The 51,353-nt window shown below is 72.3% G+C and carries 40 protein-coding genes and 1 pseudogene; 17 read left to right on the forward strand and 24 right to left on the reverse strand.

Going from position 1 to position 51,353, the window contains the following annotated elements; genetic code table 11:
• Positions 1 to 44: 44 nt before the first annotated feature.
• Together ACFVYL_RS34830 and ACFVYL_RS34835 are read right to left on the reverse strand one after the other, a co-directional pair.
• A complete protein-coding gene (locus ACFVYL_RS34830) occupies positions 45 to 2,498 on the reverse strand; it encodes an ABC transporter permease (RefSeq protein WP_389723274.1) in 2,454 nt (817 codons plus the stop codon).
• Positions 2,498 to 3,328: an ABC transporter ATP-binding protein gene (locus ACFVYL_RS34835; RefSeq protein ID WP_389723277.1), complete on the reverse strand. Its 831-nt coding sequence runs from the start codon at positions 3,326 to 3,328 to the stop codon at positions 2,498 to 2,500. Before ACFVYL_RS34835 ends, ACFVYL_RS34830 begins: the two co-directional genes overlap by 1 nt.
• Positions 3,329 to 3,528: 200 nt before the next feature.
• On the opposite strand from ACFVYL_RS34835, the gene ACFVYL_RS34840 reads away from it, so the two are divergent.
• From ACFVYL_RS34840 to ACFVYL_RS34850, 3 genes are all read left to right on the forward strand, one after another.
• Positions 3,529 to 4,377 (forward strand): helix-turn-helix domain-containing protein, encoded by an 849-nt coding sequence (locus ACFVYL_RS34840; protein WP_389723279.1) that lies wholly within the window; start codon positions 3,529 to 3,531, stop codon positions 4,375 to 4,377.
• Complete coding sequence (locus ACFVYL_RS34845; RefSeq protein ID WP_389723282.1) at positions 4,337 to 4,612, forward strand: DUF397 domain-containing protein; 276 nt, start codon at positions 4,337 to 4,339, stop codon at positions 4,610 to 4,612. Before ACFVYL_RS34840 ends, ACFVYL_RS34845 begins: the two co-directional genes overlap by 41 nt.
• Before the next feature lie 168 nt (positions 4,613 to 4,780).
• A complete protein-coding gene (locus ACFVYL_RS34850) occupies positions 4,781 to 5,992 on the forward strand; it encodes a cation:proton antiporter (protein WP_389723284.1) in 1,212 nt (403 codons plus the stop codon).
• Here ACFVYL_RS34850 and ACFVYL_RS34855 read toward each other — a convergent pair.
• Positions 5,920 to 7,041 carry a hypothetical protein gene (locus ACFVYL_RS34855; protein ID WP_389723287.1) on the reverse strand — a complete coding sequence of 374 codons (1,122 nt, stop codon included), beginning with the start codon at positions 7,039 to 7,041 and terminating at the stop codon, positions 5,920 to 5,922. The genes ACFVYL_RS34850 and ACFVYL_RS34855 overlap by 73 nt on opposite strands.
• Positions 7,042 to 7,051: 10 nt before the next feature.
• Positions 7,052 to 8,236, reverse strand: a complete 1,185-nt coding sequence (locus tag ACFVYL_RS34860; protein ID WP_389723290.1) for a PP2C family protein-serine/threonine phosphatase — start codon at positions 8,234 to 8,236, stop codon at positions 7,052 to 7,054.
• Positions 8,237 to 8,387: 151 nt separating this feature from the next.
• On the opposite strand from ACFVYL_RS34860, the gene ACFVYL_RS34865 reads away from it, so the two are divergent.
• Positions 8,388 to 9,617: a GNAT family N-acetyltransferase gene (locus ACFVYL_RS34865; protein ID WP_389723293.1), complete on the forward strand. Its 1,230-nt coding sequence runs from the start codon at positions 8,388 to 8,390 to the stop codon at positions 9,615 to 9,617.
• 52 nt (positions 9,618 to 9,669) lie between these two features.
• Here the strand turns inward: ACFVYL_RS34865 and ACFVYL_RS34870 are convergent, their stop codons facing one another.
• Both ACFVYL_RS34870 and ACFVYL_RS34875 read right to left on the reverse strand, forming a co-directional pair.
• Positions 9,670 to 10,482, reverse strand: coding sequence for an Fpg/Nei family DNA glycosylase (locus tag ACFVYL_RS34870; protein ID WP_389723296.1), 813 nt, complete (start codon positions 10,480 to 10,482; stop codon positions 9,670 to 9,672).
• Positions 10,483 to 10,668: 186 nt separating this feature from the next.
• Positions 10,669 to 11,154, reverse strand: a complete 486-nt coding sequence (locus ACFVYL_RS34875) for a ribose-5-phosphate isomerase (protein ID WP_389723299.1) — start codon at positions 11,152 to 11,154, stop codon at positions 10,669 to 10,671.
• A 185-nt stretch (positions 11,155 to 11,339) separates the two neighbouring features.
• Between ACFVYL_RS34875 and ACFVYL_RS34880 the strand changes: the two genes are divergently transcribed.
• Together ACFVYL_RS34880 and ACFVYL_RS34885 are read left to right on the forward strand one after the other, a co-directional pair.
• Complete coding sequence (locus ACFVYL_RS34880) at positions 11,340 to 12,809, forward strand: amino acid permease (protein WP_389723302.1); 1,470 nt, start codon at positions 11,340 to 11,342, stop codon at positions 12,807 to 12,809.
• Positions 12,810 to 13,035: 226 nt separating this feature from the next.
• On the forward strand, positions 13,036 to 14,334 hold the full coding sequence (locus ACFVYL_RS34885; RefSeq protein ID WP_389723379.1) for an FAD-binding oxidoreductase: 1,299 nt from the start codon (positions 13,036 to 13,038) through the stop codon (positions 14,332 to 14,334).
• Between the two features lie 13 nt (positions 14,335 to 14,347).
• Here ACFVYL_RS34885 and ACFVYL_RS34890 read toward each other — a convergent pair whose 3' ends face one another.
• Positions 14,348 to 14,926, reverse strand: a complete 579-nt coding sequence (locus tag ACFVYL_RS34890) for a biotin transporter BioY (RefSeq protein WP_389723305.1) — start codon at positions 14,924 to 14,926, stop codon at positions 14,348 to 14,350.
• 262 nt (positions 14,927 to 15,188) lie between these two features.
• On the opposite strand from ACFVYL_RS34890, the gene ACFVYL_RS34895 reads away from it, so the two are divergent.
• The 3 genes from ACFVYL_RS34895 (at position 15,189) to ACFVYL_RS34905 (ending at position 19,050) form a co-directional block, all read left to right on the forward strand.
• Positions 15,189 to 16,643, forward strand: coding sequence for an amino acid permease (locus tag ACFVYL_RS34895; RefSeq protein ID WP_389723308.1), 1,455 nt, complete (start codon positions 15,189 to 15,191; stop codon positions 16,641 to 16,643).
• Positions 16,644 to 16,778: 135 nt separating this feature from the next.
• Positions 16,779 to 18,200: an amino acid permease gene (locus tag ACFVYL_RS34900; RefSeq protein ID WP_389723311.1), complete on the forward strand. Its 1,422-nt coding sequence runs from the start codon at positions 16,779 to 16,781 to the stop codon at positions 18,198 to 18,200.
• 199 nt (positions 18,201 to 18,399) lie between these two features.
• Positions 18,400 to 19,050: a superoxide dismutase gene (locus ACFVYL_RS34905; RefSeq protein WP_389723314.1), complete on the forward strand. Its 651-nt coding sequence runs from the start codon at positions 18,400 to 18,402 to the stop codon at positions 19,048 to 19,050.
• 142 nt (positions 19,051 to 19,192) lie between these two features.
• On the opposite strand, the gene ACFVYL_RS34910 is transcribed toward ACFVYL_RS34905, so the two are convergent.
• Entirely contained in the window at positions 19,193 to 19,834 is a 642-nt protein-coding gene (locus tag ACFVYL_RS34910) for a DsbA family protein (protein WP_389723316.1), read from the reverse strand.
• Positions 19,835 to 20,045: 211 nt separating this feature from the next.
• On the opposite strand from ACFVYL_RS34910, the gene pepN (ACFVYL_RS34915) reads away from it, so the two are divergent.
• Complete coding sequence (gene pepN, locus ACFVYL_RS34915; protein ID WP_389723319.1) at positions 20,046 to 22,622, forward strand: aminopeptidase N; 2,577 nt, start codon at positions 20,046 to 20,048, stop codon at positions 22,620 to 22,622.
• Between the two features lie 211 nt (positions 22,623 to 22,833).
• Complete coding sequence (locus ACFVYL_RS34920; RefSeq protein ID WP_389723322.1) at positions 22,834 to 23,877, forward strand: hypothetical protein; 1,044 nt, start codon at positions 22,834 to 22,836, stop codon at positions 23,875 to 23,877.
• A gap of 111 nt (positions 23,878 to 23,988) precedes the next feature.
• Here ACFVYL_RS34920 and ACFVYL_RS34925 read toward each other — a convergent pair whose 3' ends face one another.
• The 3 genes from ACFVYL_RS34925 to ACFVYL_RS34935 all read right to left on the reverse strand — a co-directional run bounded on the left by ACFVYL_RS34925 (position 23,989) and on the right by ACFVYL_RS34935 (position 27,833).
• Positions 23,989 to 25,140, reverse strand: a complete 1,152-nt coding sequence (locus tag ACFVYL_RS34925) for a serine hydrolase domain-containing protein (RefSeq protein ID WP_389723325.1) — start codon at positions 25,138 to 25,140, stop codon at positions 23,989 to 23,991.
• Positions 25,141 to 25,293: 153 nt separating this feature from the next.
• Positions 25,294 to 27,102, reverse strand: a complete 1,809-nt coding sequence (locus ACFVYL_RS34930; protein ID WP_389723328.1) for a TIGR03767 family metallophosphoesterase — start codon at positions 27,100 to 27,102, stop codon at positions 25,294 to 25,296.
• Positions 27,103 to 27,359: 257 nt separating this feature from the next.
• Positions 27,360 to 27,833, reverse strand: coding sequence for an NUDIX hydrolase (locus ACFVYL_RS34935; RefSeq protein WP_389723331.1), 474 nt, complete (start codon positions 27,831 to 27,833; stop codon positions 27,360 to 27,362).
• 303 nt (positions 27,834 to 28,136) lie between these two features.
• On the opposite strand from ACFVYL_RS34935, the gene ACFVYL_RS34940 reads away from it, so the two are divergent.
• Positions 28,137 to 31,421, forward strand: coding sequence for a S8 family serine peptidase (locus ACFVYL_RS34940; protein ID WP_389723333.1), 3,285 nt, complete (start codon positions 28,137 to 28,139; stop codon positions 31,419 to 31,421).
• A 70-nt stretch (positions 31,422 to 31,491) separates the two neighbouring features.
• Here the strand turns inward: ACFVYL_RS34940 and ACFVYL_RS34945 are convergent, their stop codons facing one another.
• Positions 31,492 to 32,229: a hypothetical protein gene (locus ACFVYL_RS34945; protein ID WP_389723335.1), complete on the reverse strand. Its 738-nt coding sequence runs from the start codon at positions 32,227 to 32,229 to the stop codon at positions 31,492 to 31,494.
• 1 nt (position 32,230) lies between these two features.
• On the reverse strand, positions 32,231 to 32,761 hold the full coding sequence (locus tag ACFVYL_RS34950) for an RNA polymerase sigma factor (protein ID WP_389723338.1): 531 nt from the start codon (positions 32,759 to 32,761) through the stop codon (positions 32,231 to 32,233).
• A 190-nt stretch (positions 32,762 to 32,951) separates the two neighbouring features.
• Between ACFVYL_RS34950 and ACFVYL_RS34955 the strand changes: the two genes are divergently transcribed.
• Complete coding sequence (locus tag ACFVYL_RS34955; RefSeq protein ID WP_389723342.1) at positions 32,952 to 33,968, forward strand: aspartate-semialdehyde dehydrogenase; 1,017 nt, start codon at positions 32,952 to 32,954, stop codon at positions 33,966 to 33,968.
• A 28-nt stretch (positions 33,969 to 33,996) separates the two neighbouring features.
• Here ACFVYL_RS34955 and ACFVYL_RS34960 read toward each other — a convergent pair whose 3' ends face one another.
• Positions 33,997 to 35,229 (reverse strand): MFS transporter, encoded by a 1,233-nt coding sequence (locus ACFVYL_RS34960; protein ID WP_389723345.1) that lies wholly within the window; start codon positions 35,227 to 35,229, stop codon positions 33,997 to 33,999.
• Positions 35,230 to 35,349: 120 nt separating this feature from the next.
• Between ACFVYL_RS34960 and ACFVYL_RS34965 the strand changes: the two genes are divergently transcribed.
• Complete coding sequence (locus ACFVYL_RS34965; protein WP_389723348.1) at positions 35,350 to 36,231, forward strand: LysR family transcriptional regulator; 882 nt, start codon at positions 35,350 to 35,352, stop codon at positions 36,229 to 36,231.
• Here the strand turns inward: ACFVYL_RS34965 and ACFVYL_RS34970 are convergent.
• Complete coding sequence (locus tag ACFVYL_RS34970) at positions 36,228 to 36,827, reverse strand: DUF1203 domain-containing protein (RefSeq protein ID WP_389723351.1); 600 nt, start codon at positions 36,825 to 36,827, stop codon at positions 36,228 to 36,230. The genes ACFVYL_RS34965 and ACFVYL_RS34970 overlap by 4 nt on opposite strands.
• A gap of 118 nt (positions 36,828 to 36,945) precedes the next feature.
• A complete protein-coding gene (locus tag ACFVYL_RS34975) occupies positions 36,946 to 38,223 on the reverse strand; it encodes a flavin-dependent oxidoreductase (protein WP_389723354.1) in 1,278 nt (425 codons plus the stop codon).
• A gap of 282 nt (positions 38,224 to 38,505) precedes the next feature.
• Between ACFVYL_RS34975 and pepN (ACFVYL_RS34980) the strand changes: the two genes are divergently transcribed.
• Entirely contained in the window at positions 38,506 to 41,073 is a 2,568-nt protein-coding gene (pepN, locus tag ACFVYL_RS34980; protein ID WP_389723356.1) for an aminopeptidase N, read from the forward strand.
• Positions 41,074 to 41,128: 55 nt separating this feature from the next.
• On the opposite strand, the pseudogene ACFVYL_RS34985 reads toward pepN (ACFVYL_RS34980), so the two are convergent.
• The 4 genes and pseudogenes from ACFVYL_RS34985 to ACFVYL_RS35000 form a co-directional block, all read right to left on the reverse strand.
• Positions 41,129 to 41,251 (reverse strand): annotated as a pseudogene (locus tag ACFVYL_RS34985) (SAM-dependent methyltransferase); the annotation flags it as partial.
• Between the two features lie 93 nt (positions 41,252 to 41,344).
• Entirely contained in the window at positions 41,345 to 42,256 is a 912-nt protein-coding gene (locus ACFVYL_RS34990; RefSeq protein WP_389723359.1) for a LysR substrate-binding domain-containing protein, read from the reverse strand.
• Positions 42,257 to 42,307: 51 nt separating this feature from the next.
• Complete coding sequence (locus ACFVYL_RS34995) at positions 42,308 to 43,270, reverse strand: DMT family transporter (RefSeq protein ID WP_389723362.1); 963 nt, start codon at positions 43,268 to 43,270, stop codon at positions 42,308 to 42,310.
• Between the two features lie 142 nt (positions 43,271 to 43,412).
• Positions 43,413 to 44,933 carry an FAD-dependent monooxygenase gene (locus ACFVYL_RS35000; protein ID WP_389723365.1) on the reverse strand — a complete coding sequence of 507 codons (1,521 nt, stop codon included), beginning with the start codon at positions 44,931 to 44,933 and terminating at the stop codon, positions 43,413 to 43,415.
• A 99-nt stretch (positions 44,934 to 45,032) separates the two neighbouring features.
• Here ACFVYL_RS35000 and ACFVYL_RS35005 point away from each other — a divergent pair, with 99 nt between their 5' ends.
• Positions 45,033 to 45,608, forward strand: coding sequence for a TetR family transcriptional regulator (locus ACFVYL_RS35005; protein WP_389723368.1), 576 nt, complete (start codon positions 45,033 to 45,035; stop codon positions 45,606 to 45,608).
• 161 nt (positions 45,609 to 45,769) lie between these two features.
• Here ACFVYL_RS35005 and ACFVYL_RS35010 read toward each other — a convergent pair whose 3' ends face one another.
• From ACFVYL_RS35010 to ACFVYL_RS35025, 4 genes are all read right to left on the reverse strand, one after another.
• Positions 45,770 to 46,003, reverse strand: coding sequence for a hypothetical protein (locus ACFVYL_RS35010; protein WP_361181082.1), 234 nt, complete (start codon positions 46,001 to 46,003; stop codon positions 45,770 to 45,772).
• 20 nt (positions 46,004 to 46,023) lie between these two features.
• Positions 46,024 to 48,219 carry a 4-alpha-glucanotransferase gene (gene malQ, locus ACFVYL_RS35015; RefSeq protein ID WP_389723371.1) on the reverse strand — a complete coding sequence of 732 codons (2,196 nt, stop codon included), beginning with the start codon at positions 48,217 to 48,219 and terminating at the stop codon, positions 46,024 to 46,026.
• On the reverse strand, positions 48,219 to 48,455 hold the full coding sequence (locus ACFVYL_RS35020) for a hypothetical protein (RefSeq protein WP_389723374.1): 237 nt from the start codon (positions 48,453 to 48,455) through the stop codon (positions 48,219 to 48,221). The genes malQ and ACFVYL_RS35020 overlap by 1 nt, the downstream gene beginning before the upstream one ends.
• 468 nt (positions 48,456 to 48,923) lie before the next feature.
• Positions 48,924 to 49,460, reverse strand: coding sequence for an HNH endonuclease (locus ACFVYL_RS35025; protein WP_150184145.1), 537 nt, complete (start codon positions 49,458 to 49,460; stop codon positions 48,924 to 48,926).
• Positions 49,461 to 49,770: 310 nt separating this feature from the next.
• Between ACFVYL_RS35025 and ACFVYL_RS35030 the strand changes: the two genes are divergently transcribed.
• Positions 49,771 to 50,865, forward strand: a complete 1,095-nt coding sequence (locus ACFVYL_RS35030; RefSeq protein ID WP_389723376.1) for a mechanosensitive ion channel family protein — start codon at positions 49,771 to 49,773, stop codon at positions 50,863 to 50,865.
• The last annotated feature ends 488 nt before the right edge of the window (positions 50,866 to 51,353 follow it).

The following is a 51,353-nucleotide window of genomic DNA, read 5'->3' on the forward strand; positions in this document are numbered from 1 at the left end:
CGGCGGTGTACTTCACCGCCGGGCGCGCCTTTGCCGTCCCTCCATCACCTGGCCCGCAGCGCCGCCCGCGCCGGGATCGTCGCCGACGCCAGGCCCAGCACCAGGACCGCGGCCACGAACGAGCCGTACAACACCGGGGGTACGTACGGGGATTCGCCGGTCAGGCCGTTCATCATCGGGACGAGCGTGGCCAGGGCGATGGCGGAGCCGATGACGATGCCCGCGCAGGTCACGAGCAGCGCCTCCCAGCGGATCATCCCCATCACCTGGCGGCGCGTGGAGCCGATCAGGCGCAGGGTGCCGAGCTCGCGTCGGCGGTCGAGGACCGTCATCACCAGGGTGTTGACCGCGGCGATGGCCGCGAAGCCGCCGAGCACGGCCGCCATCGTGGTGTTGGCCCAGGCGTTGAGCTCGCGGTCCAGGGACTGGGCGGTGGCGTAGCCGTCGCGGTCCTGGAGGGTGCCGAGGCCGGCGAGGGCCTGCGCGGAGCCGCCCCTGGTCCAGACCTCGGTGGCGAAGGACGAGGTGACGTGCCGCTTCAGGTCGGCCGCGGGCATGGTCACCTGGGAGAGGCCGAGGCCCCTGCCGTACGTGGCGACGATCTTCGGCGACGCCTTGGTGCCGTCGGGCATGCGGATGTCGATGCGCTCGCCCTTCTTCACGTGGGCGGAGTCGGCGAGGCGGGCGTCGATCGCGATCTCACCCTTGCCGAGGGTGAGGGCGCCCGTCTCGACCTTCAGGTCCTGTACGTCGGCCAGGTCGGCGGCGGAGCCGGTGATGCCCTGCGCCGACGCCGACTCCAGCCAGCGGTCGCCGCCCGAGCCGAGCGGGACGAGGACGGACGTCTTGAGCAGGCCGACGGCCGAGGTGACGCCGTCGGCGTGCGCGGCCCTGGCCACCGTGCCCGGCGCGAGGCCCGCGTCGGAGGTGACGATGTGGTCCGCGGTGATGCCCGCGCGCTGCTGGTCGGCGGCGACCCGGTCCTCGCTGGTGTGCATGAAGACGAGGACGCTGGAGAAGGCCATGGCGAGCACGATCGGAGTGATCGCGGAGGCAAGCCGGCGGGCGTTCGTACGGGAGTTGGCGGCCGCCAGCGAGGCCGCGGCGCCCGCGCCGCGCAGCGGGAGCCCGAACAAGGCGGCGCAGCCGCGCGCCACCAGCGGGCCGAGCAGGGCCACGGCGAGCATGAAGAGCATGACGACGCCGAGCGCCGCGTTCGCCGCGTCGTCGCCGGTGTTGTTCGCGGCGAATCCGGCGAAGACCGCGCCGCCGACCGCCGCGGCGATGCCGAGCGGGGTGCGGATCCAGCCGAGCGACGCCCGTTCCGTGGCGGCCTCGCTGAGTGCCTGGCCCGGCTTGATGCGGGAGGGACGGCGGGCCGCCAGGTAGCCGGCGCCGAGCGCCGTGAGGACGGCGACGCCGACGGCGGAGACGAGCGGGATGAAGGAGACCGACAGGTCCACGGCCTCGGGGACGGCGCCCTTCTCCTTCAGCTGCCCGAACCACCAACTGGCCAGGGCGATGCCGGGCAGCACGCCGACCGCTCCCGCGAAGGGCGCGACGAGCAGCGTCTCGGTGGCGATGGTGCGGCGGACCTGGCGCGGGGTGGTGCCGATGGCGCGCAGGAGCGCGTACTCGCGGGCGCGCTGGCCGACGGAGAGCGCGACGGTGCCGGCCGCGGTGAAGACGGCGGTCAGGGCGGCGATGCCGCCGAAGGAGCCGCCGAGCGCGGTCAGGAGCTCCTTGGCGTAGGCGAGTTCGGAGCCCTCGGCGGCGCCGCGGTCGTCGCCCGTGTGGACTTTGGCCTTGCCCCCGAGGGCGTGTGCCACCTGTGCCTTGAGGGCGTCGGCCGGGACGCCGTCCTTGGGCAGTACGGCGACGGCGTCGACGCGTCCCGGGTGGCCGGAGACGCGTACGGCATCGGAGTCGGCGAACCAGGCGGTGGGGGCGGCCTGCCCGGCCCGTACGGTGCCGGAAACCCGGAAGTCGCGCGGCCCGTCCGCGGTGGTGAGCGTGGTGCGGTCGCCGACGGTGGCGCCGGGCGCGGCGAGGACGACCTCGCCGGGGTGCGGGGCGCGGCCCGCGGTCAGCTTCTCGCCGGTGAAGGCGGTGGAGCCCCAGCCGTGCGCGGTGACGTCTTTGCCGCCGGACTGGACGGGGAAGGTGACGTCGGGCACGGCGGTGCGCGCGCCGGGCACCGCACCCGCCTCGGCGACCAGGGAGGCGTCGATCCGCGCCCGGTCGGGCAGCGGCGTGTCCGACTCGGACTTGCTGTCGCCGCTGCCGGTGACGAAGTGGGCGGACTGGTCGGCGGCGGCCACCACGGGGGCGCCCGCGTAGCGGTCGGGCGGCACGGAGGCGCGCAGCCCGGTCTCCAGGAGGATTCCGCAGGCGGCCACGATCAGCGAGGCCATCATCAGGGCGACGAAGGTGCCCGCGAAGGCGGCGGGTTTGAAGCGGACGGCCGCGCGGGCGAGGCCGTTGGGGACGTACGCCATTACGCGGCCACCCCCGCGTACGCCGGGGCGGTCAGGCTCGTCATCCGGGCCGCGATCTGCGCGGCGGATGCGCCTTCGAGGCGGTCGACGAGGGAACCGTCGGCGAGGAAGAGGACGCGGTCCGCGTAGGCCGCCGCGGCCGGGTCGTGGGTGACCATGACGACGGTGGCGTTCATCGCGTCGACGGCGGAGCGCAGCAGGCCGAGGATCTCGGTGGCGGTGGTGGTGTCCAGGGCGCCGGTCGGCTCGTCGGCGAAGATCACGTCGGGCTCGGTGACCAGGGCGCGGGCGATGGCGACGCGCTGCTGCTGGCCGCCGGAGAGCTGGCCGGGCCGGCGGCGCGCCTTGTCGCCGAGGCCGACGCGGGTGAGCATCTCGGCGGCCTTGCGGCGGTCGGGGCGGTGGCCCGCGAGGCGCATCGGCAGGACGACGTTCTGCTCGACGGTCAGCGAGGGCAGCAGGTTGAAGGCCTGGAAGACGAAGCCGAGGCGGGTGCGGCGCAGCGCGGTGAGCTTGTTCTCGCTCATGCCGGTGATCTCGGTGCCGCCGAGGTGGACGGTGCCCGCGCTCGGCCGGTCCAGGCCCGCCGCGCACTGCAGGAAGGTGGACTTGCCGGATCCGGAGGGGCCCATGACGGCGGTGAAGCTGCCGCGGGGCAGGGCGAGGTCGATGCCCGCGAGGGCGTGCACGGCGCCGGAGCCGCGGCCGTACTGACGGCGGACTCCGCGCAGCTCGACGGCCCAGTCGCCGGGCAGGGCACTCGGCATCGGAGGCACCGCTGCCACCTTCGTGCTGCCCTTTTCGGCCCGGTTCTTCCGTCGCAGCCCCATGGCTGTGCCCGCCTTCCGTTCGTACGTTCCTGGTCGATGGTTCGAACGTACGGATCAGGGGGTGCCGTGGACCATGAGGACGGCTGGCGAACCCGGGGTGGGGTTAACCCCAGTTGAGGCGTTCGCCCCACCACTCGGTGACTTTTTGCTTACGGTTGAACACGGACCGGATTCAACCCTCCGTGGCGTTGGAGGCCTACGTGACCCAGCCCCGCGCGCTCGACGCGAGCGCCTCACCCCTCGACTACTACGGCGCCGAATTGCGCCGCCTCAGGGAAACCGCCGGACTGAGCCAGGGACAGTTGGGCGACTGCATCTTCTGTACGGGCTCCCTGGTGGGCCAGATCGAGACGACGAAGAGGGTGCCGACGCGGGACTTCTCCGAGCGGGTGGACGCGGCGCTGGGGACGGAAGGCCAGCTGTCGCGCCTCGTGGGCCTCGTCCTGCGAAGCCAGTTGCCGAGCTGGTTCCAGGCGTACGCGGAGATGGAGGCGCGGGCCTCGTACATCTCCACATTCCAGGCGCAGTTGGTCTACGGACTGCTCCAGACGGAGGCGTACGCGCGCGCCGTTCTCGGCGTCCTGACGGACGAAAATCTCGACGCCCGGACGGCGGCCCGCATGGAGCGGCAGCGCATCCTGGAGCAGGAGAATCCGCCGCTGGTGTGGGTGGTGCTCAGCGAGGCGGTCCTGCACCAGGAGATCGGCGGCCGCGAGGTCATGCGGGAACAACTGACGCACCTGCTGGACCTTCGGGACAGCCAGTGGGTGAACCTCCAGATCCTGCCGTTCACGGCGGGCCAACACGCGGGCCTGATGGGCTCGTTCACGACCCTCCGCTTCGAGGACGACCCCGACCTCATCTACACCGAGGACTTCGTGCAGGGGCATATGACGGCCTATCCCGAGAAGGTCAAGGAAAGTTCCCTTCGTTACGCTCGCTTGCAGGCATCCGCCCTGTCCGTGGAGGACTCGGCGGCACTGATCGCGCGCGTGATGGAGGAACGTTATGGGGACCAACCAGCTTCTGACGGGTGCGACATGGCGTAAGTCGAGCTACAGCAGTGACACGGGCGGCGAGTGCGTGGAGTGCGCTCCGCTTGGTCCCGCGGCTTGGCGCAAGTCGTCGTACAGCGGCGACACGGGTGGCGAGTGCGTCGAGGTGGCCGACCTCAGCGCCCACGTCGCCGTGCGCGACTCCAAGGATCCCGAGGGCCCGGCGTTCACCGTCGCGCCGGGGGCCTTCACCGCGTTCGTCGCAGCGGCGGCGGAGGGCCGCGTCTGAGCCTGGCGTGACGCAGGGCCCCGACCGCCCGCCTCGGGGCCCTGGCGTTCGGCCCGGCACACCCTGTAGGTCGTTTGGTAATCTAAGTATTGACGCGTCCTTGACGCTCTCTTTGCCAACCCCTACAGGAGGAGCGGGCCCATCGGACACGCAGACACCCTGATAGCCATGGGCGGCGCCTTCCTCGCCGCCGCCGTCCTCGCCCGCCTCGGCGGCCGCATCGGACTCCCCACCATCCCCCTCTTCATCCTGGCCGGGATCCTCCTCGGCCCCCACACCCCCGGCGTGGTCCTGGTCTCCGACCCCCACGACCTGGAGATGCTCTCGGCGCTCGGCCTGGTGCTGCTCCTCTTCTACCTGGGCCTTGAGTTCCACCTGGACGACCTCAAGACGGGCGGCCGCAAGATGGCCCTCGCCGGAGGCACCTACCTCGCCCTGAACGTCGGCGCCGGCCTGGGCTTCGGATTCGCGGTCGGCTGGGGCACCTCCGAAGCGCTGGTCCTCGCCGGGGTCCTCGGCATCTCGTCCTCCGCGATCGTCACGAAGGTCCTGGTCGACACGGGCCGCCTCGGCAACCCGGAGACCAAGCCGATCCTCGGCATCATCGTCGTCGAGGACATCTTCCTCGCGCTCTACCTCGCGGCCCTGCAGCCCGTCCTGTCCGGCGCCGACAGCCTCGCGGCGGCGGTCATGGACGGCGGCAAGGCGTTCGGCTTCCTGCTGCTGCTCGCCCTCGTCGCCCGCTTCGGCACGAAGGTCGTCGGGCGGCTCATGGACACCCGGGACGACGAGCTGCTCGTCATCTCCTTCCTCGGCGCCGCGGTCTTCGTCGCCGGGGTCTCGGAGTGGTTCGGGGTCGCGGACGCGATCGGCGCGTTCATGGTCGGCCTGATGGTCGGCAGCACGGCGTCCGGCGAACGCGTCCGCAAGCTGGTGCATCCGCTGCGGGACGCGTTCGGGGCGATCTTCTTCTTCGCGTTCGGGCTCTCCATCGACCCCGGCGACCTGCCGGTGGTGGTGTGGCCGGTGCTTGCCGCGGTCGCGGTGACGCTCCTGATGAACGTCCTCGCCGGACTCGGCGCGGCCCGCGTGTACGGGTTCGGCGCGGGCCCCGCGGCCAACATCTCCACCACCCTGCTCGCCCGCGGCGAGTTCGCCCTGATCCTCGCCACGATGGCGGCGGGCGCGGGCCTCGACGAACGGCTCTCGCCCTTCATCGCGGGGTACGTGCTGCTGCTCGCGGTCCTCGGGCCGTTGGCGGCAGGGCGGTCGGAGTGGCTGGCGCGGGTGCTGCCGGGCGGCGGTGACTACGCGGTGGCGGCCGCCGGGCCCAGTTCGTCCGGGAAGGAAGAACGGGCCTCCGCGAACAGCGCGCCGTAGTCGGAGCCGTAGGTGACGGCGGCGGCGAAGAGGGCGTCCACGGCGGCCTGCAGTGGATCATCCTCGACCGCGGCGGTCAGGGCGGGCAGCGCCAGGAACTGCTGCCGGATCGCCGGATGCCCAGGGCGGGCCGGGGCCACGGTGGTGTCCGGCACGGCCGGGTCGGCGAACATGCGGTCCACCACGCGGCCCTGGTCGTCAAAGGGCGCGGGCAGCGGCTCCCCGCGTTCGGCCGCCGCCAGCGCCGGGGCGATCCAGGCGACGCGGTCGAGCCCGGCCGCCTCGGCAGCGCGGCGCATGGCCCAGCGGGCGACGGCGCGCTGTCGCTCCGGGGCCAACCGGTCCAGGGCGTGGGCGAGTTCGGGGGCGAGCTCGATGAGCCCCCATTTGTTGCCGCCCACGTTCCGCAGGCGGTCGCCGGGGAGTTCGCCACCCCACTCATCCCGTTCGTGGCGCTCCCTCGCCTCCCGCGCGGCCCACTCCTCCGCCGACCGCCGGCGGCGTCTCGCCTCGGCCCGCTGCTCGGCGGAAGGGAGATCGCGTGCGGTGCTGTGCCAGTACGCGGCGCTGTTTCCGGTCTGCCTGACGAGACGGTCGCGTTCCGGCGGTGCGGGCCAGAACTGCAGGAGGTGCTCCTCGATGCCGGGGGACTCGAGGAACTCGTCCTCCCTCTCACGAGCTTCGTCCAGCCTGCTGCCGCAGTAGCGGACCCGGTAGTCGATCTCTTCGAGTCCGAGCGGGAAGCTCCCCATGCCACCCCACAGGTCGAGCGCCGTCTCGGGGCCCACCGGCCGGAAGGAGACCTCGACGATCTCTTCCCAGTGGTCCTCCAGGAGCGGCGGGCCCTCGTGGACCTCCACCGTGAAGTGGATCTCTCCGGTGTGCAGGCCCGAGACCAGGTACAGGAAGCCGGGTATCGCGGCACCGCAGAGCCCGTTCTCCTGGCCCGCGCACGCGTCGTGGAAATCCGCCCCCGCCCCGTCCGGATCGCTCTCCACGTAGAGCTGCCCGTACTCCACACGCACGAGCCCGCTCACCGGCGTCCGCACGGCGCCCACCTCACGCCTCCCGGCAGATCAACAGCAGCGCCCTGTCGTCGTTCACGTCCTTCGCGACCGCCTCGATGAGGTGCCAGGCCGCGCCGTGGAAGCCTCCGGCCACGTACCGGTCGGCCTCACCCGTCAGACGGTCCATGCCCTCGGCGATGTCGCGGTCGGAGGTTTCCACCAGGCCGTCCGTGAAGAGCATCAGGACGTCGCCGGGGCGCAGGACGCCTTTGACGGGGTCGAACTGCGCCCCGTCGTAGACGCCGAGAAGCGGGCCCTGGCCCGTCTTCTCCTCCCAGCGGCCGCTGCCCGCGCTGAGCTGGAGGCCCGGCGGGTGGCCCGCGGAGAAGAGTTCGTAGTCGCCGGTCTCCAGGTCCAGGACGAGGTGGATGGAGGTCGCGAAGCCCTCGTCCCAGTCCTGGCGGAGCAGATAGCCGTTGGCGGCGGGCAGGAAGGCGTGCGGGGGCAGGGAGCCGAGCAGGCCGCCGAACGCCCCGGAGAGAAGCAGCGCCCGCGACCCCGCGTCCATGCCCTTGCCCGAGACGTCGGTGAGCACGGCCTCCAGGGTGCGGCCGCCGTTCGTGCGGGCGGCGACCACGAAGTCGCCGGAGAAGGACTGGCCGCCGGCCGGGCGCAGCGCCATCTCGCGGTGCCAGCCGCGCGGCAGCTTCGGCAACTTGCTCTGGACGCGGATGCGTTCGCGCAGGTCGAAGAGCATCGTGCCGCCGCCGCGCCAGGGCACGCCGACCCGGCTGCGGAACTGGGCGATGAGGAGGCCGAAGAAGCCGCAGGCGGCGACCACGAGGACGGTGCCAGGGGTGACCCGGGAGACGCCTTCGGCGTACGGGCCGAGCTGGACGGACTCGACGATGAGGGCCACCGCCGACGCCGCGTACAGACCGAGCAGACTGGCGGGGCGCAGGAGCAGGCCGCCCGCGACGATGGGCAGGACGAGTGCGGCGGGCGAGCACCAGACGCTGTTGACGATCGTGGCGGACGTGATCACGGGGACGGTCAGGAGGAGCCCGGCCAGGGCGATCCAGTCGGAGCCGTCGCCGCGGAAGTAGTCGACCCCGGATTTGCGCAGCACGATGCGGACCCGGTGCAGACGCTTCTTCATCCGGGCCGTGAACGTCTCGGCTTGCGCACGCCGCTCGCCTCGCTCGCGCCGTGGGCGCCCTTCTCTTCGTACCGCCATTGCTCGTGGACCTTATCCAGCGAGCCGCGCACTTCGCACGGGAGGTCCCAGTTGTCCCCCGTCCCAGGCACGCCGGGAACGGGCGGCGACGGGCTCACCGGGGCGCGGAAACCCTGTCGCAGCAGACCTGTTGCCCTGATAGTCATGGCATATGACGACAGACATACGAGTGCTCGGCGAGGACGACTGGGAGACGTGGTACGGAGCTCTGGAGCTCGCGTTCGGCGGCGTCGCCGAATCGGAGGACGAACAGGAGCTGTGGCGCGCGCTCGCCGAGTACGACCGGTCGATCGGCGTGTGGGACGGGAAGGCGTGCGTGGGGTCGGCGGGGGCGTTCTCCTTCCGTCTCTCGGTGCCGGGCGGCGCGCTGGTGGACGCGGCGGGCGTGACGATGGTGGGCGTCGCGGCCACGCACCGGCGGCGCGGGATCCTGACGTCGATGATGCGACGGCAGCTGGACGACGTGCGTGCGTGGGGCGAGCCGCTCGCCGTGCTCACCGCGTCGGAGCCGGTCATCTACGGCCGGTTCGGGTACGGCGCGGGCACCCAGCAGATGCGGGCCGGCATCGATACGACCCGGGTGCGGCTGTCCGTCCCCGTCGGTACCGATGACGTACTTGTCCGGTACGCGGAGCCCGCCGACGTCCACGAGGCGTGCGAGGCCCTGTACGCACGCCGGGTCACCGGGCGCCCTGGCATGCTGGCCCGCCGGCCGGGCTGGGAGCGGCTCGTCCTCCTCGACCCGAAGGAGAACCGGGACGGCGCGTCACCGCTTCAGTGCGTGGTCGCCGAGCGCGCGGGCGAGCTCGTCGGGTACGTGCGGTTCGCCGTCAAGCCCGAGTGGGACTCGCAGGGTCCCAAGGGCGAGGTCAGGCTGCGCGACATCGAGGCGCTCGACCCGGCGGCGTACGCGGCGCTGTGGCGGTTCCTCTTCGGCATCGACCTCACGTCGTCGGTCCTTGCTCGCAACCGGCCGGTCGACGATCCGCTGCTCCAGCTCGTCTCGGACGTGCGCCGGTGCGACCTGAAGGTGGCCGACGCGCTGTACGTACGGCTCGTGGACGTGGGCGCGGCGCTGGAGGCGCGTACGTATCAGACGCCCCTGGACGTGGTGTTCGAGGTCGAGGACGCGTTCTGCCCCTGGAACGAGGGGCGTTGGCGGCTCACCGGTGACACGAAGGGCGCGTCGTGCGAGCGCACGGCCGACGCGGCCGATCTCGCCCTGTCCATACGGGAGTTGGGCTCCGCCTACCTGGGAGGCGTGTCCCTCACGTCGCTGGCGGGCGCGGGCCGGGTGCGGGAGTTGCGCCAGGGAGCGCTGACCGAGGCCTCGGTGGCCTTCGGCTCGGACGTGGCCCCCTGGCTGCCGCACGGGTTCTGAGGCCTCAGAGCCTGTGTCATATCCCCGGACTCGTGATGCGGTCGGGGTGATCTCAAGCGGGGCGCTGGCAGGCCGGGCACCAGAAGAGGTTGCGGGCCGCGAGGTCCGCGGTGCGGATCTCGCCGCCGCAGAGGTGACAGGGCTGGTTCGCCCTGCGGTAGACGTAGACCTCGCCGCCGTGGTCGTCGACGCGCGGCGGGCGGCCCATCGCCTCGGGGGTGTGCTCGGGCCTGACGGTGTCGATGCGGTTGAGGCGGACGCCCTCGCGCATCAGGGCGACGAGGTCCGCCCAGATCGCGTTCCACTGCGCCTCGGTGACGTCCTTGCCCGGGGTGTACGGGTCGATGCCGTGCCGGAAGAGGACCTCCGCGCGGTAGACGTTGCCGACGCCCGCGATGACCTTCTGGTCCATGAGGAGGGCGGCGATCGTCGTGCGGCTGCGGGATACGCGGCGGTAGGCCTTCTCCGGTCCGTCCGTGTCCCGCAGGGGGTCCGGGCCGAGCCGGTCGTGTATCGCCTGCTTCTCGTCGTCCGTGATGAGGGCGCAGGTGGTGGGGCCGCGGAGGTCGGAGTGGTACGCGTCGGTCAGGAGGCGGAGGCGGACGGTGTCCGTGGGCGGCGGGGCGGGGGTCGCGCCGAGGGTGTACTTGCCGAACAGCCCGAGGTGGACGTGGATCCACCCGGTGTCGGCGAAGCCGAGGAAGAGGTGCTTGCCGTGGGCCTCGGCGGCCTCCATCACCTGTCCGGTGAGCAGGGCGGCGCTGTCGGCGAACTTGCCCTGCGGGCTGCGTACGGTCACCGGCTCTCCGGCGAACCGCTCACGGTGGTCGTCCGCGAGCCGGTGAATGGTGTGCCCCTCCGGCACGGGTCCCTCCGGGGGTTGTGCGGTGAAAAGAATCGCCTTCAGGGCTCGTCCTCAAACGCCGGACGGGCTGAAACCCCGCGCTCGCTGGGATTCAGCCCCTCCGGCGATTGAGGAGCGGGGTCCGGGGCGGAGCCCCGTGGCGGCCGCTGGTGGTGCGGGTGCCCGGGGCGGAGCCCGACGCGGCGGCTACTGCTGGGGGTGGCCCTCGGGAATCGGGGGCAGGTCCCCGGACTCCTCGTACGCGGAGAGCATCTCGATGCGCCGCGTGTGCCGCTCCTCACCGGAGTACGGCGTCGCCAGGAAGATCTCGACGAACTTCGTCGCCTCCTCCCGCGTGTGCATGCGGCCGCCGATCGAGATCACGTTCGCGTCGTTGTGCTCACGGCCGAGCGCCGCGGTCTGCTCGCTCCAGGCCAGGGCCGCCCGCACGCCCTTCACCTTGTTCGCGGCGATCTGCTCGCCGTTCCCGGAGCCGCCGATGACGATGCCGAGCGCCTCCGGGTCCGCGGCGGTCTTCTCCGCGGCGCGCAGGCAGAACGGCGGGTAGTCGTCCTGGGCGTCATAGATGTGGGGCCCGCAGTCGACGGGCTCGTGGCCGTGGCCCTTGAGCCATTCGACCAAGTGGTTCTTGAGTTCGTAGCCGGCATGATCCGAGCCGAGGTACACGCGCATGGGTCCGAGTGTGGCACGCCGGGAGGCGGGTAGCCGCGACCGGGGCGGTTCCTTGATCTCCCAGGTCGGGACCTTGGTCCAGGCCATTCGTCGGTAATACAACAATCCGGATTCAGGACTTCCGTCCCGTTCACCCCTGAGTTTGAATGCGGGGGCTCGTGACCCGAGAACTTAAGGATTCGTCCATGACCTCGCAACCCTCCCTTGCGAAGGCAGACAGCACCCCCCATCCCCCTGGGGATCCGCGGTCTGGCGACAGTGGTGACCACGGCGACGGCCTGAAAGCGGGTCTCAAGAACCGCCACCTCTCCATGATCGCCATCGGTGGTGTGATCGGCGCCGGCCTCTTCGTCGGCTCCAGCTCCGGCATCGCCGCCGCCGGGCCCGCCATCCTCGTCTCGTACGCCCTCGTCGGCACGATGGTCGTCCTCGTGATGCGGATGCTCGGCGAGATGGCCGCCGCACGGCCCGCATCCGGCTCCTTCTCCACCTATGCCGACCAGGCGCTCGGCCGCTGGGCCGGCTTCTCCATCGGCTGGCTGTACTGGTTCTTCTGGGTCGTCGTCCTCGCGGTGGAGGCCACCGCGGGCGCCGTGATCCTGAACGGCTGGGTGCCCGCCGTCCCGCAGTGGGGCTGGGCGCTCATCGTGATGGTGGTGCTCACCGCCACGAACCTCGTCTCGGTGGGCTCCTACGGCGAGTTCGAGTTCTGGTTCGCCGGGATCAAGGTCGTCGCCATCGGCGGCTTCGTGATCATCGGCCTGCTCGCCGTCTTCGGCGTGCTGCCCGGCTCCGACAACCCCGGCGACGGATTCGCGCACCTCACGGACGCGGGCGGCTTCATGCCCAAGGGCGCGGGCGCCATCCTCACCGGTGTGCTGATGGTCGTCTTCTCCTTCATGGGCAGCGAGATCGTCACGCTGGCCGCCGGTGAGTCCGAGGACCCGCAGCGCGCGGTCACCAAGGCGACGAACAGCGTCATCTGGCGCATCGGCGTCTTCTACCTGGGCTCGATCCTCGTCGTCATCACCCTCCTGCCGTGGAACGACAAGTCGATCACCAAGGACGGCAGTTACGTCGCCGCGCTGAACTCGATCGGCATCCCGCACGCCGGTCAGGTCATGAACGTCATCGTTCTCACCGCCGTGCTCTCCTGCCTCAACTCCGGCCTCTACACCGCATCGCGCATGGCCTTCTCGCTCGGTCAGCGCGGCGACGCGCCCAAGGCCTTCGCGCGGACCAACTCCCGCGGTGTGCCGCAGGCCGCGATCCTCGGCTCCGTCGTCTTCGGTTTCGTCGCCGTCTGGTTCAACTACCAGTGGAAGGACACCGTCTTCGACTTCCTGCTCAACTCCTCGGGCGCGGTGGCCCTCTTCGTGTGGCTGATGATCAGCTTCACGCAGCTGCGGATGCGCGGGATCATCCTGCGCGAGGAGCCGGAGAAGCTCGTCGTGAAGATGTGGCTCTTCCCGTACCTGACGTGGGTCACGATCGCGATGATCTCGTTCGTGCTCGTCTACATGCTGACCGACGAGACCGGCCGCAAGCAGGTACTCCTCTCGCTCCTCGCGGCCGCGTTCGTGGTCGTCTTCTCGCTCGTACGGGAGAAGGTCAGGCCACGGGACACCGCGGGCGCGGACCGGACCGACGCCTGACCCCGGCGCCCTCCGCACTCCCCCACAGCCCCCGCGGGCGGACCCGCGGGGGCTGTGTCGTCCACCGGAATTCCGGTGGAACCACGGAGGAATTGACGCCGGGGCGTCCCGCCGGTGAGTAATGCTCTCCGTGTCGGACCAGACAACGGAGGCACCCGTGGACTTCACCGCACAGCGATTCGCGTTCCGGCCGGAGGACGCCGGGTACGAGGAGGAACTCGCCGGAATGCAGACCGGCTTCGCGACGCGGCCCGCCCTCGTCGTCGGCGCCGAGAGCGCCGACGACGTCGTCGCAGCGGTGTCGTACGCCGTCGGGGCCGGCCTGCCCGTCGGCGTGCAGGCCACCGGGCACGGCGTGCCCGGTGACTCGGAGGGCGGCGTCCTGATCAGCACCCGGCGCATGGACTCGGTCCGGGTGGACCCGCGGGCGCGCACCGTCACCGTCGGCGCGGGCGCCCGCTGGGGCCGGGTCGCCGAGGCCGCGGCGCCGCACGGCCTCGCCCCGCTGAACGGCACCGCGCCGAGCGTCGGTGTCGTCTCGTACACACTCGGCGGCGGACTCGGCATCCTGGGCCGGGAGTTCGGGTACGCGGCCGACCACGTCCGCTCGGTCGACGTCGTCACCGCGGACGGCGTCCCGCGCCACGTCACGCCGGAGCGCGAGCCGGAGCTCTTCTGGGGCCTGCTCGGCGGCGGCGCGAACCTCGGCGTGGTCACGGACCTTGAGATCGGCCTCGTGCCGGTGGCCAGGCTGTACGGCGGCGCCCTCGCCTTCGACGGCACCGTGGTCGACCCGGCCGCCGTGCTGCGCGGCTACGAGGAGTGGACGCGGACCCTGCCCGACGAGCTGACGTCGTCCCTCGCGGCGATCGTGTACCCGGACCTCCCGCATCTGCCGCCCCACCTGAAGGGCCGCTACCTCGTCCTGATCCGGGTCGCGTTCACCGGCTCGCAGGCCGAGGGCGAGCGGATCGTGGCGCCGCTGCGGGAGCTCGGGCCCACGGTGTCCGACACGCTGCGGGAGATGCCGTACGCCGAGAGCCCCACGATCCACGGCGACCCGGACTTCCCGCACGCCTTCTACGGCGACAACGCGGTCCTGAGCAGCCTCGACGTGACGGCGGCCGGTGAGATCCTCGCGCTGGCCGGGCCCCGGGCGGCCTCGATGCACATCCTGCAGTTCAACCACCTGGGCGGCGCGCTGGCGCGGCCCGCGCGGAACGCGGTGCCCTATCGCGAGGCGGGCTGGCTGGTCCGGCTCCTGTCGCCGCTGGACGGGACGGGCGTCGAGGCCCTCCGGAAGGTGCACGCGGAGGCGTTCGGGCTCGTGGCGCCGCAGACCCTGGGGCGCTCGCTCAACTTCGTCTTCGGCGGCAACGACCGGCCACAGGGGCTGTACGACCCGGAAACACTGAAGAGGCTCGCCGCTGTGAAGGCCACGTACGACCCGGCGAACCTCTTCAGGAACAACTACAACATCGACATCTACAACATCGACATCGACGTCGACATCGACATCGACTGACCGCGGTGGCCGCTCAGCGGTCGAGGAACTTCCACGCCGTGGGCAGCGCGCCCATCGCGAGCGCGGCCTTCAGGGCGTCGCCGATCAGGAAGGGCGTGAGCCCGGCGGCGACGGCCTGGGCCAGCGACATGCCGGTGGCGGCGGCCAGGTAGGGGACGCCGACCGCGTAGATGATCGCGGAGCCGAGGACCATCGTGCCCGCGGTGCGCAGCACGGAGCGGTCGCCGCCGCGGCGGGCGAGGGCGCCCACGACCGTGGCGGCGAGCAGCATGCCGAGGACGTAGCCGAGGGAGGGAGCCGCGACGCCGGAGCCCGCCTGCGCGAACCACGGCATGCCCGCCATGCCCACGAGGGCGTACAGGGCGAGCGAGAGGAAGCCGCGGCGGGCGCCCAGCGAGGTGCCGACGAGCAGCGCGGCGAAGGTCTGCCCGGTCACCGGCACCGGGGAGCCCGGCACGGGCACCGCGATCTGGGCGGCGATCCCGGTGAGCGCGGCGCCGCCGAGCACGAGAGCCGCGTCCTTCACGCGGGACGCGGGCAGCAGGTCGGCGAGGACCTGGCCGGGGCGAGTGGTGGCAGCGGCGATGCTCATCGGTGACTCCGCGGGAAGGAGGGCAGGTGGGGACGCGTCGACGCTATCCCAGGCCCCGGCGCGGCAACACGGTCACCGGGCGACAACCCCGGGGCCGGGCCTTGGTGGGCTCCGTACAAAGGAACGCGTGTACACCTCGGGCGGCGTGATGCTCGTCACGGAGGTCGGCGGGTGGGTGCCTCGTTTTGCGCGAAGGGCTGCCGCGCGGGGAGACTGTAGGGTCCCACCAAAGTTCTGTGAGCCCGAGAGCAGCCTGAGCACCATGCACGACGCAACCCCCGACGAATCGGCACCCGGCACCGGGGGTTGTGCGCACCCTTCCCCGAGCGCTGAATGCCCGCCCGCGCCGGGAACCGGCCCGGAGCCCCTGGGGGGCGGCCTCAAGCAGCGCCACCTCACCATGCTCGGCCTCGGCGGCGTGATCGGCGCCGGGCTCTTCGTGGGGTCGGGGGCCGGGATCTCCGTCGCGGGTCCCGGCATCGTCGTCTCGTACCTGATCGCGGGCGCGCTCGCGATGTGCGTGATGCGGATGCTCGGCGAGATGTCCGCCGCGATGCCCGCGTCGGGCTCCTTCTCCGTGCACGCCGAGCGCGCCCTCGGCCGCTGGGCCGGTTTCAGCGTCGGCTGGCTCTACTGGTTCCTGCTGGTCGTCGTGCTCGCCGTGGAGGCGACCGGCGCCGCGCAGATCGCGAACGGCTGGGCGCCCGCGGTGCCGCAGTGGGCCTGGGTGCTGATCTTCATGGTCGTCTTCACCGCGGCCAACCTCACCTCGGTGAAGAACTTCGGCGAGTTCGAGTTCTGGTTCGCGGCCCTGAAGGTCTTCGCGATCGTGGCGTTCCTGGTCCTCGGTCTGCTCGCCGCCTTCGGGGTGCTCCCGGACACGGACCCGGTGGGCCTGACGAACCTCACCGGGCAGGGCGGCTTCCTGCCGAACGGCTGGGAGGGCGTCGTCTCCGGGGTCCTCGCGGTCGTCTTCGCGTTCGGCGGTCTGGAGGTCGTGACGATCGCCGCGGCCGAGTCGGACGACCCGGTGCGCTCGGTGGCCCGCGCGGTGCGCAGCGCGGTCTACCGGATCCTCTTCTTCTACGTCGGGTCGATGCTGGTCATCGTGACGGTGCTGCCCTGGACGGCGCAGAAGGCCGGGGCCAGTCCGTATGTGACGGTCCTCGACTCGATCGGGGTGCCGTCCGCCGGGACGATCATGAACATCGTGGTGTTCGTGGCGCTGCTCTCGGCGCTCAACGCCAACCTCTACGGCTCGTCCCGGATGGTCTTCTCGCTGGCCGAGCGCGGTGAGGCGCCGAAGGCCCTGCTGACGGTGGGCCGGGGCGGGGTGCCGCGCCGCGCGGTCCTCGCGTCCGTCGCCTTCGGCTTCGTCTCGGTCCTGCTCAATCTGAAGTGGCCGGACTCCGTCTTCCTCTACATGCTCAACTCGGTCGGCGCGGTGCTCCTCTTCGTCTGGGCGCTGATCGCGCTCTCGCAGCTGCGCCTTCGCCGGCGCATCGAGCGCGAGGCGCCGGAGCGGCTCGTGCTGCGGATGTGGGCGTTCCCGTATCTGACGTGGGCGGCGCTGGCCGCCATGGCCGCGGTGCTCGTGCTGATGCTGACGGACGACGCGGCGCGGCCGCAGCTGCTCTGGTCGGCGGGGGCGACGGGGCTCGTCCTCGCGGTCGCGGGGCTGCGGGAGTGGCGTGCGGCACGCGTGAACAACAGGTGAACTTGATGTGCGCGTTCCTTCACAACGTGTGAGCGTCGTGTCCGTATAGCGGTCAGCTGTTCCCTGTCAGCGGTGCCGGAGCTCAGACTGTGGGCCGCTCTCTCCCCCGTCTCGGCTACTGAACAGGGCACGCCCATGTCTCGGACGTCCACCCCTCAGGACACAGCACCTGACGCAGCACCCAAGGCCGACTCCCCGCTCGTCCACGGCCTCAAGCAGCGGCATCTTTCCATGATCGCCCTCGGTGGCGTGATCGGCGCCGGACTCTTCGTGGGCTCCGGGGCGGGCATCGCCGCGGCAGGACCCTCGATCGTCCTCGCCTATGCGGTCTCCGGCGCGCTGGTCATGCTCGTGATGCGCATGCTCGGCGAGATGTCGGCCGCGAACCCCGCGTCGGGCTCGTTCTCCGTCCACGCCGAGCGGGCCATCGGCCCCTGGGCGGGCTTCACCGCGGGCTGGGGCTTCTGGTTCCTGCTCTGCGTCGCCGTCGGTCTGGAGGGCATCGGCGCCGCGAAGATCATGGTCGGCTGGTTCCCGGACAGCCCGGAGTGGGCGTGGGTCGCCCTCTTCATGCTGGTGTTCTGCGCCGCCAACCTGACGGCCGTGAAGAACTTCGGCGAGTTCGAGTTCTGGTTCGCCGCCCTCAAGGTCGGCGCCATCACGCTCTTCCTCGGCATCGGCGTCCTCGCGATCCTCGGCATCCTGCCCGGTTCCGACACCTCCGCCCCCGGCCTGGAGAACCTCACCGGCGAGGGCGGCTTCATGCCGAACGGCACGGACGGCCTGATCATCGGCCTCCTCGCCTCCGTCTTCGCGTACGGCGGTCTGGAGACCGTCACGATCGCGGCCGCCGAGTCCGAGAACCCGGTCAGGAGCGTCGCCAAGGCCGTGCGCACGGCGATGTGGCGCATCGCCGTCTTCTACGTCGGCTCCATGCTCGTCGTCGTCACGCTGCTGCCCTGGGACAACAAGGAGGTCGTCGCCAAGGGCCCGTACGTGGCCACGCTCGACCACCTGGGCATCCCCGCCGCCGGCGAGATCATGAACGTCATCGTCCTGGTCGCCCTGCTCTCCGCGATGAACGCCAATATCTACGGCGCCTCGCGCATGTCGTACTCCCTGATCGAGCGCGGCCAGGGCCCCCGGGCGCTCGGCAAGGTCTCGGGCGGCGTGCCGCGCCTCGCGGTGCTCGCCTCCTCGGTCTTCGGCTTCGTCTGCGTGCTGCTCAGCTACTGGCGTCCGGACGACGTCTTCCCCTGGCTGCTCAACATGATCGGCGCGATGATCCTGATGGTCTGGGTCTTCATCGCCGTCTCGCAGCTGATCCTGCGCCGCAGGACGGAGCGCGAGACGCCCGACGCGCTGGTCATCAAGATGTGGGCGTTCCCGTTCCTGACGTGGGTGGCGCTGGCCGCGATGGCGTACGTCTTCTACCTGATGACCGACCAGCCGGACACGCGCAAGCAGCTCCTCGCCACCGGCGCGCTGACGCTGGTGCTCGCCGTGATCGGCTTCGTGCGGCAGAAGACGGCGGAGAAGCGGGCGGCGGCCGTCTAGCCGTGAACCCCTACGAAGCCCCGGACCTCGCGGTCCGGGGCTTCGTCGTTTGCGCTGATATTCCCCTGCGGACCTAGGACAAAGGGCTGATCAACTTCGCACCACTCCTGCTGCTAGCCTGCAGTTGCGCAAGACTTGCAATAAGTTGAGCAACACAACAGCGCACCACAGCAGAGCAGCAGTCGGAGGGCTCGGACTCATGGCCATTTACACGCTTCCTGAACTTCCGTACGACTACGCGGCGCTCGAACCTGTCATCAACCCGCAGATCATCGAGCTGCACCACGACAAGCACCACGCGGCGTACGTGAAGGGCGCGAACGACACCCTTGAGCAGCTGGAGGAGGCTCGCGACAAGGAGACGTGGGGCGCCATCAACGGCCTGGAGAAGAACCTGGCCTTCCACCTCTCCGGCCACATCCTGCACAGCATTTACTGGCACAACATGAACAGCCCGAAGGACGGCGGCGGCGGCGAGCCGCTGGCCGCCGACGGTGTCGGTGACCTCGCGGACGCGATCGCCGAGTCCTTCGGCTCCTTCGCCAAGTTCAAGGCCCAGCTGACCAAGGCCTCGGCGACGACGCAGGGTTCGGGCTGGGGCGTGCTCGCCTACGAGCCGCTCAGCAACCGCCTCATCGTCGAGCAGGTCTACGACCACCAGGGCAACGTCGGCCAGGGCTCGACGCCGATCCTGGTCTTCGACGCCTGGGAGCACGCCTTCTACCTGCAGTACAAGAACCAGAAGGTCGACTTCATCGAGGCCATGTGGCAGGTCGTCAACTGGCAGGACGTGGCCAAGCGCTACGCCGCCGCCAAGGAGCGGGTCAACAGCCTGCTGCTGGCCCCCTGAGTCACGGCCGTCGCCGAGCTTCCCCCGGCGACGGCCGTCGGACGTCCTGCCTCGTGATCGTCTTCTCAACCTTCCCGAGGCGGGCGGACAGAGGAAAGGCCCCCGTGAGGACGTGACTCACGGGGGCCTTTCTGTTGCGGACTCACTCGAAGTTGGGGCCCTCGGTACGGGTCCGCTTGATCTCGTAGAAGCCCGGCGTCGACGCCACGAGCAGCGTGCCGTCCCAGAGCCGCGCCGCGGCCTCGCCCTTGGGCGCCGGGGTCACGACGGGACCGAAGAAGGCGATCTGCTCGCCGTTCGGGCCGGGAACGGCGATCACCGGCGTGCCGACGTCCTGGCCGACCTTGTCGATGCCCTCCTTGTGGGAGGCGCGCAGCTCCGCGTCGTACGCGTCCGAGTCCATGTGGTCGACGAGCCCTGCGGGCAGCCCGACGTCCTCCAGAGCGCCGACGACGGCCTCGCGGGTGGCGCCCTCGCCCCGGTTGTGGAAGCGGGTGCCGAGCGCGGTGTAGAGGGCTCCGGTGATCTCCTCGCCGTGCTCCTGCTGGGCGGCGACGACGACGCGGACGGGGCCCCAGGCCTTCGTCTCCAGCATCTCGCGGTACTCGTCGGGGAGCTCGTCGAGCCTGTTCTCGTTCAGGACGGCGAGGCTCATCACGTGCCAGCGGACCTCCACGTCACGGACCTTCTCGACCTCGAGCATCCAGCGCGACGTCATCCAGGCCCAGGGGCACAGCGGGTCGAACCAGAAGTCGACGGGGGTCTTGCTGCCGTTCTCGGACATGTCTCTCCCTAGGGAATGCGTTCGCATCTGGCCGGGAAAACGTCCAGGGCGCATCGGGGCATTCCCGGATGTCGGCCGCAGGCGGCACATGCGAGGATCGTAGACATTCGTACGAGTGACGCGCGTCATGTGCGGCATGCAGAGCCACACCCCGCAAGTCACACAGCCATGCGAGTCACGCAGCCAAGCGAGTCACAAGGGAGTGCCGCCCGTGCCCGGTGAGAATCTGTCCCGCGACGAGGCCCGCGAGAGGGCCGCGCTGCTCTCCGTCGACGGATACGAGGTCTTCCTCGACCTGCGTTCGGCGGTCGGCGAGAGCGGTCAGGAACCGCGCACCTTCCGATCGGTCACCACGATCCGCTTCCGCAGCGCCGAGCCGGGCGCCGCGACCTTCGCGGACCTGATCGCCCCGAGCGTCACGGCCCTCTCCCTCAACGGCAAGGACCTGGACCCCTCCGAGGTCTTCGACGGCACCCGGATCACCCTGGAGGATCTGGCCGAGGAGAACGAACTGGTGGTGGACGCCCAGTGCGCCTACAGCCGCACCGGTGAGGGCATGCACCGCTTCGTCGACCCCGAGGACGGCGAGGTCTATCTCTACACGCAGTACGAACCGGCGGACTCCCGCCGCGTCTTCGCCAACTTCGAGCAGCCCGACCTCAAGGCGCCCTACCGCTTCCAGGTGCAGGCGCCCGAGGGGTGGACCGCCTGGTCCAACGGCGTGGGCGAACTGTCCGACGGCGTATGGACGTTCGCCGAGACGAAGCCGATCTCGACGTACATCACGGCGGTCGTCGCCGGCCCCTATCACTACGTGACGGATTCCTACGAGCGCGTCCTCGACGACGGCACGCGCCTGGAGATCCCCCTCGGCGCTATGTGCCGCAAGGGCCTCGCCCCGCACTTCGACGCCGACGACGTCTTCCTCGTCACCAAGCAGGGCCTGGACTTCTTCCACGACAACTTCGACTACCCGTACCCCTTCGGGAAGTACGACCAGGCGTTCGTCCCGGAGTACAACCTGGGCGCGATGGAGAACCCGGGCCTGGTGACCTTCCGCGAGGAGTTCATCTTCCGCGGCAAGGTGACCCAGGCGTCGTACGAGCGCCGGGCCAACGTGATCCTGCACGAGATGGCCCACATGTGGTTCGGCGACCTCGTCACCATGCGGTGGTGGGACGACCTGTGGCTCAAGGAGTCCTTCGCCGACTTCATGGGCTCCTTCTCGATGGTCGAGGCCACCCGCTTCACCAACGGCTGGATCACCTTCGCCAACAACCGCAAGGCATGGGCCTACCGCGCCGACCAGCTGCCCTCCACCCACCCGGTCACGGCGGACATCCGCGACCTGGAGGACGCCAAGCTCAACTTCGACGGGATCACGTACGCCAAGGGCGCCTCGGTCCTCAAGCAGCTCGTCGCGTATGCCGGACGTGACGCGTTCCTGGAGGGCGCCCGGCGCTACTTCAAGCGGCACGCGTACGGCAACACGGTCCTCGGCGACCTGCTCTCGGTCCTGGAGGAGACCTCCGGGCGCGACATGGCGGCCTGGTCGCGCGCCTGGCTGCAGACGGCGGGCGTCAACTCCCTGACCCCGCAGGTCATTCTGAACGCGGAGGGCCGCATCACCGAGCTCTCCGTCCTCCAGGAGGCCGCCGAGTCCCACCCCGAGCTGCGGCCGCACCGCGTGGCCGTCGGCCTGTACCGCAGGGCGGCCGGCGGCGAGCTGGAGCGGTACGCCCGCGCGGAGGCCGACGTCGAAGGCCCGCGCACGGTCGTCGCCGAGCTGGCCGGCGAGGCGGCGCCCGAGCTGGTCCTGGTCAACGACGACGACCTCACGTACTGCAAGAGCCGCTTCGACGAGAACTCGCTCGCGACGCTGCGCGGCCATCTCGGCGACATCACCGACCCGTTGGCCCGCGCCCTGTGCTGGTCCTCGCTGTGGAACCTCACGCGGGACGGCCTGATGCCCGCCCGTGACTTCATCGGTCTGGTGCTGCGTTTCGCCGGGCGCGAGAGCGACATCGGCGTGCTGCAGATGCTGCACGCCTGGGCCAACTCCGCCCTCACGCACTACGCCGCGCCCGCCTGGCGCGAAGAGGGCGGCCGGGACCTCGCCGAGGGCGCGCTGCGCGAGCTGCGGTTCGCCGAGCCGGGCAGCCAGCACCAGCTGACGTGGGCGCGGTTCTTCGCCACCGTGGCCTCCTCGGCGGCCGACCTGCAGCTCCTTCAGGGGCTGCTGGAGGGCACCGCCAAGATCGACGGCCTGGACGTCGACCAGGAGCTGCGCTGGGCGTTCCTCTCCCCGCTGGCCTCGCACGGCGTCGCGGGCGAGGACGTCCTCGCGGCCGAACTGGCCCGCGACGACACGGCTTCCGGCAAGCGGCACCAGGTGCGGTGCCTGGCCGCGCGGCCCTCGGCGGCGGTCAAGGCCCAGGCGTGGGCCGCCGTGGTGGAGTCCGACGCGCTGTCCAACGCGCTGGTCGAGGCGACGATCTCGGGGTTCGCACGGCCCTCGCAGCGGGAGCTGACGGCGCCGTACGTGGCCAAGTACTTCGCCGCCATCGAGCGGGTGTGGGCCGAGCGGTCCATCCAGATCGGCATGGACGTGGTGAAGGGACTCTTCCCGCACCTGCAGGGCGACGAGGCGACGCTGGCGGCGGCGGACGAGTGGCTCGCCGCCCACGAGTCCGGCGCGCCCGCCCTGCGCCGCCTGGTCCTCGAGGCGCGGGACGACCTGGCCCGCTCACTGCGGGCCCAGGCCTGCGACGCGGGGGCCGCGGTCTGAGCGACGGGGTGAGGGGAGGGTGCCGGTCACCCTCCCCCGCCCCGGCGGGAGGGGACCGGGCACCCGCCCCGGCGGCGCAGGTCAGGGCGGTGTCGCACGCGGGAGCTCATCGGCAGTCGAACGTCCGTGCTTTAGGGCGAGCTTGTCCGGGTTTGTCGACGGGCGTGTAACACCGGTTAGCGGGGCGGTCGGCCGCGGGAACGACCGGGTCATGAACCACGACACCCCGCTCTCACCCCTCCCCCTCCAGCACCTCGCCGACGTCCAGCTCCGCGTCATGAGCACGGCCCAGCTGGGCGAGCACGGCGTCACCGCGGCGGACGCCGGAACGCACTGCCGTCCTGGCGGGCCCTGGCAGCAACTGCTCCCGGGCGTCTGCCTGTTGCACCCGGGCCCGCCGACCAGCGAGGAGCGGCTGCACGGCGCCCTGCTGTACGCGGGGCGCCCGCCGGTCCGCGCCGCAAGGGCCGTGCCCGCCCAGCCCCGCGCGGGCGAGGCCCACGCCCCGTACGCGGACGCGATGATCACGGGCCTCGCCGCGCTCGCCCTGCACCGCTTCTCGTCCGCTCCCCCGCTGCTCTCCCTGGACCGCGTCGACGTCCTGGTGCCCCGCACCCGGCGCCTGCGGTCCGTCGGCTTCGTCCGGCTCGTGCGCGGCCAGGTGATGCCGACTTCCCAGCAGGTCACGGGAGTTCCGGTGGCGCCGGTGCCGCGGGCCCTCGCCGACGCCGTGGCGCAGCTCACCGACGCGGGCGCCGTGCGCCGCCTGCTCACCGAGGCGGTGCGCGGCGGGCACTGCGAACCGGCGGCGGTGGTACGGGAGTTGAACAACGCGCGGCTGCTCACGCGCCCGCACGTCGTGGACGCCGTCGACTCCCTGCTCGCCGAGGGCCGGGCCATCGCCGAGGACCGGCTGTACCGGATGGTCACCGAGCACGGGCTGCCCGACCCGCTCTGGAACGTCGACCTGCGGCTGCCCGGCGGCCCGCACCTGGGCGGCGTCGACGCCTACTGGCCCGACCACGCCGTCGCCGTGGAGCTGGACACGCGGGCGCCGCGCCAGGACGAGGACGCGATGTGGTCGGAGTACGTCCGCAAGCGCGAGCATCTGGAGCGGCTCGGCATCACCGTCGTGCACATCACCCCCAAGAAGCTCAGGGACTCCGCCGAACAGCAGGCGACCGTGGTGCGGACCGCGCTGATGGCGTCGGTCGACCGCGACCCGGCGGCGTATGTGGTGGTGCTGCCGAGATAACGCGGGTACGGACCGCCATATGCAGGACCGCAGGACCGCAGGACCGCAGGAGGGGAGTGAAGGGGCGGAACGCCGTGGGCCACGGGTTCCGCCCCTTCGCATGTCCTCGGCTCACGTGCCGCAGAACTCCGCCGTCACCACCGGATCGGCGTCGCCCGCCCAGTCGCCGTTGATGTTGAGCGCCAGCGAATGGCGGCCGTCCGGGGTCGTCACCGCCAGGGACGACGAGCCGTGGATGCCCCCGTCGTGGCCCCAGATCACCCCCTTGCAGGGCAGCTTCAGGACGGAGATGCCGAGCCCGTATCCGGCGCCCTTGTCGCCGACGGGAACCGTCGTCTTCATCTCGGCGAGCTGCGCCTTCGGCAGCAGCCTGCCGCCGAGCAGCGCCGCGTAGAAGCGGTTCAGGTCCCCCGAGTCGGAGATGATCTCGCCCGCCGATCCGGCCATGGACGGGTTGAGCTCGGTGACGTCGTAGACCTTGGCCTCGGGGTCGGCGGGGAGCTTTCCGTAGGCGCGGGAGCTGGGCCGCGGCACGGTGGGGCGGGTGCCGGGGACCGTGGTGGCGTTCAGGTGGAGGGGGGCGATGACGCGGCGCCTGATCTCGTCGCCGTACGCGTTCCCCGTCACCTTCTTGATGATCATCCCGGCGACGATGTAGTTGGTGTTGGAGTAGCTCCAGTTCGTGCCGGGCTCGAAGGCCGGCTTGTGGCGCATGGCGAGATCCACCAGCTGCCGGGGGGCCCAGGTGTCGTAGCGGTGCTTGAAGAAGTCCTTGCCGAACACCTTCCGTACGAACTCCTCGTCCTCGGAGTACTCGGCGATCCCGCTGGTGTGGTTGAGGATCTGGCGGACCGTGATCCTGTCGCCGTCGTGACCGTGGCCCTCGACGACACCCGGCAGCCACTTCCCCACCGTGTCGTCCAGATCGATCCGGCCCTCGGCCTGCAATTGCAGCAGCACGGTCGCCACGAACGTCTTGGTGATACTGCCGACGCGGAACCGGTCGTGCTCGCCGCGCGGGGTCTTCCGCTTCAGGTCCCCGAGGCCCGAAGCGGCGTTCCAGGGCCCGTTCTCGTCCCGCACCTGGGCAGTCACGCCGGGCACGCCCTCGGCGACGATGCCGTCGAGTGCCCGCCTGGTCGCCTCGTGCCGGTCCCCCCGCGCGTCGGCGGAGGCCGGGACGGTGAGCGCCCCCGCCGTCAGCGCCATCGCCGTGGTCATCATCGCCGCCGCGCCCAGCAGGCGGCTTCTGCGCACTGACATGTGGTTCCCCCTCGTTGTCGAGCCTCGTCGATGGGTGTCGAGCCTCGTCGGTCGCGGTCGACAGGGGGGACCGGGCGGCCCGGGGCGGAGGTTGACGCGGGTGGGCGGGTTGGGCGTGTTTCAGCCGATCGCCCCTCCCCCCGCTCCGGCGGATCAGCCCTTCTTGAGGATCAGTTCCGTGTTCCTGTCGCCCGGCTCGCCGCCCAACGTGGGCCTCGCGCCGGGGGCGTTGAAGGACAGCTCGCGGTAGAGCGCGGCCAGGCCGGTCTGGGAGAGGTCGGCGAAGTCCGTGCGGTGCGGGGCCGCGGATTCGATGAGGGTGGTGAAGACGGAGACCGTCCCGTCGTGGTTGTCGCTGATCTCCACCACCCGCGCGAGCTGCGGGAAGTCGATGTGCGAGGCGGTGGAGACCTCCCAGAAGGAGCCGTGCGCGGTGCGGTGCGCGGTGATGGCGTTCTTGTGGCTGTGGCCGTTGACCCAGGCGAGGACGGAGGGGAACCGGCCGAGCAGCGGGACGATCTCGTCGCCGCCGTGCCGGGCCTCGCCGGGCCGTGCCGGGTCGTCGCGGAGGTTGCGCATCGTCCTGCTGGTGTGGTGGCTGAGGACGACGACGTACGAGGGGCCGCCGTCGCGCTGCTCGTTGGCCGTCAGCTCCCGCTCCAGCCAGCGCAGTTGGGCGGTGCCGAGCGAGCCTTCGTAGTGGCCACCGGGGTCGGTGGTGTCCAGGCTGATGCCGAGCACGTCGTCGCTGATGCGGAAGGAGTAGTACTGCGTGGCGGCGGCGAGGTTCTCCTGGGTGTAGCCGTGGCCGACGGGGCCGGGGCCCGCGTGCGCGGGGTCGAGGTGTGCCTGGAGGTACTCGACGGGCGTGAACGGCGCGCGGGACGCGTCCGGCGTGACCGGCCGCATGCGGCGCGCCTCGCTCTTGAGGAGTTCCTTGAAGTGCGCGCCCTTGGGGTCGCGGCCCTTCTTCACCGCCTTCCACAGGGCGGCTCCCCGCGCCTCGTCCAGGGACATCAGCTTCCTTCCGCCGGTGGCGAATTCGGTGAAGTACGGGTCCCGGGGCGCCCAGCAGCCGCCGGGCAGGGCGTCGTGGTTGCCGACCGTGGAGTACCAGGGCAGGCCGAGGCCGGGGCTGTTCACCTCGCTGATCGCGGCGTCGAGGAAACCGTGCAGGCGCGGGAAACCGAGCCCCTTGTCGGCGTCGCGCAGGGCGTCGTCCGGGTGCCAGTACAGCTTGAGGCCGCTGCTCTGCACGCCTTCGTAGTGGCGCGGGTCGCCGGTGTTGGGGGTGATGCGGCCGCCGCTCATCACCTTGAGGAACCAGTCCAGTTCGGACCGGGAGTTGTTGTCGGTGTTGTCGCCGGTCGTCACGACGCAGTGCAGGGGAGCGCCGGTGGCGGGCGCGCCGCGCAGGGCATTGACCCGCTCGACGAGGGCGACGGCGCCGGCCACGGACAGGGACTCGTGGGGCCGCCAGGCGCTGGCCGTCTGGGCGCGCAGGTACTCGTAGCGCAGGGGGTGCTGTACGTCGACGAGGTGCAGGTCGGTGAATTGCACGAAGGCGGCGAGCGCGGTGCGCCGGTTCTCGCGGCCCGCCCTGGCCGCCGCGAGGTCACCCCGGACGACGCGGCGCCAGGCGGGCCCGTCGCCGAGCCGCCGGTAGCCGTGGCCGCCCCGCGGTGCGGCGACGGTGAGCAGGGTGGTGCCGTTCTTGTACGGCATGAGGGGCGCGGCGGGCGCCGGGCGGGAGTGCGGGACGGTGGCCCGGCCCGCGGGCGCGGCGTTGCCGGAGCCCGCGCCGGGGCCGAGGGCGTAGCCGGCCCCGGCGGAGACGGTGACCGCTCCGGCGGCGGCGAGGAACGCGCGGCGGTCGAGTCCGGCCACGGCGGAGGCGGCGCGAGACGCCGCGTCGGTTGTGGCCGTGGCGGTTGCGGTGGCGACAGAGCGTATGCGCGGCATGGCGCGGTCTCCCCGGGTGCGAACGCGTCGGCAGTGGTCGCGGGCGGCCCGGGCCTGACTGCGGCCTGCGAACTGCCCGCTCGTACTGGATCGTTGGCAGCGGGGATGACCTGCGCGTGAACGAGGCCGCAACGGGCGGCGCAGATCACCGTACGTGGATCACCCGGCACCCTGCGCGGTCACGCACCCCTCTCCGGGCGGAGAGGCACCGGTCACTCCGTGTTCACCTGCCGGGGAAGGGAAGGCAGTTGGCGGGGTCAGCGCGCCGGTCCTGCCGGGCCCGCGGGGTGGCCGTGGCCGTCGGCGGGGCGGGTGCGCCAGAGGCTCAGGCCGATGTCGACGAGCCCGACGCGGTCGAGGTCGGGTACGGCGTCCAGGGGGTGCCAGGCCGCGAGGTCCGTGGAGCCCTCGGTCTCGTTGCGCAGGGTGCCGCCGGTGATGCGTCCCTCGTAGACGATCCGCAGGCCGTGGAAGTCGGCGACGGCGCCGAGCCGGCGCGGGTAGCGGCGGCGCAGGGAGTCGACGCCGAGGAGCGCGACCGGCTCGACGACGTACCCGGTCTCCTCGTCGGCCTCCCGGATCACGGTGTCGTAGGGATCCTCGCCGTGGTCCATGCCGCCGCCGGGCAGCGTCCAGCGTTTGCTGCCGTCGCCCGCGACCCAGCGGGCGAGCAGGACGTGGCCGTCGCGTACGCATACGGCGTAGGCCGCCACCCGGAGTTCTTTGTGCACGGGGTGACGCTAGGCGGTTCTTTGGGGGAACGCTCTGTGTCTGCGGGTTTGCCGTGGCTTGTCGCGCAGTTCCCCGTGCCCCTTCGGGGCGCGCCGGCAGCCACCCAATGTCCCTTGTGCTCACTCTTGTCCGCGATGACGTATGGCGGAATTGCGTCACGCCTCGATCACAGCTCGGACAACTCTCCCCAAACAGCTGTCACTTACGTAAGGGTGAGCGGTCATCCGGTCCCGAATTCCGGACCCTTCGGGGTCCGGGCGGGGACCGACCCTCCTTCCCGACCTTCACGCACAGGGATGCCGATGCCCAGATCCAGTTCCAGCGCCAGACGCGCGCCCCGTCTCGCGATAGCCGTCGGTCTGACCGCCGCGCTCTGCGCGACCGGGGCCGCCCCTCTCGCCTTCGCGGCGGACGAGACGCCCGTGCCCGCCCCCAAGTCCGCGGGCGGCAAGCTCGGTCCTGCCGACGCCGGACTGCTCGCCGACGCCAAGGCGGACGGCGAGAAGACCGTCACGATGATGGTCGCCACCGCGCCCGGCGCCACCGAGCAGGTCGCCGACCAGCTCGACGGCGTCAAGGGCGGCTCGGTGGGCCGCACCTACGACAAGCTCGGCTACGTCCGCGCGACCGTGCCGACCGCCGAGGCGGACGCCGCGATCAAGTCGGCCACGAAGCTGTCGTCGGTGCACGCCATCGACCTGCGCCACGAGATCGAGCTGGACGACCCGACCCCCGCCGCGGACCGCGCCAAGGGCGCGAGGACCGCCGCCGAGGGGACATACCCGGGCCCGGACAAGAGCACTCCGGCGAAGAACCCTTACAACCCGTCCGCCGAGACGGGCGCCGTCGACTTCGTGAAGAAGCACCGCAAGGCCGACGGCCGCGGCATCACCATCGGCATCCTCGACTCCGGCATCGACCTGGGTCACCCCGCGCTGAAGAAGACCACCACCGGCGAGCGCAAGATCACCGACTGGGTGACCGCGACCGACCCGATCGTGGACGCCGACGCCACCTGGCGCCGGATGACCAACCCGGTCAGCGGCCCCGTCTTCACCTGGGACGGCGAGACGTGGCAGGCCCCGGCGGGCTCCTTCCAGGTCAACCGCTTCCGCGAGTCGGCCACCACCGGCGGCGACGCCAAGGGCGACATCAACCGCGACGGCGACACCACCGACAGCTGGGGCGTGCTCTACGACCCGGCCGCCGGAACCGTCCGTGTCGACCTGAACGACAACAAGGACTTCACCGACGACAAGCCGATGAAGCCGTACAAGGACGGCCACCAGGTCGCCTACTTCGGCAAGGACGACCCGGCGACCGACGTCGTCGAGCGCGTCCCGTTCGTCGTCGAGATCCGCAAGGACGTGCCGACCGACCCGTACGGCGGCGACTGGGTCGGCAGACACGCCGACTTCGTCAACATCGGCGTCATCGAGTCCGAGCACGGCACGCACGTCGCGGGCATCACCGCGGCCAACGGCCTGTTCGGCGGCAAGATGAGCGGCGCCGCCCCCGGCGCCAAGCTGGTCTCCTCGCGCGCCTGCACCTGGACCGGCGGCTGCACCAACGTCGCGCTCACCGAGGGCATGATCGACCTCGTGACGAAGCGCGGCGTCGACATCGTCAACATGTCGATCGGCGGCCTCCCGGCCCTCAACGACGGCAACAACGCGCGCGCCGAGCTCTACAACCGCCTCATCGACACCTACGGCGTGCAGCTGGTGATCTCCGCGGGCAACTCGGGACCCGGCGCCAACACCATCGGCGACCCCGGCCTGGCCGACAAGGTCATCTCGGTCGGCGCGGCCATCTCCAAGGAGACCTGGGCCGCCAACTACGGCTCGGCCGTGCAGAAGAAGTACGCGATGATGCCGTTCTCCTCGCGCGGCCCGCGTGAGGACGGCGGCTTCGCGCCGATCATCTCGGCGCCCGGCTCGGCCATCAACACCACCCAGACCTGGCTGCCCGGCGCCCCGGTCGCCGAGGCGGGCTACAGCCTCCCGGCCGGCTACTCCATGCTGCAGGGCACCTCGATGGCGTCCCCGCAGGCCGCGGGCGCCTCGGCGCTGCTGCTCTCCGCCGCGAAGCGGGAGCACATCTCGCTGACCCCGGCGAAGCTGCGCACCGCGCTGACCTCGACCGCGAGCCGCATCAGCGGTGAGCAGGCGTACGCGCAGGGCACCGGCCTCATCGACGTCGTCGACGCCTGGGACGCCATCGAGGACGGCGCGAAGGCGCACACGTACGCGGTGAAGGCCCCGGTCGACACCGCCCTCGATCAGGAGCTCAAGAAGCCCGGCACCGGCATCTACGACCGCGAGGGCGGCCTGCGGACCGGCCAGAAGCGGACGTACGACGTCACGATCACCCGCACCTCGGGCCCGGACCGCGCCGTCCGCCACAGCCTGAAGCTGGTCAACAACCACGAGGGCACGTTCAAGCTGCTCGGCAAGGGCGACGTGACGCTGGGCCTGAACAAGCCGGTCACCGTCAAGGTCCAGGCGAAGGCCACCTCGGCCGGACTGCACAGCGCGATCCTCACCGTCGACGACAAGCGCACCGAGGGCGTCGACCAGCAGATCATGTCGACGGTCGTCGTCTCGAAGCCGCTCGCCAAGCCGTCGTACACCTTCACCGCCTCGGGCACGGCGCAGCGCAACAGCTCCACGTCGTACTTCGTGACGGTCCCCAAGGGCGCCAAGTCCCTGGAGGTCTCCCTCGGCGGCCTGAAGGACAAGAGCCAGACCCGCTTCATAGCGGTGCACCCCTACGGCGTCCCGGTCGACTCCACCTCGTCGATCGTCTGCTACCCGAACTACGAGAACCCGGCCAACACCTGCCGCCCGGACCTGCGTGCGTACGCGGACCCGCAGGCCGGTGTCTGGGAGATCGAGGTCGAGTCGCGCCGTACGTCGCCGATGCTCGACAACCCGTACAAGCTGAACGTCGCCGCGCTCGGCGTCGCCTTCGACCCGGCCGTGCAGACGCTGCCCGAGGCGAAGGTCGGCACGCCGGCGCCCGTCTCCTGGAAGGTGACGAACGACTTCGCGGCCGTCGACGGCAAGCTGAAGGGCGGCTCGCTCGGCTCCGCCAAGTCGGCGCGGCCCAGCATCAAGCAGGGTGAGACGCAGACCACCGAGGTCGTCGTGCCCGCCGGCGCGGAGCGTCTCGACGTGGCCATCGGCTCCCCCGCGGACGTCGCCGCCGACCTGGACCTGGCCGTCAAGAAGGACGGCGTCGTCGTCGGTTCGTCGGCGGAGGGCGACTCGGAGGAGTCGGTCAGCCTGACCAAGCCGGCCGCCGGTACGTACACGATCGAGGTGGCGGGCTACTCGGTGCCGTCCGGCACGACCGCGTACGACTACCGGGACGTCTTCTTCTCCGGCGCGCTCGGCAGCGTCACCGTCGACGAGTCGAAGCGGGTCGCGCTCGGCAACGGCGAGTCGGCGAAGATCGACGCGAAGGTCGAGGCGAAGGCCCCGGCCGCCGCGGGCCGTGAGCTGTTCGGCGAGGTGTCCCTGCTGAACGCGGGCGGCACGGTCGCCGGCAGCGGCAGCGTGAAGGTCGAGAAGGTCACGCCGTAACGGTGGCCTCCATCGCCGGGCGGGCTCTCCTGAGCCCGCCCGGCGTTTTGCCCTTTCCCCCGGGCACAGGTCAGCCCGCGGGCCCCGGGCCGCCGTCGCACCGGATCTTCTCGGCGGCCGGCAGGGCCTTGCGGATCATCGCGCGCAGGCGGTCGCGTTCCCTGCCCACGGCCCAGTTGGCGGGCTCCCCCGCGCCCTCGTCGACGGTGATCAGGACGCGGTCGCCGGTCCTCGGGCGCCGCTCCGCGTCACGGTCCATCGGGAACGCGACCGAGGGGCGCCCGGACGCCGGTTTCCAGTAGCGCGTCACGTCGAGCGTGACGCGGTCCCGCAGCCCGCCCGGCACCGGATCGACCGCGGTGACCGTGCCCTCCACGATGAGCCGCGAGCAGGCGACGAAGCCCTCCGCGCTCAGGTCCGCGTGCCCGCCGCCCCCGTCTTCCCGCTGCTCCGCGGACGCCGCGCCCCTCGCGTCCGAGTCGGCCGCCCCGGGCCCGGTGTCCACCACGAGCCAGGCGAGCCCGCCGACCACGGCCGCCGCCACCGTCGCGGCGAGCGCGCCGAGGGCGACCCGCACGCGGCGCCGGTCCGCCGCGCGCGGGGGCCGGAGCGGGACGGCCCGCGCCGCGGGAGGCGCATCCCGCGCGGCCAGCGTGTCGCCCACCGTGCCGAGCCGCTCCCGCAGCAGCGCGACGTCCGCCACGGCCGCCGCGTGCGCCGCGGCGACGTCGGGGTCGCGCAGCGCCCCGTCCGGCACGGGCTCGTCCGTGATCGCCGTCATCAGCGCGTCGAAGTCCTCGTCCCGCACGTCACACCACCTCCCCTTCGTGCAGCCGCGCCCGCAGGAGCCGGACCGCCGTGTGCAGCCGGCTCTTGACCGTGCCCTCCGGAATGCCCAGCTCATCCGCGATGTCCCGGACCGGGAGATCCGCGTAGAAGCGCAGGACCACCACTTGCCGCTGGGCGTCCGGCAGCTCGCCGAGGCCCTGGGCCACCGCCAGCGAGGTGGCCCGCGCCTCCGCGCCGTCCTCGTCGGTGGCCTCCCGCCACAGGACCGCCAGCCGCTCGCCGAGCCGCTCCTGCCTGCGCCGGGAGCGGTGCCAGTCCATCGCCAGGTTGGAGGCCACGACCGCCGCCCACGCGGACACGTCACGCGGCGCCTCGCGCCCGTCCGCGGCCCGCTCCAGGAGCTTCAGCCTGACCTGCTGCACCCCGTCCGGCAGATCGGCGTGCGGCACCCCGCCGAGCGCGAGCACGGCCCGTACCCGGTCCTCCAGCGCCGGACCGAGCGGATCCGCCCCCTGCGGCCGCGGCGCGCGGTGCGCCTTTCTGCGCAGCAATGTGCCTCCCCTGCCCGCGTTCCCCCTACGACGCCCGGAGCGCCCAAAACGTTCACGGCGGCCCGTCCGGCGAATGTGGCGTCCCGCACCTCGGACAATGGATTGGACAGAGCCGCCCTGGACAGACGCATCATGGAGCCAAGCCCAGGCCGGGGTCACCAGGCCGCACACACATACGGAGGAAGTCCCTGTGAAGGTCGGAATCGTCGGAGCCACCGGTCAGGTCGGCAAGGTCATGCGCAAGATCCTCGCCGAGCGGAAGTTCCCGGCCGACGAGCTGCGCCTGTTCGCCTCGGCCCGCAGCGCCGGGAAGGTCATCGACGGCGTGACCGTCGAGGACGCCTCCACGGCCGACTACACGGGCCTGGACATCGTGCTGTTCTCGGCCGGCGGCGCCACCTCCAAGGCCCTCGCCGAGAAGGTCGCCTCGCAGGGCGCCGTCGTGATCGACAACTCCTCGGCCTGGCGCCGTGACCCCGAGGTCCCCCTCGTCGTCTCCGAGGTGAACCCGCACGCGATCAAGGACCGCCCCAAGGGCATCATCGCCAACCCGAACTGCACGACGATGGCCGCGATGCCGGTCCTGCGTCCGCTGCACGCGGAGGCGGGCCTGCAGGCGCTGGTCGTCGCCACCTACCAGGCGGTCTCCGGCTCCGGCCTCGCCGGCGTTGACGAGCTGTTCGAGCAGGTCAAGAAGGTCGGCGAGGACGCACCGAAGCTCACCCACGACGGCTCGGCGGCCGAGTTCCCCGAGCCCGACAAGTACGTCGCGCCGATCGCGTACAACGTCCTGCCGATGGCGGGCTCCGTCGTCGACGACGGCCTGAACGAGACCGACGAGGAGCAGAAGCTCCGCCACGAGTCCCGCAAGATCCTGGAGATCCCCGAGCTGAAGGTCTCCGGCACCTGCGTGCGCGTGCCGGTCTTCACCGGCCACTCCCTCCAGGTCAACGCCCGCTTCGCGCGGCCGCTGAGCCCCGAGCGGGCCACCGAGATCCTCTCCTCGGCCGAGGGCGTCGTCGTCACCGAGGTGCCCACGCCGCTGGAGGCCGCGGGCAAGGACGAGGCCTTCGTGGGCCGCATCCGGGGCGACGAGACGGTCGAGAACGGCCTGGCCTTCTTCATCTCCGACGACAACCTCCGCAAGGGCGCGGCGCTGAACGCCGTGCAGATCGCGGAGCTGGTCGCCGCGGAGCTCAAGGGCTGAGCTCCTGCCGTACGTTGATGAGGGGCGGTCACCGTTCGCCGGTGGCCGCCCCCTTCGCGTGCCAGGGCCGGCCGCGCCGGGCGGCCCCCGCGCACGCCACCGCCACCAGCGCGAGCCCGGCGAGCCCGCCGCCCAGCCACAGCACGGCCCCCGCCCCCCGGCCGTCCGCCACCCGGCCGCCGAAGAGGGCGCCGAGCGCGATCGCCACGTTGAACACCCCCGCGAAGAGCGCCGACGCCGCCTCCCGGGCGTGCGGGGCCGCGGCCATCACCCAGTTCTGCGCGGAGACAGAGACCCCGCCGTACGCCAGGCCCCACGCCACGAGCAGCGCCACCGACGCGGCCGTCGAACCGGCCGCGGGCACCATGAGCAGCAGCACGGCGGTGAGTCCGGCGCAGATCATGAGCAGCGCCCTGCGCGGGTCGCGGGCCGCGGCGGCGCCGCCCGCGAAGTTGCCGACGACACCGGCCGTCCCGTAGGCGAGGAGCAACAGGCTGATCAGGCCCGCGTCGATCCCGGGCACTCGCTCCAGGACGGGGCGTATGTAGGTGTACGCGGCGAAGTGGCCGGTGACCAGGAGGGTGATGGCGAGGAGCCCGGCCCGCAGCCGGCCGATGCGCAGCAGCCCCGGGACCGCGCGAAGTCCGGCCCCCTCGTGCGCGGGCAGCCGGGGCAGGACCGTGGCGAGCAGCGCCGCGACGGCGAGGGCGAGCACGGCGAGGGCCGCGAACCCCCAGCGCCAGCCCGCCAGTTCGCCCAGGAGCGTACCGGCGGGCACCCCGAGCACGGACGCCACCGCGATCCCGCTGAAGATCACCGCGGTGGCCCGCCCCGCGCCCTCCTCGCCGGCGAGGCGCACACCGAGGCCGGCCGCGACGGCCCAGACCCCGCCGATGCAGACGCCCACCAGGACGCGGGCGGCGAGCAGGACGCCGAAGGAGGGCGCGAGCGCGGAGACGACGTCGGCGGCGGCCAGCAGGACCATCAGCACGGACAGGACCGTGCGCCGGTCGGCGCGGCGCGCGGCGACGGGCAGCAGCGGGGCCGCGAACCCGGCGACGATGCCGGGCAGGGTGACGGCCAGACCCGCGGTGCCGTCCGAGACGTGCAGGCCGGAGCCGACGGAGGTGAGGAGTCCGACGGGGAGCATCTCCGTGGTGACGACGGAGAAGGTGGCGGCGGCGACCGTGAGGACGGCGAGACGGTCGCGCCGCCGCGGCAACGCGCCGTGCCGGACCGGGATGTGAGTGCTCTGTGACATGGCATCCACCCTGTGGGGGGTGCCCGCCGGGGAACAACGCGGAAGATCTCATCCTTGTATGAGCCGGATTCATCGACCGGGGCGGTCGTCGGGGCGATCAGGGAGAGGGGGCCGCGCGGCATGGGCGGGAACGGGCTGGAGATCCGGGAGCTGGAGTGCTTTCTGGTGCTCGCCGAAGAGCTGCACTTCGGGCGGGCGGGGGCGCGCCTCTACGTGTCGCAGAGCCGCGTCAGCCAGCTGCTCGCGGCCCTGGAACGACGCATCGGCGCGCGCCTGGTGGAGCGTACGAGCCGCCGGGTGGCCCTGACCACACTCGGGGAACGCTTTCTCGCCGAACTGCGGCCGTCCTACGGCGAGTTGGCCTCGGTGGTCGAGCGGGCGCGGTCGGCTGCGCGGGGCGTCGCGGGCACCCTGCGGGTCGGTTTCCAGGGGACGGCGGACGCGCGGCTGATGCGGGCCGTCGAGGCCTTCCAGGAGCGGCACCCGGTCTGTGCCACGGAGCTCGTGGAGGTGCCGCTCTCCGATCCGTTCGGGGCGGTGCGGACCGGCGGGGTGGACGCGGCGATCGTGCTGCTCCCGGTCGCCGAGCCGGACCTGGTGCTCGGCCCCGTCTTCTCCGGCGAGCGGCAGACCGTCGCCGTGTCGGTGCGGCACGCCTTCGCGGAGCGGGACTCGCTCACGGCGGCGGAGCTGACACGGACCCCGCTGATCGCGGCGGCCGCTCCCGCGCCCGCGTACTGGCGCACGGCCCATGCCCCCTCGGACGTGCCCGCCCCCGCGGTCCGCACGCTCCAGGAGGGCCTGACCCTGGTGGCGGCGGACCGCGGGGCGATGCTGCTGTGCCGCCCGACGGCGGAGTACCACGGCCGAAAGGACGTGGTCTTCGTGCCGGTCGACGGCCTCCCGGACTCGGTGCTCGGGATGGTGTGGCACCGGGACGGGGAGACGGAGCTGGTACGGGAGTTCGCGCGGGTGGTGGGGCCGGTGGTGGCCGGGCCCTAGCGGTTCTCTCCCGCCCTGCTCTCTCCTGCCCTGCTCTCTCCTGCTCTGCGCACCTCGAAGTGGAAGCAGCCGTACTCCACGGCGCGCACGTGCACGAGGGCGACCTCCGGGTCGGCGAAGGCCTCGGCGAACGCGGCGTCGAAGCCCTGCTCCTCGCTCTCCGGGATCTCCAGGAGGCGGCCGCCGACGATGTGGCCCCGGGCGTCGTAGCGGCGGATCGTCCGCAGGGCGCCGGCCCGGGAGAAGGGGTAGCCCGCACGCTCCCCCGACGGCCCCTCGCAGGGGTCGGCGTGGATGAAGACGGGGCCCTGCTCGTCGTAGGCGCCGGGGACCGCGCCGGTCTCGGCGGCCCAGCGGCGCAGCGGGGCGTACGACACGAGGGCGACGCGCTCGCCGGGGGCGATGGGCCGCAGGCAGCAGCGGAGCGGGTCGCCGCCCTCGTGGTCGACGTACGGGACGCAGGGCCGCCCGGCGTCGTCGGTGTCGCGGAGTCGCGCGAGCACGGCGGGTGCGATGGGGAGCGGAGTGTAGGTGGTGGGCGGGGTATGGGTGTTGGGCGGTGGGGTGCGGGGGGTCGTGTGCGCGGTGGTGGTCATGGGTCGAGCCTCGCGTGCGGGCGAGGGCGAGGCTGGCGGTTTTCGGACGCGGAGGTCGCCTCGCGAGCCGCAGGCACCGCCTTGGTAAGCCTCAGAGTCTGTGTCACCTGAGCCTGTGTCACCCCACCCCCCACGACCCGCGCCCGTTCAGCTCCGCCACGTCCGCGCCCGTCGTCCTGCGGTACGCCGCGCGCAGCTCCGCCAGTTCGTCCGGCGTCAGGACGTCCTCGATCCGGTCGAAGCCGTCCGGCGCGCGCAGCGCGACCGCGTGGAGGACGCGGTCCGCCGGCATGGCGCGGTTGGCGAGGACGACCGCGTTGGCGGCCTCGCGCCGCACCTCCTCGTACACCCGCAGCCCCGCCTCCCGGTCCGGGGCCGTGTGCGCGAGGCAGCGGGCCAGGACCCGGGCGTCGAGGATCGCCTGGGAGCCGCCGTTCGACCCCACCGGGTACATCGGGTGCGCCGCGTCGCCGAGCAGGGTGACCGGGCCGCGGCCCCACTGGGCGAGCGGGTCCCGGTCGACCATCGGGTACTCCAGGATGTGCCGCGTGGCGGCGAGCAGCGCGGGGACGTCGAGGTCGCCGATGCGCCACCCCGCGTAGTGCGGCAGGACGTCGGAGAGCCGCCCGGAGCGGTTCCAGTCGGCGGGCCCCGCGATGCCGTGGTGGTGCGCGGGCGGCAGCCGCACCTCCGCCACCCAGTTGAGAAGCTCCCTGCCCCGTTCCTGGGCCCGTCGGGAGATCGGGTAGACGACGAGTTTCGCGGCGGCGTTGCTGCCCGCGACCGCGACGGTCCGGCCACCGAGCACGGGTTGCCAGTCGGTGGTGCCGCGCCACATCCGGATGCCGTTCCACAGCGGCGGCCCCTCGCCGGGGTGCAGCACGGCCCGCACCGTGGAGTGCAGCCCGTCGGCGCCGATGAGGGCCCGTACCCGTACGGCGTACTCCCTGGCGCGCGCCATGTCCCGCAGGATCACCCGCAGCGCGCCGCCCTCGCGCTCGGCGAGCCGCACGAAGGCGGTGCCGGTGCGCACCGCGTGGTCGCCGAGCCGGTCACGGACCGCGTCGAGGAGGATCAGCTGGAGGGCGCCGCGGTGGAGGGAGTACTGCGGCCAGTGGTAGCCGAGGGCGAGACCGCGCGGCTCGGCCCAGATGCGGTTGCCGTGCCGGTCGAAGTGGACCATCGCGTCGGGGGCGACGGCGGTCGCCGCCAGTTCGTCGCCGAGGCCGAGCTCGGTCAGCTCCCGTACGGCGTGGGGCAGGAGGTTGATTCCCACGCCGACCGGCCGCAGGTGGTCGGTGGCGTCCACCACGCGGACGTCGATGCCCGCCGCGTGCAGGCTGAGCGCCGCGGTGAGTCCGCCGATGCCCGCGCCCGCCACCAGTACGTCGGTCATGGCCGCCGCGCGTGCGGGCCGGCGCCGGCCGGCCCCTCGGTCCCCAGCATCTCCGGCATCCCCCTGTGGTCCCTGACCGCCTGCGAGGCCGTGGTCGGCGGCCCGTGCGCGCGGCGGTGCGAACGCGCGGAGCGTAACCGCACGGCAGCGGGAGAACAATGGTCCCGGCGGCCATCCGGAGCCGCATGGAAGGATGGCCGGAAACACCATAAGTCGCACCCACCGACCACCCGACGCGTCGTGCCCAGAAGGACCACACGTCGTACCCGAGGAGATGACCGCGTGCCCGGCACCAATCTGACCCGCGAAGAGGCGCAGCAGCGGGCGAAGCTGCTCACCGTTGACTCGTACGAGGTCGATCTCGACCTCTCCGGAGCACAGGAGGGCGGCACCTACCGGTCCGTGACCACGGTGCGCTTCGACTCCGCGGAGGCGGGCGCCGAGACCTTCATCGACCTGGTGGCCCCCGCGGTCCACGAGGTCGTCCTGAACGGTCACGCGCTGGACGCGGCCGCCGTGTTCCGTGACTCGCGCATCGCGCTCAAGCACCTGCAGGCAGGGCCCAACGAGCTGCGGGTCGTCGCCGACTGCGAGTACACCAACACCGGTGAGGGCCTGCACCGCTTCGTCGACCCGGTCGACCAACAGGCGTACCTGTACACGCAGTTCGAGGTACCGGACGCGCGCCGCGTGTTCGCCTCGTTCGAGCAGCCGGACCTGAAGGCCACGTTCCGGTTCACCGTGAAGGCGCCCAGCGGCTGGACGGTCGTCTCCAACTCACCGACGCCCGAGCCGAAGGACGACATCTGGTCCTTCGAGCCGACGCAGCGCATGTCGACGTACGTCACGGCGCTGATCGTCGGCCCGTACCACTCGGTGCACTCCTCCTACGAGGGCCCGAACGGCCAGTCCGTGCCGCTCGGCATCTACTGCCGCCCCTCGCTCGCCGAGTTCCTCGACTCGGACGCGATCTTCGAGGTGACGCGGCAGGGCTTCGACTGGTTCCAGGAGAAGTTCGACTACGCGTACCCCTTCCCCAAGTACGACCAGCTCTTCGTGCCGGAGTTCAACGCGGGCGCGATGGAGAACGCGGGCGCGGTGACCATCCGCGACCAGTACGTGTTCCGCTCGAAGGTGACGGACGCCGCGTACGAGGTGCGCGCCGCCACGATCCTGCACGAGCTGGCCCACATGTGGTTCGGCGACCTGGTCACCATGGAGTGGTGGAACGACCTGTGGCTGAACGAGTCGTTCGCCACCTACGCCGAGGCCGCGTGCCAGGCGTACGCGCCGGGGTCGAAGTGGCCGCACTCCTGGACGACGTTCGCCAACTCCATGAAGACGTGGGCGTACCGCCAGGACCAGCTGCCCTCCACGCACCCGATCATGGCCGACATCAGCGACCTGGACGACGTCCTGGTCAACTTCGACGGCATCACGTACGCCAAGGGCGCCTCGGTGCTCAAGCAGCTCGTCGCGTACGTCGGGGAGGACGAGTTCTTCCAGGGCGTGCAGGCGTACTTCAAGCGCCACGCGTTCGGCAACACGCGCCTGTCCGACCTGCTCGGCGCCCTTGAGGAGACCAGCGGCCGCGACCTGAAGACCTGGTCGAAGAAGTGGCTGGAGACGGCGGGCATCAACGTCCTGCGCCCGGTCGTGGACGTCGACACAGCGGGAGTCATCACGTCCTTCGCCGTCAAGCAGGAGGCCCCCGCGCTGCCCGAGGGAGCCAAGGGCGAGCCGACGCTGCGCCCGCACCGCGTCGCGATCGGCCTGTACGACCTGGACGAGGCGTCCGGCAAGCTGCTGCGCACGGACCGCGTGGAACTGGACGTCGACGGTGAACTCACCGCCGTGGACGCCCTGGTGGGCAAGCGCCGCCCGGCCATGATCCTCCTCAACGACGACGACCTCTCGTACGCGAAGGTCCGCCTGGACACCGAGTCGCTCGCCTTCGTCACGGACCACATCGGCGACTTCGAGGCGTCGCTGCCGCGCGCGCTGTGCTGGGCGTCGGCGTGGGACATGACGCGCGACGCGGAGCTGCCGACGCGGGAGTACCTGAACCTCGTCCTGTCCGGCATCGGCAAGGAGTCGGACATCGGCGTCGTGCAGTCGCTGCACCGCCAGGTGAAGCTCTCCCTCGACCTGTACGCGGCCCCCGAGGGCCGCGAGGCGGCGCTGACCCGCTGGACCGGGGCGACGCTCGAGCACCTGCGGGCCGCCGAGCCGGGCAGCGACCACCAGCTGGCGTGGGCGCGGGCGTTCGCGGCGACGGCCCGTACGGACGAGGACCTGTCGCTCCTGGAGCGGCTGCTCGACGGCTCGGAGTCGGTGGAAGGACTCGCGGTCGACACGGAGCTGCGCTGGGCGTTCGTGGCGCGGCTCGCGGCGACCGGCCGCCTCGACGAGGCGGGCATCGCGGCGGAGCTGGAGCGGGACAGGACGGCGGCGGGCGAGCGGCACGCGGCGTCCGCGCGGGCGGCGCTGCCGACCGCGGAGGCGAAGGCCGCGGCCTGGGCCTCGGTCGTCGAGTCCGACACCCTGCCGAACGCCATCCAGGAGGCGGTGATCGGCGGCTTCGTCCAGACCGACCAGCGTGAACTCCTCGCCCCCTACACGGAGAAGTTCTTCGCGTCGGTCAAGGGCGCGTGGGACTCCCGCTCCCACGAGATGGCCCAGCAGATCGCCACGGGCCTGTACCCGGCGCTGCAGGTCTCCCGGGCCACCCTGGACGCCACGGACGCCTGGCTCGCCTCGGCGGAGCCGTCGGCGGCGCTGCGCCGCCTGATCACGGAGTCCCGCGCGGGCGTGGAGCGGGCGCTGAAGGCGCAGGCCGCGGACGTGTAGTCCGCTGACCGGGCGGGGGGGGTGGTATCGCTCCCCCCGCCCGGAACAGCGGAGCTCAGCGGCGGGCCGCCCAGACCCTGCGCTCGGTGCGGACCGCCAGGTCGGTGCGGCGCAGGACGCTGTGCGGGCCCTCCGTGTCGAGCAGCCGGTCGAGTGCGGCGAGGTCACCGGGCGCGAGCGCTTTGCGGACCAGGCTGTCCAGCTCGCCGTCTTCTTGCGTCACAGGCAACACCGTAGGCCTGATGTGCCCGGCGGGCCCGGCCGGGCGCCGCTACCGCGAGCGCGTCGGCACCGCTTCCCGCAGAGCCGTCAGGACGCGGGCCACCGCCGCGCCGGAGGCCCCGCCGCGCCGCACCGCCGCGATCACGTGGCGGCGCGGGCGGTCCGCCGAGAGCTCCCGCATCACGACGCCGTCCCGCCGCACCGCCGCGAGGCGGGGCACCAGGGCCACCCCCATCCCCGCCTCCACCATCGCGAGGATCGCCGTCCAGCCGGACGCCGAATGCGCCTGTTCCGGCGCGAACCCGGCGCCCTCGCAGGCCGCCCGGGTGATCTCGGACCAGGGGCCGCTGCCGCCGAAGATCCACGGCTCGGCCGCCAGATCGGCGAGCCGCAGCCCCTCGGCCGCCGCCAGCGGGTGGTTCCCGGGCAGCGCCACGTCCAGCGGGTCGGCGAGGAGCGACTCCCGGGTGAAGCGCGTGTCCGCGTCGGCCGCGGCGGGCGCCTGGACGGCCAGCGAGAGAGCGACGTCCACCTCCCCGGCGGCGAGCAGCTCGTACGCCTGCGCCGCCTCGGTCTCCCGCACCCGTACGGAGATGCCGGGCGCCGCCTCCCGCAGCGCCCGGACGGCCGGCACGACGAGGGCGGGGACGGCCGTGGAGAACGCCCCGACCCGCACCTCCCCCGCCTCGCCCTGCGCATAGGCGGTCAACTCGGCGTCCGCCTGCTCCAGTTGGGCGAAGACGGCCTCCGCGTGCCGCAGCACCAGATGCGCGGCGTCGGTGAGGCGGACCCGCCGTCCGTGCGCCTCCAGGAGCGGTACGCCCAGCTGTTTGGCGAGGTTGGACAGCTGCTGGGAGACGGCGGACGGCGTCATGCGCAGCGCCTGCGCCGCCGCCGTCACGGTGCCCCGCTCGCTCAACGTACGCAGGATCTGCAGCTTCTTGATGTCCCACTCGCTCATGAGGCCAACGTACCGACTGGTCAGAAGCGGAGAACCCACCGGCCGCGCCCCCTACTTCGCGCGGGCCGAGCCCAGCACGACCCCGCCCAGGATCAGGCCCATGCACAGCACCTGCAGCGGGCCCATCGCCTCACCGAGGAGCGCGAAGGAGAGCAGGGCGACGCAGACCGGCTGGAGGTAGTAGACGACTCCGGCGCGGGCCGCCCCAATGATCGAGATGGCCTTGTTCCAGGCGAAGAAGGCGACCGCCGAGGACACCACGCCGACGTAGAGGAGCGGGGAGACCGTGCCGGGAGTGGGCTCGAAACCGCCCTGGACCGCGTAGCTGGCCGCGTACACCGGCAGCAGCATCAGCGCGCCGAGCACGAACGTGGAGAAGAGAAAGGGGAGCCCGCCGATCTCCGCGGGCTTGCGCTTGAGCAGCGCGCTGTACGAGCCGAAGGAGAGCGCGCCCGCGATCACCCACAGGTCGCCGACCGCGAAGTCCATGGCGAGGGAACCCTTGCTGACCAGGAGGAGGACCCCGACGCAGGCGACGAGCATGCCGGTGACGCGGCGCGCGCCGAGCCGGGCGCCGCCGAGGCGTTCATAGACGGCCATCAGGACCGGCGACGCGGCCATGATCATGCCCATGTTCCCCGCGGTGGTCGTCATGCCCGCCTGGTTCACCAGGGTGTTGTAGACGGTGACGCCGAGCAGGGCCGCGACCAGCAGGAACTTGAGGTGCTCGCGCAGCAGCCCGCGCTGCCGCCAGGTCTGCCGCGCCGCGAACGGCGCCACCGCGACGATGGCGATGACCCAGCGCCAGAACGCGTGCTGGACGGGCGGCACGGTGTCGTGCAGGGCCCGGGAGGTGACGAAGCTGCCCGACCAGACGCCCGTGGCGAGGGCCGCGAGGGCGAGGCCGATGCCGATGGGGCGCGCGGCCGGGTGTGCGGTCGAGTGTGCGGCCGGGTGTGCGGCCGGGTGTGCGGTCGGCGCGGTGTGAGCGGGGGTCCGGTCCAGGACTGCCACGAGGTATCCCTCGCCTCTCTCCCCCGTGTGGCGAGGGTGTCTCGGTGCGTTGCGGGACCACCGTGACACCTCGACACCCATCAGGTCTACCGAATCTTTTCGCTGATTCTCTTAAGTAGAACCGAATGATTGACGACCGGTGTCAGCCGATCCCCCACTCCCTCAGCGCCGCCGCCACCGCCCGCGCGTCCGCGCCCTCCGCCGCCCACGCCACGTATCCGTCGGGGCGGACCAGGACCGTCGTGCGGCGCTCGCTCGCCCAGTGGGCCGGCACCGCACGCCCCGCCGCGTGCCCCTCGTCCGCCGGGGCGATGAGGACGAACCGGCCCGCACGCAGGGCCTCGTGGAGCCGCCCCTCCTTGAGCTTCACGTCGGGGGCGCGGCGCCCGACGAGGCGGTGGGCGCCCTTCGGTGCCGGATAGGCGATGCCGACGCCGGTGACCTGGCCGAGCGCCTTGGCGCGCGCCGCGGGCACACGGTTCACGACGGCGGCGACCGCGGCACGTGCCGCGCGGGTCCACGGGCGCTTGGCCATCGCGAGCCGGACCAGGCCGCCACTGCTGCGGAGCGCCGCCTTGCCGACCGGGTGCCGCTCGGCCTCATACGTGTCCAACAGCCCTTGCGCGGCACGGCCGTTGACGGCGGCGGCCAGCTTCCAGCTCAGGTTCGCGGCGTCCTGCAGCCCGGTGTTCATGCCCTGGCCGCCGGCCGGGGAGTGGACGTGCGCGGCGTCGCCCGCGAGGAAGACGCGGCCCACCCGGTAGGCGGGGGCCTGCCGCTCGTCGCTGTGGAAGCGGGACATCCAGCGGGCGTCGTGCATCCCGAAGTCCCGGCCGAGCGCCCGCCGGACGATGTCCTTGACCTCGGCGAGGTCGAGCGGCTCACTGTCGGGGACGTCCCGGCGGCGGTCCCAGCCGATGACGCGGTGGTAGCCGTCACCGAAGGGCGCGAGGAAGGCGAAGGTGTCGCCGACGGCGCTGACGGCGAGCAGGCTCTCCGGCTGCTCGGCGAGCCTGACGTCGGCGAGGACGAGCGAGCGGATGACGGACCGGCCGGGGAAGGGCAGGCCTACCGCCTCGCGCACCCCGCTGCGGAGCCCGTCGGCGCCGACGGCGTAGGCGGCCCGCAGGGTGCCCGACTCCCCGCCGGGGCCGCGGAGTTCGAGCGTCACCCCGTCCGCGTCCTGAGTGAGCCCGGCCACCTCGCTCTCGTACGAGAAGCGCACCCCGGCGGCGACCGCGCGCCGCTCCAGGGCGCGCTCCACCTCGTACTGCCCGATGACGAGGACGTGCGGGAAGCGGGAGGGCAGTTGCGTGAGGTCGAGCGAGAGGCGCTCGAAGAGGCGCAGCGCGCCGAGCGGCTCCCCCTTGGCCTCCAGCTCGTCGGCCAGGCCCCGGGCGTCCAGCTGCTCCAGGGTGCGGGCGTGCAGGACCATGGCGCGCGACAGGTTGCTGATCCCGCGCTTCCGCTTCTCCACGAGCGTGACGGGGACGCCCGCCTCGGCGAGGTCCCCGGCGAGCAGCAGCCCGGTGGGTCCCGCGCCGACGACCACGACAGTGGCGCCGCCCTCGCCCTTGACGGTTCCCGCGCTCTTGGCGGCGCCCGTGTCCGTAGTGGCGCCCGCGTTCTTGGTGGTGCCCGTGTTCCCGGTCGTACCGTTCATGGCGGCCTCCTGATGCCAACACCTGTTGGTCAACGCTTGTTGGCAAAGGTAGAACTGCGGCCATGGACTGTCAACGCCTGTTGGCCTACGGTTGTTGGCATGACCGGAAACAGTGACGTGCCGCCCCGCCGCTCCGACGCCACCCGCGCCGGCATCCTCGCGGCGGCCCGCGAGCGCTTCGCCGCGGACGGGTACGAGCGCGCGACGATCCGCGCCATCGCCAAGGACGCCCGGATCGACCCGTCGATGGTGATGCGCTACTACGGCAACAAGGAGGGGCTCTTCGCCGCGGCCACCTCCGTGGACCTGCGGATGCCGGACTTCTCCCGGGTGCCCCGGTCGGACGTCGGGCGGGTGCTCGTCACGCACTTCCTCACCCTCTGGGAGGACGACGGGGTGCTCACCGCCCTGCTCCGCGTGGGGATCACCAACCAGGCGGGGGCCGAGCGCATGCGGGAGGTCTTCGCGGAGCAGCTGCTGCCGGTCGCGCGGGAGGTCTGCCCCGACCCGGCCGAGGCGCCCGTGCGGGCCTCGCTCTGCGCCTCCCAGATGCTCGGGCTCGCCCTGACCCGATACGTCCTGCGCTTTCCGCCGTCCGCCGCGCTGACGCGCGAGGAGGCCACGCGATGGCTGGCGCCGACGCTCCAGCGCTACCTGACGGCCGAACAGCCGTGAGTGACGGCCGGACGGCCGTGAGCACGCCGAGGGCGCCCTGCGGCGACGTCCGTACGCGGTACGGGTGTACGTCGCCGGAGGGCGCCCTCGGCGTGCTGAGTCGACCGCGCGGGGATCCGGCCCTCAGGGCGTGACGCCCGGGACGCGGCCCCCGCCGCGGGTCAGCCCTGCTTCTGCTTGCGGGACTTGTCGCCGACCATCACGAGGCCCGCGATCACCAGGAACAGCACGATGGGCGCGGCGACATAGAGGCCGAGCGTGTCGATGACGCTCAGGCCGGGGCCCGGGTCGTCACCGTCGTCGCGGGCCGCGAAGGCGGGGGACGACATGAGCAGCATCATCAGCGTCGTGCCGGAGGCCAGGGCGCCGGCGCGCAGTGCGTTCTTCTTGTCCACGGTGCCAACGTAGCGAACTCCTAAACGGCGTGCGCGCCCGGGGGTGCCGTACGGGGACTCGTCCCGGCTTCCGCGCCCTCGCGGAACACCGCCATGAGCCCGTGCAGGCGCGGAGAGGCGGCGAGTTCCTCCAGGGTGACGGGGCGTCCGCCGGAGTCGGCGACGGGCAGCCGCCAGTTGGGGTACTGGTCCCACGTGCCGGGCAGGTTCTGCGGGCGGCGGTCGCCGACGGCGTCCGGGAGCCAGACGCCGATCATGCGGGCCGGGGTGGCCAGCAGGAAGCGGTGCACGGCGCGGATCTCGTCCTCCTCGCAGCCCGTGCCGCCGGGCAGCATGCCGAGCCGGGAGAGCAGACCCAGCCACTCGCGCACGTCGGCGGCGGCCTCGGCCTGCTCCTCGGCCAGGGGGCGGGTCAACAGGCCCAGATCGTGCCGGAGTTGGACGTGCTCACCGGTCAGGCGCGCGGCGGTCGGGGGCAGGTCGTGCGTGGTGGCGGTGGCCACGCAGTCGGCGCGCCACTCCGCGGCGGGCAGCGGGCGGCCCGTGCCCTCCCAGTCCCGCTCGAACCAGAGCACCGAGGTGCCGAGCACGCCGTGCTCGCGCAGCGCCTCGCGGACGCCGGGCTCGACGGTGCCGAGGTCCTCGCCGATGACGAGGGCGCCCGCGCGGTGCGCCTCCAGGGCGAGGACGGCGAGCATCGCCTCCGCGTCGTAGTGGACGTACGTCCCCTCGGTGGGCTCGCGGCCCTGCGGGACCCACCAGAGCCGGAAGAGGCCCATCACGTGGTCGATGCGCAGGGCGCCCGCGTTCCGCAGGAGGCCGCGCAGGAGCGCGCGGTACGGCGCGTAGCCGGACTCGGCGAGGCGGTCGGGGCGCCAGGGCGGCAGGCCCCAGTCCTGGCCGCGCGCGTTGAAGGCGTCCGGCGGGGCCCCGACGGTCATGTCCGGGGCGAAGTGCCACCGCTGGACCCAGGCGTCCGCGCCGCCGGGGTGCACGCCGACCGCGAGGTCGTGCACGAGGCCGATGCCCATGCCCGCCTCACGCGCGGCGCGCTGGGCGTCGGCCAGCTGGGTCTCGGTGAGCCAGGCGAGCCGGCTGTGGAAGTCGACGCGGTCCATCAGCTCGCGCCGGGCACGGGCCGTGCCGGGCGAGGCCGGGTCGCGCAGGGCGTCGGGCCAGGAGTGCCAGTCCGGGCCGTACGCCTCGGCGAGGGCGGACCAGGTGGCGTGGTCCTCGAGGGGCGCGCCCTGCTCGGCGAGGAAGGCGCTGTAGGCGGCGCGGCGGCCGGGGCCGAGGGGGACCTCGTGGAGCAGTTCGAGGGCCTCGCGCTTGAGGGCCCAGACCGCGTCGCGGTCGATCAGCTCGCCGTCACGCAGGACCGCTTCGCGCAGGCGGGCGGCCCGGCGGCGCAGCTCGTCGACCCGGTCGCGGGCCTCGCCCCGCAGATGGGCGAACTCGGGGACCGCCTCGATGCGCAGGTGCACCGGGTCCGGGAAGCGGCGGGAGGAGGGGCGGTACGGCGAGGGGTCGCTGCCCGGCCCCCGGGGCGTGCGGGGCACGGCCGCGTGGAGCGGATTGACCTGGACGAAGCCGACGCCCAGGTCGCGCCCCGACCAGGCGGCGAGCTCGGCGAGGTCCCCGAGGTCGCCCATGCCCCAGGAGCGGCGGGACAGCAGGGAGTAGAGCTGGACCAGCAGGCCGTACGAGCGGTCCTCGGGGGTCCTGATCCGGCGGGGGGCGGCGATGAGGTGGGCCGTCGCCTCGCGCCCGTCGGGGGCGCGCGCGTACAGCCGGTGCACGCCGTGCGGCAGCCGCGGCCCGCTCGCCCCGCCGCCCTCCGGCGCCGTCTCCCACTCCGCGGTCCCGCCGTCCTCCAGCTCCACCCGTACGTGCGTCCCCGGCGGCAGTCCGGCGAGCGGTGCGGGGGTGGTGGGAGCGGTGGGGGTGGTGACGTCGGCGGGGGCCGGGGGCGGCTCGTCCGCAGCGGCCGGGCGCCCGCCCGTCCAGGCCACCACCGTCGGCGGCAGCAGGCGCGCGGCCAGGGCGGCCTCGCGCGCGGCCAGGGCGGACCGGGCCGCTTCCAGGGTGCTCGCGTCCACGTCCAGTGCGGCGAGTGCCGCGATCACCGCCGCTTCGGCGGCCGGGACGGTGCGTCCCGGCGACGGGGAGTAGGAGGTGGCCACCCCGTACGAGGCGGCCAGCCGGGAAAGGGCCATCAGACCCCCATGAAGTCCAGGCCGGAAGCGGTGCCGGTGGAGGTGGGCTCGCTGGTCAGCGGGGCTGCGTCGGCGAGGGGCGGCTCACTGGTCAGCGGGGCTGCGTCGGCGAGCGGCGGCTCACTCATCAGGGGCGGCTCGATGCAGCCGCAGGAGCAGGAGCCGTCGAGGCCCGAGTCGGGGTGGGAGACCTGTTTGGAGAGCGCGTCGAGCAGGAGGTTCGCTGAAGCGGCCACGTGGGAGCTCCTTGTCAGGGGGCAGGTTTCGGCAGCCCTACCCAAAGCGCGGGTTCGCAGACGTATACGGTGCCTCAACGTGTCCTGGGTCACATTCCGTTCCCGTCGCGCAAGTTGTCTCCCGGGGCTCGTCCGCCTCCGCAAGAACGGGTTCCGAACCCGCGGTCGCCGGGAAGATCTGCACGTCGCGCGCGGGCCCGGCACGGCTCGGTTCCGGGGGTGGCGCGTACCCCTCCGACGAGGGAGTTCGCACGGGTTCCTGGAAGATTCCCCCGACCGTGAAGCGGTCTCGTTGACACCCCCGGCACCGTGCGGGGCGGCAGGCGGCAGGGGCGGCCGCGAGAGCGTGCGCATGGACGCGCGCGACACCCGCTTCGGCTGTTCGCTCCGGTCGGTGGAGGCGTACGCGGTCGCCGGTGACCGGCAGCCGCGTACGACGCCCACCTACAACGAAGCCCGGATCGGTGACTAGGCGGAAATGCCGTCGATCCGGGCCATCGCGTCGTCCGCGCCGAACGGCTGCAAGTAGGGCAGCCAGCGCGGATCCCTATGCCCGGTCCCGATGATGCGCCACGCGAGGCCCGAGGGCGGTGCGGGTTTGTGCCTCAGCCGCCACCCCAGTTCCATCAGGTGGCGGTCGGCCTTGACGTGGTTGCAGCGGCGGCACGAGGCCACCACGTTGTCCCAGGCGTGCTGACCGCCTCGGCTCTTGGGAATGACGTGGTCGACGCTGGTTGCGACGCCACCGCAGTACATGCACCGGCCGCCGTCACGGGCGAACAGTGCACGCCTGGTCAGCGGAACGGGCCCCCGGTAAGGGACCCGGACGAACCGCTTGAGGCGGACCACGCTGGGTGCGGGGACGGTGCGAGTCGCGCTGTGCATGAAGGCGCCGGATTCCTCGAGGCAGAGAGCCTTGTTCTCCAGGACGAGGACGAGCGCGCGGCGGAGCGGTACGACGCCGAGGGGCTCGTACGACGCGTTGAGGACCAAGACATGCGGCACGGCGGATGCCTCCTTGTACGCCGGCGGCGCGTGGCTCGCGCCGGGACGATCTGGCTGTCAGTCTCCCCTCATGCCTGGTCGTAGCGCCAGCATGTCCCCGTAACGGCCTTGAAGTGTTTTCGACCACAGCGGGCGCGCGACGGAGACGTCACTTGGTTCTTCCCCAGGTGAGCACCGTCTCTCCCTCGAACATGACAACGATCCACACACGATGCCCCGTTAGTGTGGTGGGTCTGCCCGGTACCCCCGGTTCGTCTCCATCGAGTCGATTTCCCTCCCGGGCAGGCCGCGATACCTGGAGGTACCCGCAGTGTTCTTGTCCGTCCTGTCGGCAGCCGGAACGGACCCGGACGACAAGCCGACGCCGAAGCCGACGACGAAGCCGCCCACCCTTGAGGACGCTCAGGAGAGCGCCACGAACGCGGCGAGCTGGGTCGAGCAGAACTGGTCCACGTGGCTCGGCATCGGTCTGCGCATCGTGCTCATCGTCGCGATCGCCCTTGTCCTGCGTGTCCTGGTGCGCCGCGCCATCACCAAGCTGATCGACCGCATGAACCGCACGGCGCAGGCCGTGGACGGAACGGCGCTCGGCGGGCTCCTGGTGAACGTGGAGCGCCGCCGCCAGCGCTCGCAGGCGATCGGCTCCGTGCTGCGCTCGGTGGCCTCGTTCCTGATCCTCGGCACGGCCGGGCTCATGATCCTCGGCACGTTCGACATCAATCTGGCCCCGCTGCTCGCCTCCGCGGGTGTGGCGGGCGTCGCGATCGGCTTCGGCGCCCGCAATCTGGTCACGGACTTCCTCTCCGGCGTCTTCATGATCCTTGAGGACCAGTACGGCGTCGGCGACTCCATCGACGCGGGCGTGGCCTCCGGCGAGGTCATCGAGGTCGGTCTGCGCGTCACGAAGCTGCGCGGCGACAACGGCGAGATCTGGTACGTCCGCAACGGCGAGGTCAAGCGCATCGGCAACCTCTCGCAGGGCTGGTCCACGGCGGGCGTCGACGTCACCGTCCGCCCGGACGAGGACCTGGAGAAGGTCAAGGAGACCCTCGCCTCGGTCGGCGAGACCATGGCCAAGGACGAGCCGTGGAACGAGCGCCTCTGGGGCCCGGTGGAGATCCTCGGCCTGGACAGCGTGCTGCTCGACTCCATGGTCGTCCGGGTCTCGGCCAAGACGATGCCGGGGAAGTCTCTGGGTGTCGAGCGGGAGCTGCGGTGGCGGATCAAGCGGGCGTTCGACGCGGCGGGCATCCGCATCGTGGGCGGCCTGCAGCTGGCGGTGGCGGAAGACCCCGCCGACCCGTCGGCCGGTGTCGCGGCCCCCTCCGCCTACGCCTCGGCGACGTCTCCCCAGTCCCTGGCGGCGTCCCCGATACCGCCGCCGCCTCCGAACATGGCGAAGTAGTTCTCGTGCTGTGGGGGTCCGGGGCGGGCGGGGGCTTCGGTGGGCCTGCGTCTTTGATGGTCACCGGGGCCGCCCGGTGCGGTGCGGAGTGTGGCGGTTCCGGGCCGGGAGTAAAGGGCGCCCTGCGGGCGTCGGCTACGCCGATTCCGCTGCGCTCCACCCTTGACTCCCGTCCCTCCACCGCACGTTGACCTTTGACCCGGACGGCCAGGGTGGGGCGGCGGGATGGCCTAGGAGGGTCATCACCTTTCACTGCCGGGTGCGGACCGGCCCATCGTGGCCGACCGCCCCGGTTCACGGCTCGGCCAGCCGCCCGGCCACGCCGCTCGGGCCATCCCCTCTCACTGCCGGGTGCGGACCAGCCCATCGTGGCCGATCGCCCCAGTTCGCGCCCGGCCAGCCGCACGGCCTTGCTGCTCGGGTCATCGGCTCTCGCTGCCGGGTGCGGTCCGGCCCATCGTCGGTGACCGTCACCGTTGCGGCTCGGT

Origin of the sequence: Streptomyces sp. NPDC058308, assembly GCF_042880275.1 — a bacterium.
Classification (GTDB): domain Bacteria; phylum Actinomycetota; class Actinomycetes; order Streptomycetales; family Streptomycetaceae; genus Streptomyces.

Bases quoted from the DNA above. Each gene is read 5' to 3' on its own strand.
- ACFVYL_RS34830 (WP_389723274.1), bottom strand. From the start codon at position 2,498: ATGGCGTACGTCCCCAACGGCCTCGCCCGCGCGGCCGTCCGCTTCAAA.
- ACFVYL_RS34835 (WP_389723277.1), bottom strand. From the start codon at position 3,328: ATGGGGCTGCGACGGAAGAACCGGGCCGAAAAGGGCAGCACGAAGGTG.
- ACFVYL_RS34845 (WP_389723282.1), top strand. From the start codon at position 4,337: ATGGGGACCAACCAGCTTCTGACGGGTGCGACATGGCGTAAGTCGAGC.
- ACFVYL_RS34850 (WP_389723284.1), top strand. From the start codon at position 4,781: ATGGGCGGCGCCTTCCTCGCCGCCGCCGTCCTCGCCCGCCTCGGCGGC.
- ACFVYL_RS34860 (WP_389723290.1), bottom strand. From the start codon at position 8,236: ATGGCGGTACGAAGAGAAGGGCGCCCACGGCGCGAGCGAGGCGAGCGG.
- ACFVYL_RS34865 (WP_389723293.1), top strand. From the start codon at position 8,388: ATGACGACAGACATACGAGTGCTCGGCGAGGACGACTGGGAGACGTGG.
- ACFVYL_RS34875 (WP_389723299.1), bottom strand. From the start codon at position 11,154: ATGCGCGTGTACCTCGGCTCGGATCATGCCGGCTACGAACTCAAGAAC.
- ACFVYL_RS34880 (WP_389723302.1), top strand. From the start codon at position 11,340: ATGACCTCGCAACCCTCCCTTGCGAAGGCAGACAGCACCCCCCATCCC.
- ACFVYL_RS34885 (WP_389723379.1), top strand. From the start codon at position 13,036: ATGCAGACCGGCTTCGCGACGCGGCCCGCCCTCGTCGTCGGCGCCGAG.
- ACFVYL_RS34890 (WP_389723305.1), bottom strand. From the start codon at position 14,926: ATGAGCATCGCCGCTGCCACCACTCGCCCCGGCCAGGTCCTCGCCGAC.
- ACFVYL_RS34895 (WP_389723308.1), top strand. From the start codon at position 15,189: ATGCACGACGCAACCCCCGACGAATCGGCACCCGGCACCGGGGGTTGT.
- ACFVYL_RS34900 (WP_389723311.1), top strand. From the start codon at position 16,779: ATGTCTCGGACGTCCACCCCTCAGGACACAGCACCTGACGCAGCACCC.
- ACFVYL_RS34905 (WP_389723314.1), top strand. From the start codon at position 18,400: ATGGCCATTTACACGCTTCCTGAACTTCCGTACGACTACGCGGCGCTC.
- ACFVYL_RS34910 (WP_389723316.1), bottom strand. From the start codon at position 19,834: ATGTCCGAGAACGGCAGCAAGACCCCCGTCGACTTCTGGTTCGACCCG.
- ACFVYL_RS34920 (WP_389723322.1), top strand. From the start codon at position 22,834: ATGAACCACGACACCCCGCTCTCACCCCTCCCCCTCCAGCACCTCGCC.
- ACFVYL_RS34925 (WP_389723325.1), bottom strand. From the start codon at position 25,140: ATGTCAGTGCGCAGAAGCCGCCTGCTGGGCGCGGCGGCGATGATGACC.
- ACFVYL_RS34930 (WP_389723328.1), bottom strand. From the start codon at position 27,102: ATGCCGCGCATACGCTCTGTCGCCACCGCAACCGCCACGGCCACAACC.
- ACFVYL_RS34940 (WP_389723333.1), top strand. From the start codon at position 28,137: ATGCCCAGATCCAGTTCCAGCGCCAGACGCGCGCCCCGTCTCGCGATA.
- ACFVYL_RS34960 (WP_389723345.1), bottom strand. From the start codon at position 35,229: ATGTCACAGAGCACTCACATCCCGGTCCGGCACGGCGCGTTGCCGCGG.
- ACFVYL_RS34965 (WP_389723348.1), top strand. From the start codon at position 35,350: ATGGGCGGGAACGGGCTGGAGATCCGGGAGCTGGAGTGCTTTCTGGTG.
- ACFVYL_RS34970 (WP_389723351.1), bottom strand. From the start codon at position 36,827: ATGACCACCACCGCGCACACGACCCCCCGCACCCCACCGCCCAACACC.
- ACFVYL_RS34975 (WP_389723354.1), bottom strand. From the start codon at position 38,223: ATGACCGACGTACTGGTGGCGGGCGCGGGCATCGGCGGACTCACCGCG.
- ACFVYL_RS34990 (WP_389723359.1), bottom strand. From the start codon at position 42,256: ATGAGCGAGTGGGACATCAAGAAGCTGCAGATCCTGCGTACGTTGAGC.
- ACFVYL_RS35000 (WP_389723365.1), bottom strand. From the start codon at position 44,933: ATGAACGGTACGACCGGGAACACGGGCACCACCAAGAACGCGGGCGCC.
- ACFVYL_RS35005 (WP_389723368.1), top strand. From the start codon at position 45,033: ATGACCGGAAACAGTGACGTGCCGCCCCGCCGCTCCGACGCCACCCGC.
- malQ (WP_389723371.1), bottom strand. From the start codon at position 48,219: ATGGCCCTTTCCCGGCTGGCCGCCTCGTACGGGGTGGCCACCTCCTAC.